General features: G+C 58.1%; 58 protein-coding genes (2 of these 58 cut by a window edge). 34 read left to right on the plus strand and 24 right to left on the minus strand.

The window, feature by feature from the left end; genetic code table 11:
* Positions 1 to 848, minus strand: partial view of a pyridoxal phosphate-dependent aminotransferase gene (locus tag AC2FIS_RS19550; protein ID WP_496775008.1) — the 5' portion only. 253 nt of this gene lie to the left of the window's left edge; the window shows 848 of its 1101 coding nt (coding positions 1-848); its start codon is at positions 846 to 848; the stop codon falls past the left edge of the window.
* Between the two features lie 95 nt (positions 849 to 943).
* On the opposite strand from AC2FIS_RS19550, the gene AC2FIS_RS19555 reads away from it, so the two are divergent.
* The 3 genes from AC2FIS_RS19555 (at position 944) to AC2FIS_RS19565 (ending at position 3230) form a co-directional block, all read left to right on the plus strand.
* Positions 944 to 2014, plus strand: a complete 1071-nt coding sequence (locus AC2FIS_RS19555) for an SMP-30/gluconolactonase/LRE family protein (protein ID WP_496775009.1) — start codon at positions 944 to 946, stop codon at positions 2012 to 2014.
* A gap of 65 nt (positions 2015 to 2079) precedes the next feature.
* Positions 2080 to 2862, plus strand: a complete 783-nt coding sequence (locus AC2FIS_RS19560; protein ID WP_496775010.1) for a crotonase/enoyl-CoA hydratase family protein — start codon at positions 2080 to 2082, stop codon at positions 2860 to 2862.
* Positions 2859 to 3230, plus strand: coding sequence for a VOC family protein (locus AC2FIS_RS19565; protein ID WP_496775011.1), 372 nt, complete (start codon positions 2859 to 2861; stop codon positions 3228 to 3230). Before AC2FIS_RS19560 ends, AC2FIS_RS19565 begins: the two co-directional genes overlap by 4 nt.
* Here the strand turns inward: AC2FIS_RS19565 and AC2FIS_RS19570 are convergent.
* From AC2FIS_RS19570 to AC2FIS_RS19585, 4 genes are all read right to left on the minus strand, one after another.
* Positions 3227 to 3559, minus strand: coding sequence for a DnaJ family domain-containing protein (locus AC2FIS_RS19570; protein WP_496775012.1), 333 nt, complete (start codon positions 3557 to 3559; stop codon positions 3227 to 3229). The genes AC2FIS_RS19565 and AC2FIS_RS19570 overlap by 4 nt on opposite strands.
* A 39-nt stretch (positions 3560 to 3598) precedes the next feature.
* Positions 3599 to 4762 (minus strand): benzoate/H(+) symporter BenE family transporter, encoded by a 1164-nt coding sequence (locus AC2FIS_RS19575; protein WP_496722738.1) that lies wholly within the window; start codon positions 4760 to 4762, stop codon positions 3599 to 3601.
* A 137-nt stretch (positions 4763 to 4899) separates the two neighbouring features.
* The gene (locus AC2FIS_RS19580; protein ID WP_496775013.1) at positions 4900 to 8055 is read right to left on the minus strand and encodes a valine--tRNA ligase; all 3156 of its coding nucleotides are present in this window, start codon (positions 8053 to 8055) and stop codon (positions 4900 to 4902) included.
* A 77-nt stretch (positions 8056 to 8132) separates the two neighbouring features.
* Positions 8133 to 8468: a hypothetical protein gene (locus AC2FIS_RS19585; RefSeq protein ID WP_496775014.1), complete on the minus strand. Its 336-nt coding sequence runs from the start codon at positions 8466 to 8468 to the stop codon at positions 8133 to 8135.
* A gap of 90 nt (positions 8469 to 8558) precedes the next feature.
* Between AC2FIS_RS19585 and AC2FIS_RS19590 the strand changes: the two genes are divergently transcribed.
* From AC2FIS_RS19590 to AC2FIS_RS19600, 3 genes are all read left to right on the plus strand, one after another.
* Positions 8559 to 10850: a xanthine dehydrogenase family protein molybdopterin-binding subunit gene (locus AC2FIS_RS19590; protein WP_496775015.1), complete on the plus strand. Its 2292-nt coding sequence runs from the start codon at positions 8559 to 8561 to the stop codon at positions 10848 to 10850.
* Complete coding sequence (locus tag AC2FIS_RS19595; RefSeq protein ID WP_496775016.1) at positions 10828 to 11904, plus strand: T6SS phospholipase effector Tle1-like catalytic domain-containing protein; 1077 nt, start codon at positions 10828 to 10830, stop codon at positions 11902 to 11904. Before AC2FIS_RS19590 ends, AC2FIS_RS19595 begins: the two co-directional genes overlap by 23 nt.
* A gap of 132 nt (positions 11905 to 12036) precedes the next feature.
* Positions 12037 to 12483 (plus strand): hypothetical protein, encoded by a 447-nt coding sequence (locus AC2FIS_RS19600; protein ID WP_496775017.1) that lies wholly within the window; start codon positions 12037 to 12039, stop codon positions 12481 to 12483.
* Between the two features lie 257 nt (positions 12484 to 12740).
* Here AC2FIS_RS19600 and AC2FIS_RS19605 read toward each other — a convergent pair whose 3' ends face one another.
* On the minus strand, positions 12741 to 13316 hold the full coding sequence (locus AC2FIS_RS19605; protein WP_496722746.1) for a GcrA family cell cycle regulator: 576 nt from the start codon (positions 13314 to 13316) through the stop codon (positions 12741 to 12743).
* A gap of 126 nt (positions 13317 to 13442) precedes the next feature.
* Between AC2FIS_RS19605 and AC2FIS_RS19610 the strand changes: the two genes are divergently transcribed.
* Entirely contained in the window at positions 13443 to 14246 is an 804-nt protein-coding gene (locus AC2FIS_RS19610) for an ABC transporter permease (protein WP_109313410.1), read from the plus strand.
* Here the strand turns inward: AC2FIS_RS19610 and AC2FIS_RS19615 are convergent.
* Together AC2FIS_RS19615 and AC2FIS_RS19620 are read right to left on the minus strand one after the other, a co-directional pair.
* Positions 14243 to 15478: an MFS transporter gene (locus AC2FIS_RS19615; RefSeq protein WP_496775018.1), complete on the minus strand. Its 1236-nt coding sequence runs from the start codon at positions 15476 to 15478 to the stop codon at positions 14243 to 14245. The genes AC2FIS_RS19610 and AC2FIS_RS19615 overlap by 4 nt on opposite strands.
* 112 nt (positions 15479 to 15590) lie before the next feature.
* Positions 15591 to 16475 carry a DMT family transporter gene (locus tag AC2FIS_RS19620; RefSeq protein ID WP_496775019.1) on the minus strand — a complete coding sequence of 295 codons (885 nt, stop codon included), beginning with the start codon at positions 16473 to 16475 and terminating at the stop codon, positions 15591 to 15593.
* A gap of 292 nt (positions 16476 to 16767) precedes the next feature.
* Between AC2FIS_RS19620 and AC2FIS_RS19625 the strand changes: the two genes are divergently transcribed.
* Genes AC2FIS_RS19625 through AC2FIS_RS19635 form a run of 3 tightly spaced genes read left to right on the plus strand, consistent with a single transcriptional unit; the run spans position 16768 to position 19270 of the window.
* A complete protein-coding gene (locus AC2FIS_RS19625; protein WP_496722751.1) occupies positions 16768 to 17955 on the plus strand; it encodes an aspartate aminotransferase family protein in 1188 nt (395 codons plus the stop codon).
* 28 nt (positions 17956 to 17983) lie between these two features.
* Positions 17984 to 18910 (plus strand): ornithine carbamoyltransferase, encoded by a 927-nt coding sequence (gene argF, locus AC2FIS_RS19630; protein WP_496722753.1) that lies wholly within the window; start codon positions 17984 to 17986, stop codon positions 18908 to 18910.
* Positions 18911 to 18922: 12 nt separating this feature from the next.
* A complete protein-coding gene (locus AC2FIS_RS19635) occupies positions 18923 to 19270 on the plus strand; it encodes a 5-carboxymethyl-2-hydroxymuconate Delta-isomerase (RefSeq protein ID WP_496775020.1) in 348 nt (115 codons plus the stop codon).
* Positions 19271 to 19302: 32 nt separating this feature from the next.
* Here AC2FIS_RS19635 and AC2FIS_RS19640 read toward each other — a convergent pair whose 3' ends face one another.
* Together AC2FIS_RS19640 and AC2FIS_RS19645 are read right to left on the minus strand one after the other, a co-directional pair.
* Entirely contained in the window at positions 19303 to 19860 is a 558-nt protein-coding gene (locus AC2FIS_RS19640) for a ferric reductase-like transmembrane domain-containing protein (RefSeq protein ID WP_496775065.1), read from the minus strand.
* Positions 19861 to 19907: 47 nt separating this feature from the next.
* Positions 19908 to 20396, minus strand: a complete 489-nt coding sequence (locus AC2FIS_RS19645) for a twin-arginine translocation pathway signal (RefSeq protein WP_496775021.1) — start codon at positions 20394 to 20396, stop codon at positions 19908 to 19910.
* A 187-nt stretch (positions 20397 to 20583) separates the two neighbouring features.
* On the opposite strand from AC2FIS_RS19645, the gene AC2FIS_RS19650 reads away from it, so the two are divergent.
* From AC2FIS_RS19650 to AC2FIS_RS19660, 3 genes are all read left to right on the plus strand, one after another.
* Positions 20584 to 21423 carry a phytanoyl-CoA dioxygenase family protein gene (locus AC2FIS_RS19650; RefSeq protein ID WP_496775022.1) on the plus strand — a complete coding sequence of 280 codons (840 nt, stop codon included), beginning with the start codon at positions 20584 to 20586 and terminating at the stop codon, positions 21421 to 21423.
* A 111-nt stretch (positions 21424 to 21534) separates the two neighbouring features.
* Positions 21535 to 22485: a pirin family protein gene (locus tag AC2FIS_RS19655; protein WP_496775023.1), complete on the plus strand. Its 951-nt coding sequence runs from the start codon at positions 21535 to 21537 to the stop codon at positions 22483 to 22485.
* 67 nt (positions 22486 to 22552) lie between these two features.
* Entirely contained in the window at positions 22553 to 23527 is a 975-nt protein-coding gene (locus AC2FIS_RS19660) for a 2-dehydropantoate 2-reductase (protein WP_496775024.1), read from the plus strand.
* Between the two features lie 11 nt (positions 23528 to 23538).
* Here the strand turns inward: AC2FIS_RS19660 and AC2FIS_RS19665 are convergent, their stop codons facing one another.
* From AC2FIS_RS19665 to hrpB, 3 genes are all read right to left on the minus strand, one after another.
* Positions 23539 to 25017, minus strand: a complete 1479-nt coding sequence (locus AC2FIS_RS19665) for an inorganic phosphate transporter (protein WP_496775025.1) — start codon at positions 25015 to 25017, stop codon at positions 23539 to 23541.
* A gap of 92 nt (positions 25018 to 25109) precedes the next feature.
* The gene (locus AC2FIS_RS19670; RefSeq protein WP_496775026.1) at positions 25110 to 25568 is read right to left on the minus strand and encodes an NUDIX hydrolase; all 459 of its coding nucleotides are present in this window, start codon (positions 25566 to 25568) and stop codon (positions 25110 to 25112) included.
* A gap of 110 nt (positions 25569 to 25678) precedes the next feature.
* Complete coding sequence (gene hrpB / locus AC2FIS_RS19675) at positions 25679 to 28114, minus strand: ATP-dependent helicase HrpB (RefSeq protein WP_496775027.1); 2436 nt, start codon at positions 28112 to 28114, stop codon at positions 25679 to 25681.
* Positions 28115 to 28339: 225 nt separating this feature from the next.
* Here hrpB and meaB point away from each other — a divergent pair, with 225 nt between their 5' ends.
* The 6 genes from meaB (at position 28340) to AC2FIS_RS19705 (ending at position 33232) form a co-directional block, all read left to right on the plus strand.
* Positions 28340 to 29317, plus strand: a complete 978-nt coding sequence (meaB, locus tag AC2FIS_RS19680; RefSeq protein ID WP_108861773.1) for a methylmalonyl Co-A mutase-associated GTPase MeaB — start codon at positions 28340 to 28342, stop codon at positions 29315 to 29317.
* 146 nt (positions 29318 to 29463) lie between these two features.
* Positions 29464 to 30606 carry a Hint domain-containing protein gene (locus AC2FIS_RS19685; protein WP_496775028.1) on the plus strand — a complete coding sequence of 381 codons (1143 nt, stop codon included), beginning with the start codon at positions 29464 to 29466 and terminating at the stop codon, positions 30604 to 30606.
* A 15-nt stretch (positions 30607 to 30621) separates the two neighbouring features.
* The gene (locus AC2FIS_RS19690; RefSeq protein WP_496775029.1) at positions 30622 to 31527 is read left to right on the plus strand and encodes an alpha/beta hydrolase; all 906 of its coding nucleotides are present in this window, start codon (positions 30622 to 30624) and stop codon (positions 31525 to 31527) included.
* 139 nt (positions 31528 to 31666) lie between these two features.
* Positions 31667 to 31954: a 50S ribosomal protein L28 gene (rpmB, locus tag AC2FIS_RS19695; protein WP_058272217.1), complete on the plus strand. Its 288-nt coding sequence runs from the start codon at positions 31667 to 31669 to the stop codon at positions 31952 to 31954.
* Between the two features lie 364 nt (positions 31955 to 32318).
* A complete protein-coding gene (locus tag AC2FIS_RS19700) occupies positions 32319 to 32714 on the plus strand; it encodes a hypothetical protein (protein ID WP_496775030.1) in 396 nt (131 codons plus the stop codon).
* 44 nt (positions 32715 to 32758) lie between these two features.
* Positions 32759 to 33232, plus strand: a complete 474-nt coding sequence (locus tag AC2FIS_RS19705) for a copper chaperone PCu(A)C (protein WP_496775031.1) — start codon at positions 32759 to 32761, stop codon at positions 33230 to 33232.
* Positions 33233 to 33319: 87 nt separating this feature from the next.
* Here AC2FIS_RS19705 and AC2FIS_RS19710 read toward each other — a convergent pair whose 3' ends face one another.
* On the minus strand, positions 33320 to 33928 hold the full coding sequence (locus tag AC2FIS_RS19710) for an HdeD family acid-resistance protein (protein ID WP_496775032.1): 609 nt from the start codon (positions 33926 to 33928) through the stop codon (positions 33320 to 33322).
* Between the two features lie 68 nt (positions 33929 to 33996).
* Positions 33997 to 34692 (minus strand): NAD-dependent deacylase, encoded by a 696-nt coding sequence (locus AC2FIS_RS19715; protein ID WP_496775066.1) that lies wholly within the window; start codon positions 34690 to 34692, stop codon positions 33997 to 33999.
* Between the two features lie 28 nt (positions 34693 to 34720).
* Here AC2FIS_RS19715 and AC2FIS_RS19720 point away from each other — a divergent pair, with 28 nt between their 5' ends.
* Entirely contained in the window at positions 34721 to 35164 is a 444-nt protein-coding gene (locus AC2FIS_RS19720) for a low molecular weight protein-tyrosine-phosphatase (RefSeq protein WP_496775033.1), read from the plus strand.
* Here the strand turns inward: AC2FIS_RS19720 and AC2FIS_RS19725 are convergent.
* The 3 genes from AC2FIS_RS19725 to AC2FIS_RS19735 form a co-directional block, all read right to left on the minus strand.
* On the minus strand, positions 35161 to 36102 hold the full coding sequence (locus AC2FIS_RS19725) for a LysR family transcriptional regulator (protein WP_496722774.1): 942 nt from the start codon (positions 36100 to 36102) through the stop codon (positions 35161 to 35163). The two genes, AC2FIS_RS19720 and AC2FIS_RS19725, sit on opposite strands and share 4 nt — an antisense overlap.
* A 63-nt stretch (positions 36103 to 36165) precedes the next feature.
* Entirely contained in the window at positions 36166 to 36474 is a 309-nt protein-coding gene (locus tag AC2FIS_RS19730) for a hypothetical protein (RefSeq protein ID WP_496775034.1), read from the minus strand.
* A 2-nt stretch (positions 36475 to 36476) separates the two neighbouring features.
* Positions 36477 to 37577 carry a Hint domain-containing protein gene (locus AC2FIS_RS19735; protein WP_496775035.1) on the minus strand — a complete coding sequence of 367 codons (1101 nt, stop codon included), beginning with the start codon at positions 37575 to 37577 and terminating at the stop codon, positions 36477 to 36479.
* Between the two features lie 163 nt (positions 37578 to 37740).
* Here AC2FIS_RS19735 and lepA point away from each other — a divergent pair, with 163 nt between their 5' ends.
* From lepA to AC2FIS_RS19755, 4 genes are all read left to right on the plus strand, one after another.
* Positions 37741 to 39540: a translation elongation factor 4 gene (gene lepA / locus AC2FIS_RS19740; RefSeq protein ID WP_496775036.1), complete on the plus strand. Its 1800-nt coding sequence runs from the start codon at positions 37741 to 37743 to the stop codon at positions 39538 to 39540.
* 181 nt (positions 39541 to 39721) lie between these two features.
* Positions 39722 to 40963 carry a hypothetical protein gene (locus AC2FIS_RS19745; RefSeq protein ID WP_496775037.1) on the plus strand — a complete coding sequence of 414 codons (1242 nt, stop codon included), beginning with the start codon at positions 39722 to 39724 and terminating at the stop codon, positions 40961 to 40963.
* Positions 40964 to 41204: 241 nt separating this feature from the next.
* Positions 41205 to 41525 (plus strand): hypothetical protein, encoded by a 321-nt coding sequence (locus AC2FIS_RS19750; protein WP_496775038.1) that lies wholly within the window; start codon positions 41205 to 41207, stop codon positions 41523 to 41525.
* Positions 41526 to 41635: 110 nt separating this feature from the next.
* Positions 41636 to 42088, plus strand: a complete 453-nt coding sequence (locus AC2FIS_RS19755) for a hypothetical protein (protein WP_282153495.1) — start codon at positions 41636 to 41638, stop codon at positions 42086 to 42088.
* A gap of 1093 nt (positions 42089 to 43181) precedes the next feature.
* On the opposite strand, the gene AC2FIS_RS19760 is transcribed toward AC2FIS_RS19755, so the two are convergent.
* Together AC2FIS_RS19760 and AC2FIS_RS19765 are read right to left on the minus strand one after the other, a co-directional pair.
* Positions 43182 to 43319 carry an entericidin A/B family lipoprotein gene (locus AC2FIS_RS19760; protein ID WP_199528492.1) on the minus strand — a complete coding sequence of 46 codons (138 nt, stop codon included), beginning with the start codon at positions 43317 to 43319 and terminating at the stop codon, positions 43182 to 43184.
* Between the two features lie 214 nt (positions 43320 to 43533).
* Positions 43534 to 43875 carry an ArsR/SmtB family transcription factor gene (locus AC2FIS_RS19765; protein ID WP_108861784.1) on the minus strand — a complete coding sequence of 114 codons (342 nt, stop codon included), beginning with the start codon at positions 43873 to 43875 and terminating at the stop codon, positions 43534 to 43536.
* A 329-nt stretch (positions 43876 to 44204) separates the two neighbouring features.
* Between AC2FIS_RS19765 and AC2FIS_RS19770 the strand changes: the two genes are divergently transcribed.
* From AC2FIS_RS19770 to AC2FIS_RS19795, 6 genes are all read left to right on the plus strand, one after another.
* Positions 44205 to 44837 (plus strand): ATP-dependent Clp protease proteolytic subunit, encoded by a 633-nt coding sequence (locus AC2FIS_RS19770; RefSeq protein WP_113789317.1) that lies wholly within the window; start codon positions 44205 to 44207, stop codon positions 44835 to 44837.
* 134 nt (positions 44838 to 44971) lie between these two features.
* Positions 44972 to 46237, plus strand: coding sequence for an ATP-dependent Clp protease ATP-binding subunit ClpX (clpX, locus tag AC2FIS_RS19775; RefSeq protein WP_058272201.1), 1266 nt, complete (start codon positions 44972 to 44974; stop codon positions 46235 to 46237).
* Positions 46238 to 46300: 63 nt separating this feature from the next.
* Positions 46301 to 46675, plus strand: coding sequence for a Rid family hydrolase (locus AC2FIS_RS19780; protein ID WP_496775039.1), 375 nt, complete (start codon positions 46301 to 46303; stop codon positions 46673 to 46675).
* Positions 46676 to 46754: 79 nt separating this feature from the next.
* On the plus strand, positions 46755 to 47138 hold the full coding sequence (locus tag AC2FIS_RS19785; RefSeq protein WP_496775040.1) for an NADH:ubiquinone oxidoreductase subunit NDUFA12: 384 nt from the start codon (positions 46755 to 46757) through the stop codon (positions 47136 to 47138).
* 13 nt (positions 47139 to 47151) lie between these two features.
* Positions 47152 to 47604, plus strand: coding sequence for an outer membrane lipid asymmetry maintenance protein MlaD (gene mlaD / locus AC2FIS_RS19790; protein ID WP_108861788.1), 453 nt, complete (start codon positions 47152 to 47154; stop codon positions 47602 to 47604).
* Positions 47601 to 47969 carry a DUF2155 domain-containing protein gene (locus AC2FIS_RS19795; protein ID WP_496775041.1) on the plus strand — a complete coding sequence of 123 codons (369 nt, stop codon included), beginning with the start codon at positions 47601 to 47603 and terminating at the stop codon, positions 47967 to 47969. Before mlaD ends, AC2FIS_RS19795 begins: the two co-directional genes overlap by 4 nt.
* On the opposite strand, the gene aat is transcribed toward AC2FIS_RS19795, so the two are convergent.
* The 4 genes from aat to AC2FIS_RS19815 form a co-directional block, all read right to left on the minus strand.
* Entirely contained in the window at positions 47924 to 48556 is a 633-nt protein-coding gene (gene aat, locus AC2FIS_RS19800; RefSeq protein ID WP_496775042.1) for a leucyl/phenylalanyl-tRNA--protein transferase, read from the minus strand. The two genes, AC2FIS_RS19795 and aat, sit on opposite strands and share 46 nt — an antisense overlap.
* 48 nt (positions 48557 to 48604) lie before the next feature.
* Positions 48605 to 49954: an acetyl-CoA carboxylase biotin carboxylase subunit gene (gene accC / locus AC2FIS_RS19805; RefSeq protein ID WP_496775043.1), complete on the minus strand. Its 1350-nt coding sequence runs from the start codon at positions 49952 to 49954 to the stop codon at positions 48605 to 48607.
* A gap of 9 nt (positions 49955 to 49963) precedes the next feature.
* On the minus strand, positions 49964 to 50455 hold the full coding sequence (gene accB, locus AC2FIS_RS19810) for an acetyl-CoA carboxylase biotin carboxyl carrier protein (protein ID WP_496775044.1): 492 nt from the start codon (positions 50453 to 50455) through the stop codon (positions 49964 to 49966).
* A gap of 150 nt (positions 50456 to 50605) precedes the next feature.
* Positions 50606 to 51142 (minus strand): LuxR C-terminal-related transcriptional regulator, encoded by a 537-nt coding sequence (locus AC2FIS_RS19815; RefSeq protein WP_058272193.1) that lies wholly within the window; start codon positions 51140 to 51142, stop codon positions 50606 to 50608.
* Between the two features lie 204 nt (positions 51143 to 51346).
* Between AC2FIS_RS19815 and AC2FIS_RS19820 the strand changes: the two genes are divergently transcribed.
* The 4 genes from AC2FIS_RS19820 to AC2FIS_RS19835 form a co-directional block, all read left to right on the plus strand.
* On the plus strand, positions 51347 to 52642 hold the full coding sequence (locus AC2FIS_RS19820) for a helix-turn-helix domain-containing protein (RefSeq protein WP_496775045.1): 1296 nt from the start codon (positions 51347 to 51349) through the stop codon (positions 52640 to 52642).
* 76 nt (positions 52643 to 52718) lie between these two features.
* The gene (locus tag AC2FIS_RS19825; RefSeq protein WP_113788253.1) at positions 52719 to 53099 is read left to right on the plus strand and encodes a response regulator transcription factor; all 381 of its coding nucleotides are present in this window, start codon (positions 52719 to 52721) and stop codon (positions 53097 to 53099) included.
* Positions 53096 to 53398 carry a hypothetical protein gene (locus tag AC2FIS_RS19830; protein ID WP_496775046.1) on the plus strand — a complete coding sequence of 101 codons (303 nt, stop codon included), beginning with the start codon at positions 53096 to 53098 and terminating at the stop codon, positions 53396 to 53398. Before AC2FIS_RS19825 ends, AC2FIS_RS19830 begins: the two co-directional genes overlap by 4 nt.
* Positions 53398 to 55495, plus strand: partial view of an ATP-binding protein gene (locus AC2FIS_RS19835; RefSeq protein WP_496775047.1) — the 5' portion only. It continues 581 nt past the right edge of the window; the window shows 2098 of its 2679 coding nt (coding positions 1-2098); its start codon is at positions 53398 to 53400; its stop codon lies beyond the right edge, outside the window. Before AC2FIS_RS19830 ends, AC2FIS_RS19835 begins: the two co-directional genes overlap by 1 nt.

Raw genomic sequence — 55495 nt, forward strand, 5'->3', positions numbered from 1 at the left:
CGATCACGCGCTACGGTAATCTTGGTCTGAACATGATTTAGCCACTCGGCATCATTCAGTGCGGCCAGCGCACCGGCCTGCGCGGCTCGGTTCATTCCGAAATGGTTGCGCACCTTGTTGAAGGCTGAAATCAGGCCGGGTGCGCCGATGGCATAGCCAACCCGCGCGCCCGCCATGCCGTACAGCTTGGAAAAAGTTCGCATCCGGATCACCCGCGGATCGTCTGCTGCCACAGGGGCGGCGGTGCCTTCGGGCGCACATTCCACATAGGCTTCGTCAAGCACCAGCAGGCAACCGTCGGGTAGCTTGTCCATCGCCGCCACGATATCCGCGCCTGAATGCCAGCTACCCATCGGGTTGTCAGGATTGGCCAGATACACCAGCTTGGCATCCACTTCACCCGCCTTGGCAAACAGCGCCGCCGGGTCCTCGTGGTCGTCGCGATACGGCACTTTGTGGAGCGTTCCGTCGAACCCCGTCACATGGTAGTTGAAGGTCGGGTATGCCCCATCTGAGGTGACGACCGCGTCTCCGGATCCGACCAGTAGCCGCACCAGGTAACCCAACAGCCCGTCAATGCCTTCGCCAACCACGATGTTTTCCGACCCGACTCCATGGTGATCCGCCAATGCGGCGCGCAGATCGTGGTTTTCCGGATCGCCATACATCCAGATCCCCGTATCTGCCATTACCGCGATGGCGCGCGGTGAGGGTCCAAACACGCTTTCATTTGCGCCCAGCCGCGCCACAAATGGTGCGCCACGCAGGCGTTCCTGCGTTTCGGGGCCAACAAATGGCACGGTTGCAGGCAGGGATTGGGCAAGCGGGGTATAGCGTGGCTCTGTCATGGGGGCAGATAAACGTAAGGTCATACGACAGGCAAGCTTGCGTTGCAGGATGCTGCTCCGCATTGTTCGCGTAACGATTAAAGGGAGGAGTGCGCATGCGCATCGTTTTGGGCCTGTTGATTGTCGGCCTCGCCTATCTGGTTTTCTGGCCGGTCCCGGTTCAACCGGTGGCATGGACCCCACCCGAAGCACCGGGTTTCACTGGTGACTTTGCGGAGAACAATGCGTTGGACCAGCTAGAGCTGATCTCGTTACCTGACGGTGAGAAAGGCCCCGAAGACATTGCCATCATGCCCGACGGGTCCGTGTACACGACCAGCTTGTCCGGGGCGTTTTATCGGATAGACGGCGAGGCCCCGGTGAAAGTTGACGACCTCGGCGGTCGGCCCTTGGGGCTGACGGTCGGTCCGGATGGGGCGCTTTACATCGCCGACAGTTTCCGAGGCATCATGCGATGGACCGGCCCCGGTACGCTGCAGCCAGTCGTGTCTGAGATAAACGGCGCGCCGGTGATCTATACAAATCAATTGGACGTGGCGAAGGATGGGACGATCTATTTCTCAAACTCGTCTGATCGGTTTGATCCCGAAACGATGGGCGGGACCAAGCCGACCTCGGTCCTGACCATCTGGGAGCAATCGGACACAGGTTACGTTGCCCGCCACGCGCCCGATGGCACGACCGAGAAACTGGCCGAAGGCTTTGTCTATACGAACGGCGTCGCGTTGTCGCCGGGTGAGGATTTTCTGCTGATCGCCGAAACCGGGCGCGCCCGGGTGCACAAGCTTTGGCTGACAGGCCCGAAGGCCGGGCAGCAAGAGGTCCTGATGGGCAATCTGCCCGGTTATCCGGACAACATCGAGGCACAGGGCGATGGTACGTATTGGATGGCTTTTGCCAGCCCGCGCGTGCCAAGCGAGGCACTGATGCCGTATCCGTTCCTGCGCAGGGTGATCTGGCGACTGGGACCGATGGTGCGGCCTGCGCCGATCCATCGCGGGATGATGGTGCAGTTTGACGGCGACGGGAACATCCTGCAGACCTTGCAAGACCCCGGGGGTCGGCTGGGCATCACCACGGGTGGCAAGGTGGCCGGGGGACATTTCTACGTCATGACATTGGATTCGCCCTGGTTCGGGCGCATGCCTGCATCAAATCTGCCCTAACGTCGAGGTGGAACTGCCTGAACCATCGGGGCATTGTACCCCTAACCGGAATTGAGAGGCCTGAGATGTCACGCGTATCCGTCGAATACAAAAATCACATCGCGCACGTAACTCTGACGCGTGGCGACAAGATGAATGCGCTGGATGATGCGATGATAAAGGCCATCATTTCTGCGGGGCAGGAGGTCGCTGCCTCGGATGCGCGCGCGGTGGTGCTGTCGGGTGAAGGCAAAAGCTTTTGCGCGGGTCTGGACATGGCCAGCTTTGCGAGCATGGCGCAAACGGACCCGACCGAATGGTTGATGGCCCGCAGCCACAACGACGCCAATGAGGTGCAGGAAGTTGCCTTGGTTTGGCAACGCGTGCCCGTTCCCGTCATTTGTGCCATTCAGGGTGTTGCTTATGGCGGCGGTTTGCAACTTGCGCTGGGCGCTGACATCCGGATAGCACATCCCGAGGCTAAGCTCGCCGTGATGGAGATGAAGTGGGGTCTGATCCCCGACATGGGCGGTATGGCTTTGCTGCCCAAGCTGGTCCGGTCGGACGTTTTACGCCTGTTGACCTATTCGGCCCGCCCCATCGGTGCCGCGCAGGCCACGGACTGGGGGCTGGTCACCAAACTGTCGGACGACCCACTGACCGAGGCATTGGCCTTGGCCGAAGACATCGCTGGCCAAAGCCCTTCGGCTATCCGGGCGGCCAAACGCCTGATCGAGATCGCCGAAGCCAAACCTCGCACAGAGGTGCTGCTGGAGGAGTCATCAGAGCAAGTGGAGCTGATCGGCAAACCCGACCAGATGGAGGTTATTGCGGCGAATTTGCAAGGTCGCAAGCCAGAGTTTAAATGATCTCGGCACCTGTCACCCGATTGATCCTGTACGCCAAGGACATCGACAAGATGGTGCGTTTCTATGAGACACATTTTGGCTATGCAGCGCGCCAACTGGAAGGGGACCGGATTGTTGAGCTTGTACCTGTCGAAGACGGGTTGCGCCTGTTGCTGCACCCAGCCAGCAAGGCCGCTCGGCAGGGGCAAGCGGCGGTCAAAATCGTTTTTGATGTCGCGGACGTTGCCGAGTTTTGCAGACAAGCCGCGCAGCACGGGCTGAAATTCGGTCCGATCCACACGGCGGACGGCTACAGTTTCGCGAATGCCAAGGATCCGTCGGGAAACTCGATATCCGTGTCCAGCAGGGCATTTGCACCCGGCAATTAACGCATAAAAGCCCGTCGTGCATCACGGGCCATATTGTATCGCATCTCAAGCTCGGCGATCTTAGCCATAGTCACCTTACGCTCGTCAGCATCGGGCTGCGACGCATAGGTTTTGCGCGCGGCATCCAACTCTTTCTTGATGCTGAACTCTTCGGGAAGAACGCCTGCTTGCGCCATGATCCGATGACCGGCGGCGACGGCCGGATCGGTCTGAGCCTCGGACGAACGGTCAGGCAGCGGCTGGCCTTCGCCCTCCAGCCCCTCTAGCTGACCTTCGGCTTGCGCCTTTTTGATCTGGCGTTCGACCAGTTTTCCGAGCGATCCAAACATAGGTTCGTAGTACCCGACCAGCACAGCGGGGGAAAGCTGTCATCTGGATCGGTTGGTAACCAGATAGGCGATACCACCTGCGGCCAAACCCCAGACTGCAGCGCCCAGGCCGAAGACGGTGATTCCTGATGCGGTTATGGCGAAAGTCAGAATCGCCGCTTCGCGTTCGGCGGGAACCTCTAACGCAGCAAAGGTCGCATTTGCCATCACACCAATCAGGGCAATGCCGGTCAGTGTACCCATGAGCAATGGGTCCGCGTGGGCCGCGAACCCGGTGATTGCCACGGCAAAGACGCCAAATACGCAGTAAAATAGGCCCGCCATAACCGCTGACCAGTAACGCTGGTTCGGGTCCGGGTAGCTGTCTTCGTTTGAACACATCGCAGCGGTAATCGCGGCAAGGCACGTGGCCGGAGCGCCAAAGGGGGCAGACAGAATACTGGCACCCCCGACGGCTGAGAACAACTTGCCAGCAATTGGCGCATAACCAAAGCTGCGCATGACGGCGATGCCGGGTATGTTTTGCGTAGCCATGGTGACGATGAACAGGGGGATGCCGATCCCGATCGCCGATGCGATCGAGAATGTCGGAATGGTCCAGACAGGGGCGGCGACCAGATGCTCGGGTCGGACCGAACCGTCACCGGCGTTCAATACAACGACGATTGCCGCGGCAACCACTGCGGCAGGAACTGCGATCAACCGATTGATCCGCCCGGCGATAAACCACGTCAAAATGACCGGCAGCGCTTGCCAGGGCAGCTCAACTGCCGCCTTGAACGGAATGATGCATAAGGGCAGCAAAACCCCGCCCAGCATGGCCTGTGCAAGTGTTGTCGGGATTGCGGCCGCAAGCCGTCCAAGCGGACGCCACAATCCGGCAACAACAGTCAGGGCTCCGGCGCAAAGAAATGCACCAACTGCATCAGAAAACCCGACCAATGGGGTCGCCGAGACCGCCAGCAGGGCGGCACCAGGTGTTGACCATGCCACGCTGATCGGCTGCCGGTACCAAAGGCTGACCACAATCGCTGTCACCCCCATTGCAACTGCCGCCATCATCAAACCAGAGGCCGCCTCAGCCTCCGAGGCACCCATTGCTACAAGGCCCTGCAGCACAATTGGGAAAGAGCTGAAAAATCCGACAACGGCCACCACAAGCCCGGTTGAAATTGTCTGCACAGGAGGGAAAAGACGCGCCATGACTTCCTCGGAGTTGTCTGCAGAGATTGCTAACAATCGCAAGCGGATAGAAACAAGGTGAAATGCGTCACCGAACAAAAAAACCCGCCGAATGAGCGGCGGGTGTTAGATTTTGAGTAATTGCGAAAAGATGAAGATCAGGCGATTTCCGCCAAGCGGGCGAGGGCCTCGTTCAGTTTCGCTTCTTCCTCTTCGCGGGCGGCAAGGTTGGCTTTGGCCTCCGCGACAACCTCTTCCGGGGCCGACGCTACGAATTTGGGGTTGTTCAGACGTCCGCGCAGACCTCCCAGTTCCTTGGCCAGCTTGCCCTTGGCTTTTTCCAGCCGCTCCTTTTCCGCGCCGATATCGATGATATCCGCCAGCGGCAAGCCGAAGGACGCGCCAGGGGCAGCGATCGAGATGGTGCCTTTGGGCAGTTCATCCGCCTTGGTCAGGCTGTCGATCCGCGCAAGGCGCTTGATCAGCGCTTCGTTGCGGTCCCATGCGGCTTGGCCATTGGCGTCGATCTCGGTCACCAGCATCGGCACGTAAAGACCGGCCGGAACCCGCATCTGTGCACGGGCCGAGCGGGTGTTTTCGATGACCGAAATCACCCAGTTCATCTCACGATCCGCATCCGCGTCGATCAGGTCGGTGGCGGCATAGGTCGGCCAGTCGGCGTGGACGACCATTTTGGCGCGGTTGTCGGTCAGGCCCCACAGCTCTTCGGTGACGAAGGGCATGATCGGGTGCAGCAGGACCATGCACTGATCCAGGACCCAGCGCATCGTGGCGCGGGTTTCGGCCTGCGCCTCGGCATCGTCGCCTTGCAGCAGCGGTTTGGAGAGTTCCACGTACCAATCGCAGACCTTGCCCCAAACAAAGGCGTAAAGCCCGTTGGCGGCGTCATTGAAGCGATAGCTTTCCAGCGCTGCGTCGACCTCTTCCCGCACGCGGGCGGTTTCGCCGATGATCCAGCGGTTTACGGCGGCCTTGGGCTTCAGGTCGGCCACATCCAGTTGCGGGACAGCGTCGGTGAAGACCTCGTTCATCTCGGCAAAGCGGACGGCGTTCCACAGCTTGGTGCCGAAGTTGCGATAGCCGGTGATGCGTTCGCGGGACAGTTTCAGCACGCCGCCGATCGCCGCCATCGAAGCGTTGGTAAAGCGCAGCGCGTCGGCGCCGAATTCATCCACGATCTCCAGCGGGTCGATGACATTGCCTGTGGTTTTGGACATCTTCTTGCCCTTCTCGTCGCGGACGAGCTGATGCAGGTAGACGGTGTGGAACGGAATCTCGTTCACTACGGCCAGTTGCATCATCATCATTCGGGCGACCCAGAAGAACAGGATATCTGCGCCGGTGATGAGCACATCAGTCGGGAAATAGCGCTCCATCTCTTCGGTTTGCTCGGGCCAGCCCAGGGTGCCGATTGGCCAGAGGCCGGAGGAGAACCAGGTGTCGAGCACGTCGGGGTCGCGCCAGACTGGATAAATCAGTTTGGTTGGGTCTTGTTCAACGGCATACTGGGCGAGACTTTCGGCGAACCGGTGGATCGCCTCGTGTTTGTCGGCAACTTCCACAACGGTTGCGTGGCTCAGCGGGCTAGGAATGTTGGCGTTGTCGTCCAGGAACTTCTCGGTGACTGCACCCAAGCTGGTTGCGCATTCCATGACATTGCCACGGTGCAGCATGCCACCTTCATTCAGCAGACGACCCAATTCGACTAAATCAAGGTCTCCGTCGTTCTCGTCATCGATGAAGTCTTCCGCAGACAGATCGAGACCATACCAAACCGGAATCTGGTGCCCCCACCAAAGCTGACGCGAAATGCACCAGGGCTCGATGTTTTCCAGCCAGTGGTAATAGGTCTTTTCGCCCGACTCAGGGATGATCTTGACCGTGCCGTCTTTGACCGCATCCAGCGCGGGGCCGACGATCTTTTCGGCGTCGACGAACCACTGGTCGGTGAACATCGGCTCGATCACCACTTTGGATCGGTCGCCAAACGGCTGCATGATCGGTTTGCTTTCGACCAGCGGCACCAGTGCTGCGGGATCGTCATCCTCGCCCAGCTTGGTGCCCAGAACCGGATCGTCCGCACGGGTCATCACGGCCAGACCGTCCGCGTTGATCTCTTCGACCACTTTCGCGCGCGCCTCGAACCGGTCGAGCCCACGCAGATGGTCGGGAACGAGGTTAATCGCGTCGATCTCGTTCTCGGTGAACTCACGCCCACGCGCGTATTCCTGCGCCTTGCCCGCCTCTTCGGCGTAGGGCGCACCATCAGCCCTCATCGCACCTTTGGTGTCCATCAGGCGGTACATCGGAATGCCGCCGCGCTTGGCGACCATGTTGTCGTTGAAGTCATGCGCGCCTGTGATCTTCACCGCGCCCGAGCCGAAATCGGGATCGGGGTAGTCATCGGTGATGATCGGGATCTGACGGCGATGCTCTTTCGGACCAACCGGGATTTCGCAGAGTTTCCCAACGATTGGCGCATACCGTTCATCCGACGGATGAACCGCAACCGCACCGTCGCCCAGCATGGTTTCAGGGCGGGTGGTGGCAATCGAAATGTAATCGCGTTCTTCTTCGAAAACGACGTTCCCGTCCTCATCCTTCTCGATATAGGTGTAGGTTTCACCACCGGCCAGCGGATACTTGAAGTTCCACATGTGGCCCGCGACCTCAATATTCTCGACCTCAAGATCCGAGATCGCAGTTTCGAAATGCGGGTCCCAGTTGACCAGCCGCTTGCCGCGATAGATCAGGCCCTTTTCGTACATATCGACGAAGACCTTGATAACGGCATCGTGGAAATTGGCCGAGTTCTCGTGCCCAGTCCGCGGGTCGCCGGGTGCACCGGCCATCGTGAAGGCGTTGCGGTCCCAATCGCAGGAATTCCCAAGGCGCGTCATCTGTTCGATAATCTTGCGACCGTATTGCCCCTTCCAGTCCCAGACCTTGGCCAGGAACTCTTCGCGCGTGTAGTCGGTACGCTTCCTGCCCTCTTCGGCCATCAGCTTCTTTTCGACCTGCATCTGTGTTGCGATGCCCGCGTGGTCCTGACCGGGCTGCCAAAGCGTGTCAAAGCCGCGCATCCTATGCCAGCGGGTCAGGATGTCCATCAGAGTATGGTTGAAGGCGTGGCCCACATGCAGCGCGCCCGTAACGTTCGGAGGCGGCAGCATAATGCAAAAGCTCTCGTCGCGCGATTTGTTCGCGCCTGCTTTGAAGGCCCCGGCCTGTTCCCAGGCCTCATAAATGCGGGCCTCGGCCTCGGCCGCGTTGAATGTCTTTTCCATCGCCATTGGATGCGTCCTGCGTCAACAAATTCGGGTCAGCGCCTGCAATAGCGAATGCGTAAGGGAAGGGGAAGGGTTGTATGCTATTCGGCCTGGGCAAAGCGCGCGCGAAAATAGTCCTGAACACACTGGTAGGCCGGTTCATGGAAATCCAAAGTCAGCAATGAGTGGTCGTTACCGTCAAATTCCACCGTTTCAAGATGATTACCGAAAGCATCCTTCAGGGCGCCCATATGCCTTTCTGAGGCAAGTTTGTCATCGGCGTAGCGCATGACGAGGCCGGGGCCGTTCCGTACCATGCCCGCGCGGGCGTCGGCACCGACATAAACGTCGTGGGTGGCTTCGCCGCCGCTGGTCGGCAGGGCGGTGAACGGAAATACGCTGTCATGTGCCCATGTGATGATCTGTAGGTTAACCAAAAAATGACTGGCAAGACACGAGGGAGCTGCCTCTTCGACTGGACATCGTCTTGTGGCGGGCTACGGTCGCCATCGCAGGAGGATCATCGCATGGAAAAGTTCGGTAAAAGCCAGCCCGTCAAACGGACAGAAGATCAACGGTTTCTGACCGGGCACGGACGATACATGGACGATGATGTGCCCGAAGGCGCTCTGTTCGCTGTTTTTTTTCGCAGCCCGGTTGCCCATGGCCGGATCACGGCGCTGGATCTGGATGCCGCGCGTGAGGCGGAAGGGGTGCGCCTTGTCATGACGCTGGATGATCTTTCGACGGCGGGGATCGACACAGTGATGAACGCGGCAACTGTGCAGAACCGCGATGGCTCTCAAACCCTTGCGCCCGACAGGCATATGCTGGCCCAAGATCGCGTCCGGTTTGTTGGCGAACCTGTGGCTGTCGTGATCGCAGACACGCTGTTGCAGGCGCGAGATGCGGTTGAGATGATCTGGATGGACACGGATGATCTGCCCGCGAAACTGGATGTCGAAGCCGGTGGCGAACTTCTGCATGATCAGGTCGCCGACAATCGTGCTTTTGATTGGGGGTTGGGTGATGAAGCAGCAACCGATGCCGCCTTTCAGGCTGCCGCGCATACCGTTTCGCTGGATGTGGCCGACAACCGCGTGATCATCACCTCAATCGAGCCACGGGGATGTCAGGCCAATTGGGTCGATGGACGTTTGCACTTTGCCTATGGTGGGCAAGGCGTCTGGGCGATGCGGGGGCAGTTGGCGCAAAAGCTGAAGCTGGAGCCCGAGGCGATCCGTGTCACCACCCCGGATGTGGGTGGCGGATTCGGCATGAAGGTCATGCCGTACCCTGAGTACTTTTGCGTCTCAGTTGCTGCGATGAAACTCGGGCAGCCTGTTCATTGGATGTCTGACCGATCCGAGGCGATGCTGTCGGATCATCACGGTCGCGACCTGACCTCATTGGCTGAGCTCGCCTTTGACGAGGACCTGAAAATCACGGCCTACCGTGTGCATAGCAAGGTAAATCTGGGTGCGTATAGCAGTCATTTTGGGCAAGCGATCCAGACCAGTCTTTTCAGCAAGGTGTTGATGGGGGTTTACGACGTTCAAACGACGTATCTGCGGGTTGAGGGCTTCTATACCAACACCACGCAAGTCGACGCCTATCGGGGGGCAGGGCGCCCCGAGGCGATCTATGTTCTGGAACGTGTCATGGATCGCGCCGCGCGCCAACTGGGCGTCGATCCTTGGGAGTTGCGCCGCAGGAATTTCATCCGGCCGGAAAACTTCCCCTACAAGACCGCGACCGGCGAAATCTATGACGTAGGTGATTTCGATATGGTCCTGTCCCGTGCAGCTGCCCAGACCCAGGGGTTCGCGACACGAAAAACTGCAGATGCGGAACGTGGACTGATCCGGGGGCGGGGCTTGTGTTACTATATCGAAAGCATTTTGGGTGACCCTTCAGAAAACGCGAAAGTCGAATTCTGCGAGGATGGCACGGTGAACCTTTATGTCGGCACCCAATCGAACGGGCAGGGGCATGAGACGGTCTACGCGCAATTCCTGTCAGACCAGGCCGGAGTTCCGATGGATCAGATCAACGTGGTGCAGGGTGACAGCGATCAGTTGCCACATGGTGGCGGGACTGGCGGGTCACGTTCGGTCACGGTGCAAAGCACCGCGACGCTGGCCACCATCGACGTCATGATCGCCGCATTCACGCCGTATCTGGCGGATAAGATGGGGGTGGAGGAAAGTGATGTGCGTTTCGACCATGAAACCTTTCGCGCGCCAGGGTCAAACCTGACGCCCACGATGAGCGAAGCCGCGGATATGGCCCGCGCCGATGGGCGCGCCGACCTGCTGAGCCATGAGGCCAGCGCCAATCTGGATGCGCGCAGCTATCCCAATGGCGCACATGTTGCCGAAGTCGTGATCGATTCTTACACCGGTGAAACCTGGGTCGACCAATATACGATCGTTGATGATTTCGGCAATCTTATCAACCCGATGTTGGCCGAAGGACAGGTGCATGGCGGAGTCGTGCAGGGCATCGGGCAGGCATTGACGGAACGTGTTGTGCATGATGCGCAGGGGCAACTGCTCACGGCTTCGTTGATGGATTACGCCTTGCCCCGCGCCGCCGAGATACCCATGATTAAGTTTACCTCGGCGCCGGTTCCGTCAACCTCTAACCCGATGGGGATGAAAGGTTGTGGCGAGGCAGGCACTGTGGGCGCGCTGGCCGCGGTGGCAAACGCGGTTCAGGATGCGCTCTGGGATCACGGGGTGCGGCAGGCGGACATGCCTTTCACACCTCACAAAGTATGGGAATTGTTGACGCATGGTTCTGTCGCGGCTGAGTAGAAAGGTTCTGGGATGGCTCGGACGGCCCTTACGGTCCGAGCATTCCGCCGAGGCGCTTCACCGGGAACCCGTCAGCCATGTGATTATCCTGGACGGCACCATGTCGACGCTTGAGCCGGGCTATGAAACCCATGCGGGCCAGACCCTGCGACTGTGCCGCGAAATGGGCAGTAAAGTGTCCGTCTTTTACGAATCCGGTGTGCAGTGGGAAAACTGGAAGTCCTCGCTGGACGTGATGATGGGGCGGGGCATCAACCGCCAGATCCGCCGCGCGTATGGCTATCTCGCTTCACGCTACAAACCCGGCGACCGTATCTATTTCATCGGCTATTCACGCGGCGCCTACGGTGTGCGCAGTTTGGCCGGTGTGATCGATATGATTGGTCTGGTTAAGGCTGAACATGCGACCGTTCGCAACATCAAGCAGGCCTACCGCCACTATGAATGCAACGCCAGCGGGTCGGCCGCGGCCGAATTCCGGCGGCAATTCTGTCACGAGGACGTGGCGATTGAGATGGTCGGCGTCTGGGATACGGTCAAAGCGCTGGGCATGCGTCTGCCGCTGCTGTGGCGCTGGGCCGAAGAGCGCCATTCCTTTCACACCCACCAGCTGGGCCCGGCGACGCGCCATGGCTACCACGCAATGGCGCTGGACGAGACCCGCGAGGTGTTCGAGCCGGTCCTGTGGAAATGTACCCCCGAATTCAAAGGCCATGTCGAACAAGTTTGGTTCCGTGGCACCCATGGCGATGTGGGTGGCCAGTTGAACGGCTTTGAAGAGGCCCGTCCCCTCAGCAACATTTCTCTGGTCTGGATGCTGGATAAGGCAGAACTGCATGGTCTACCACTACCTGAGGGCTGGCGTGATCGGTTCCCGACGGATACCTCCGCCCGTTCCGTTGGAACGTGGCGTGGCTGGGGCAAGATTTTCCTGCTGCGGAAGCATCGGAAGGTGGGCCGCGACCGGTCAGAGAAGCTCCATGTCTCGGTCTCGCCGGATGAATTACCACGCTGGGTGCCGATGCCGGATTTGCCATCGCATCCTGCGCAGTGAAGACGCCTTCATGAATCTAAAGTTTGTGGATTTTTATTTAATGTTCTTAAGTGCATATTCGGAGATGGATGTTGCTGGCTTGGCTCCAGTTACTTGGAGCAAATAGAACTCGCGTAATTGGGGAGCGCAATAGTGGCGCAAGTAGCTTGGGCGTGCGATGTTTTTATCGGGATGGAGTGCGACTTTATCGGGGAAGATTATCTGCAAAGCCCAGAAACGCTTGAAGAGGTCAGGCTAACAGCAGTTCGTAGCGAACGCGGCTTGGTGTTACCTTCAGAGAAGTTTCCCAAAAAGACGTTCGCTGAAGTTGGCAGGCCCAGAAGCCTCCGACACATTGAAAAAGCTGGTCTCTTTTTAACTTCTCCAGAAGTCGCAGAGATTTTTCGCAAGTTCGAACTTGGGGGCGGAGACTTATTCGAAACCCAGTTCTTAAGAAAGGATCGCCAAACACCCCTTAACTTTCACCATCTGTACCTGAACATGGGAACGTTAAGGACACCTTCTTGTCTGAACTTTCTCCAAACACGGAGAAATCGGGTGCTCCTCGATCTTGGTCTGAAGAGGATAGGCAGCGTGTGAGACGTCGGCCTGCGGGATGGCGCGACGATGATGTAGCGCTTGGTACAAACTGTCTCGAAGGCCCAGATATCTGGGTCGAAAAGTGCTTTAATGATGCCTTTTTTATGAGTCACGGTCTTGCTGACGCCCTGAGGATCAACGGTTTTGACAAAGACTTCAAATTAAAGCGGTGTCGCGTGCTGCCTTAGTCGCACGCGACCTATTTATTCCTAGATCATTGCCGGCTCAGACCGACCGATAGGAATCGTTTAAGGCACCTACCGCCGACGATCTCGACGCGAGCTCATTGGTTGGAAGGCTACGCCCACATGCGCTTCGCAATAAGGTTTACCCGCTTCAACCGGCAGGCCGCAGAACCAGAAATCCTCAGTCGCGGGGTCGCCTACTGGCCATTTGCAGGTCTTCTCGGTCAGTTCCATCAGCGTCAGCTTCTTGGCCTTTTTCTCGACCTCGTTGACCTTGGCCAATGCCTCGGGGCTGATTTCATTGGCCGATGGCTGTGGCGGCAACGGTTGACCGGCCGGAATGATCTGGCGGCGGGCCGGAACAGCAGGTTTTGCTTCAGCTGTAGGTGCCGGGGCCGGGCGCGCCGGTTCGGTCTTGGGCGCTGGCCTTGGCTTGGTCTCGGCCTTGGGCGCGGGTGCCGGTTTTTCCTTGGGTTCGGATTTGGCCGGCGAGGCACCGGTTGCGCGGTTCGACAGACCCAGACGGTGCACCTTGCCGATCACCGCATTGCGGGTCACGCCGCCCAGCTCCTTGGCGATCTGGCTGGCCGACTGGCCCTCGCCCCACATTTTCTTCAGCAGTTCTACGCGCTCGTCAGTCCAGGACATCATTTGCCTTTCAAAAGCGGAAAGCGGCCCCGGATTCGGGCCGCCTTGGGAATTCGTCTCAGCCCCCTATTTTAATCACTGCGAGCCGAGTTACAAGCGGTTCTCGAATCAGGATGAGGGCAGGTGATGCAGATTTCCGCGGATCAGAGCGAACGGCGTTTCGGAACAGTTAACTGGATGGGGCTTTACACGCTGGCCCAGCGTGAAACGCTGCGGTTTCTGGCGGTTTGGACTCAAACCCTGTTGGCGCCGCTTGTGACGGCCGGGCTGTTCCTGCTGATCTTCAATATCGCCATCGGTCCGGGGCGTCCGGATGTGATGGGGGTGCCGTTCCTGACCTTTCTGGCGCCGGGCATCATGATGATGACCGTTATCCAGAATGCGTTCGCCAACACCTCATCCTCGATGGTGATCGCCAAAGTGCAGGGGAATATTGTCGATACGTTGATGCCGCCTTTGTCCCCGCTTGAGATCCTGCTGGGCTATCTGGCCGGTGGCGTCGCGCGGGGTGTTCTGATCGCTTGTGTGGTTGCGGTCGCACTTGCTTTGGTTTTGGGGATTTACCCGCAGAACCCGTTGTTTGCCCTGATCTTCGTTGTTCTGGGTGGCGCATTCATGGGGGCCTTGGGCCTGTTCGCCGGTATTTTTGCCAACAAGTTTGATCAGATGGCGGCCATCACGAACTTCATCGTGACACCATTGGCTTTCCTGTCGGGTACGTTTTACTCGGTCCAGGCGCTGCCTCCGATCCTGAACCGGGTGAGTCATGTGAACCCGGTTTTCTATCTGATTGACGGCCTGCGCTATGGGATGATCGGCGTGTCCGACAGCTCACCTTGGTTGGGTATTGCGGTATGCACCGGTGCCACGCTGCTGGTCGGCGCGCTGACTTGGCAGATGTTGCGGACGGGGTATCGCCTAAAGGCTTAACCCGTCTCGGCCAGTGAACCGGGTTGAAAAGTCATCCTGGGCTTTCCCAATCGGGGGTGCAGATTTACGGCCACGGCCCAGGCCCCGAACAGGGCCAACCCTCCGACTGCAAAAACCCCGGCGACGGGTGAGATCAGAAGGACCAGTGATGCAACTCCGGGTGTCAGAATGCCGGAAACGTCGCGGTAGCTGGAGTAGATCGCTGACATCTCGGTGCGTTCGGACGGTTTCACTGCCATGAGGAATGGCAGCCCTGCGCAAATGTCCAGAACGATCAGCCAGATGGACCCAAGAACCAACGCCGCAACCGCCGCGACCGGCCAACCTGCGATGGCCCCAGCGGTGACAAAGCAAGTTCCGCAGGCAGCAAAGCCCACGCGGACCGCCGTGCGAATCGAACGCCCCTGCACCCAGCGTAAAATAAGCGGAGCTGCGAACAGCATTGCGTTGGTGGTGGACAGAAGGATGCCGCCCAGTTGCTCACCCAGCCCGTTTTGAATGGCGAAAATGGGTAGATACACCACGTAGATCCACCAGCCGCAGGATCGGATCATGGCGAAAAGATATCCCGCGACCAGACGGGGTTGTGCAAAGAAGCGCGGCAAAAAAGCCAGCGGGTTTTTTGCGGTGCCTCGCGCCTTGGTGATCAACTTGCCATTGCCCAACCGCATGCGCCAGAACTGGATCAGCATGACCGTACCTGCCACCGCGCTGATGACAAAGGGGGCAGGGGCCCAGACCTCCAGCAATAAGACGCCGGCCATCGGGCCGCCCGCCCAGCCGAGGGCGCTGTAAAACATGCGGCTGGTCTCGCATTTTCCCAGCTCGATCTTGCTGATGTAATCCAGGACATAAGCATTGAAGCAAATGAATGTGACCACTGTCGCGACCGTGTTCAGGGCAAGCGCACCGACCACTGCCGCCGGGCTGCCCTCAATCGCCAGAAGGGCGCCGCCGATGAACATGAGGCAACCAACAGTATACGCCCATCTGCGCGGTATGAAGCGGATCAGGAACGGCACCATCAGCCCCGCAATCAACGAGATGACGCCGACCAGAAAATACAGGAACGATACCGAAGACGCATCACCCAGCGCCCGATACATGGCCAGTGGAAAGACCGATATCAGAATGCCGCGGACAATCGCCTCGAACCCGGCAAGGATACCAAAGTCGCGGACTGACGGTGCTGGGGCATGGCGCACCCATTCGGGGATACGGCGTTCGTGCATGGGTAAACTCTCAAATCAACTGAGACGACATTGCGCCGGATCAATCCGCGTTCTTCCGGGTTTGCGACATACAGGTCGCCCCTGGGCCATGTCAGGAGAACTTTTTAGAGCTTCAGGCTTGCCGCGCCCGCGCTTCACGCCAGACAAGAATAAGTCCGCCGGTCAGAATTATGGCTGAGCCGATCATGCTGATCCCGTCCGGAATCACGCCGAATATCGCGAAATCGTAGAAAGCGGCGAAAATCAGCGTCACATAGCTGATTGGGGCAACAAATGAGGCGTCTGCCCGGGCCATGCCGTTCACAAAACACGCCTGCGCGCAGGCCATCAGCGCGCCGATACCCGCCAGCGCTGCCCATTGTTCTAGAGTTGGCATCTGAAAAACAAAGCTCACCGCGACAGAGGCAATCGTCAGGCCCATTGCGTTGTTGATCAGCAAAATCTGGATCGGGATTTCTCGACCGGAGAGTTTCTTGATGAATATCAGCTCCATCCCGATGACTGCGGCTGCCGTCAGTGCCAACAGGGCTGCTGGCTGAAAGCTATCGGGTGTCGGGCGCAACAGTATCAGCGCCCCAGCCAATGCCACCGCTGCCGCCAGCCAGCGCCAAGGGCCGACGCCTTCTTTCAGCAGCGGGATTGCCAACACCATTGCAAAGACCGGGTTCAGAAAGGAAATCGCCGTCGCATCCGCGATCGGAATGAACGCGACCGAGGCGAACATCAGCGTAATCCCGACCCAGCCGAAACTTGTACGCCCAATATGCAGGCCCCAATGCGGACGCTGCAGGCGCGGCCGCATCACGCCGACGGCGGTGACGATCACGATAAAGGCAAACAGAAACCGCCCATGGCTGATCTGCATTGGATGCAGCGCGGGACCCAACGTGTCCGTCCCCAAGGCTTTGGCCAGCAGGGTGGTCCCGGCCAGCAATGCACTGGCGGCGGTGATCAGCACGGCCGCAAGAGGCGGATTGTGGGCTTTGGCGACAAACATATGTCAGCGGTGCGTCAGCGCATGTCAAATGGCAAGCGGCAAATGCGTCGACCCAAGTATTTTCGCTGGTTGCCAATTTCAGGGTTTTCAGATGCTTCGGGCAGCGCTATACGGCGGCTTATGATCAAAAACGCACATATCCAGCGACTCCGACGCCGACGCTTCGCCGCGTAACCGGCCTCTTTGATCTATTTGCGCTGTTCAAATCGGCGCAATTTCCACCAAATCAGTTGACGAACACAGGCCGAGTGTATCACTCACAAGGCTCAAACTACCTGAAAAGGATGATCCCATGATCCCGTCCGTTCTGCCGACCTATAACCGCGCGCCCCTGACTTTCGTGAAGGGTGAAGGCGCCTGGCTGACCGAGGCGGATGGCCGACGTTTTCTGGACCTGGGCGCTGGGATCGCCGTGAATGCGCTGGGCCATGCCCATCCCGCACTGGTCAATGCCCTGACCGAGCAGGCGCACGCGCTGTGGCATGTTTCAAACCTCTACCACATCCCGCAGCAGCAGGCGCTGGCCGACAAACTGGTCGAGCACACCTTTGCCGATACCGTGTTCTTCACAAACTCGGGCACCGAGTCTTGCGAACTGGCCGTGAAAATGGCCCGCAAGTACTTCTATGACAAGGATCAGCCTGAACGGGTCGAGATCATCACCTTTGATGGCTCGTTCCACGGCCGGTCGTCGGCTGGTATTGCCGCTGCCGGGTCTGAGAAGATGACCAAGGGCTTCGGTCCACTGCTGCCGGGCTTTGTTCATGTCACGTTTGGCGACCTCGATGGCGTCACTAATGCGATCACCGATAAAACCGCCGCGATCATGATCGAACCCGTGCAGGGCGAGGGCGGCATCCGTCCGGTTCCAGACGCCGAACTCAAGGCCCTGCGCCAGATTTGCGATGACAACGGCCTGCTTTTGATCCTCGATGAGGTGCAATGTGGCGTAGGCCGTACCGGCAAGCTGTTCGCCCATGAATGGGCTGGAATTACCCCTGATATCATGATGGTCGCCAAAGGCATCGGCGGCGGCTTCCCTCTGGGTGCTGTTCTGGCCACGGAAGACGCCGCCAGCGGTATGACGGCAGGCACGCATGGCTCTACCTATGGCGGCAACCCGCTGGGCTGTGCCGTGGGCTGCGCGGTAATTGATCAGGTGGCGACACCAGCATTCCTGGATGGCGTCAACCGTAAGGCCGGCATGCTGCGCCAGAAGCTCGAAGGACTAATCGCCGAGCACCCGGAGGTCTTCGAAGAAGTGCGCGGAACCGGCCTGATGCTGGGCCTGAAGTGCAAAGCGCCCAATATCGACATGGTCAACGCCGGCTATGACAATGAGGTCATTACCGTCCCAGCCGCCGATAACGTGATCCGCCTGCTTCCGCCGCTGACGTTGACCGAGGATGACATCGCCCAGGCCGTGATCCGCCTCGACAAAGCCGCTGCGCAGGTCGAAGAGTCAATGGCCTCGGCCTAAGACACACCCGAATGAAAAGTGAACAGAAATGAACCATTTTCTCGATATCCATAAAACCGACGCGGGCGATCTGCGGACCATGATTGATCAGGCGGGCGCTATGAAACAGGCGCGCCTGGGCCGCCCAAAGGCAGCACTTGATGACGAACAGCCTCTGAAAGACCGCATGGTCGCGCTGATCTTCGAAAAACCATCCACCAGAACGCGCGTGTCCTTTGACGTGGGTGTGCGCCAGATGGGCGGGCAGACCATGGTGCTGTCGGGCAAAGACATGCAACTGGGCCACGGCGAAACCATCGCCGACACCGCCCGCGTCCTGTCGCGCTATGTCGATATGATCATGATTCGGACCTTCGATGAGACCATTCTGACCGAGATGTCGGAATATTCGGACGTGCCGGTCATTAACGGCCTGACTGACCGCACCCATCCCTGTCAGATCATGGCGGATGTGCTGACGTTTGAGGAACACCGCGGCCCGATTGCGGGCAAGAAAGTAGTCTGGACCGGCGACGGCAACAATGTTTGCGCCTCGTTCCTGCATGCTGCGGGTCAGTTCGGGTTTGATTTCACTTTTACCGGCCCGGCCCAGCTTGATCCGGAAGAAGAGTTCATGGGGCTTGCCCGTCAAAAGGGCTCGAAAATCGTGGTCGAACGAGACCCGTATAAAGCGGTTGTGGGTGCCGATCTGGTGGTCGCTGATACCTGGGTTTCAATGCACGATTCCCAGTCCGCCAAGGAACGCCGCCACAACATGCTGCGTCCCTACCAGGTCAACGCCGAGCTGATGTCACACGCAAAACCGGACGCGCTGTTCATGCACTGCCTGCCTGCCCACCGCGAAGAAGAGGCGACATCCGAAGTGATGGACGGCCCCAACTCGGTCATCTTCGATGAGGCCGAAAACCGTCTGCACGCGCAAAAGGCCGTGATGCGCTGGTGTCTGGGCGTCTGAACGGAGCCCATCATGCCTCATGTCACACTGGAGTTTTCGAAAGGCATAGAGCAGATCCATGATGTTCAGGCAATTTGCGATCAGCTTTTTGCCGTTCTGGCCGAACATCCTGAATTTGACGCAGAAACGATAAAAATCCGCGCGACACCGGTAGAATATTACCGTATCGGCACTGATCCTAAGAGCTTTGTCCACGCCACGCTTCTGCTGATGCAGGGTCGTGACGAGGCGACGCGCTCTGTGCTTAACGCGGCCATATTGGAAGTTCTGTCGGCGGCCTTGCCCGAGGTTGGCAGCCTTACGGTGCAAGACGTTCAGATGAACCGCGCTTCCTACGCGAAACGGTTGGCCGGGCCATAGCCAGTGTTCGGTTGTCATAGATCCTGTGTTGTTCAGCTGGGTCGCCTGATATCCCAAATCCGCAATTTGGCGAGCGTCGCGACGCTCGCCAACACGACCAAACCGCATAGCGCCCATTTGGTCGTGACCTCCATTGTACCTTCAATCAGCAGGGCATGCACCACACTGCCGATGATGGTTATGGTGGCAAGGCCCCCGTGCCCCAACCTCCAGACGCGAAACCTTAAGCCAAGGTGCTTGCGAAAAAGACCCAGAAACGCGGCTCCGAACGCGGCCCACATCGCAATCACACCCCAAGCCGAAAACGGTGTCGGTGAAACAAATAACAGAGCGTCAATAACGTCGGGCGGGCTGGTGATCCACAAACCACCGACATGGATCAGAATGGCTGCAACTAATGCTAGCCCACACCATTTATGCCAATGGCGGCTGGCAACCGGGGTCAGCCCCGGCAACAAACGGCCCGCAAGTAGCGGCTGCATCGACAGCAGACACATTGAAATAACACCGGCAAACCCGGCGGTGATGTAGATCGGTTCACGCCATGCCAGCTGAGGGCTCGCCGCAGCCGCGATAATCGGTGCGGCCATGGCAAGGATCACAAAGGTCCAGATTACTAGGCTTCGACGCACTGTGGTTAGGCAGGCTGCAGAACGAAATGCGCGGCCAAGGTTTTGTCCTTGGAGCTGCCCATAATTGGGCGCAGGAAAACCGTTTCGAATTCACCACTGTCATAAGCTAGATGGCCGTGTGGCTGGCCAAAGGCGGGTACGATCTGCGGCATCTCCAGTCGGAACTCACCATTGGCATCGGTCAGAGTTGCGCCGTGGCTCTGCGGATCGCGTTCGTGGCCTTCTGTCGTATGCGCCCAGATCTGGATGCGCTGACCGGGCAGGGGGGCACCGTCCCCGGCGCGTCGCACCGTGCCAGTCATCCAGAACCCGCCGCCGCCAATCCGGTCAACGATGGGCGCGCCGGGACGGTAATTGTTGGACCCTCCGCGCATGGATGCGGTGGGGGCCACGCCACTTGCGCGCGCTGGCACCAAAAAGCCTGTCGCACCCGTTGCCAGAACAGCCCCAGACGCCAAAACCAAAGAACGACGAGAGAACCTAAGACCAGGCATGCAAACCTCTCTTTTCAAGCGTTTTACCTCACCACGACAATGCCGAGCGTGTTTTGAGTGGGAAGATAGCACGATTTTTTCAGTTTCCGAGGGGTCGCGCGGCGGGGGTGACAAATTGTGAATTCCTTTGACCGTGCCCCCGCGCAGGTGCCATCCTGAAATCCGTCAGTTCGGGGAGTCCTGCACTATGATTGTCGAAGACGTTGTCTCAGACGAAGAAATCAAGGCGTTCAAGCGCGAAGGTGCGGTTGTGCTGCGCTCCAGGTTCTCAGAGGATTGGCTGGCACTTTTGCGAGACGGCATCGACGCGGATTTGGCCCGCCCAACGGATAATTTCACCCGCCATACCAAGGACCCTCGCGCACCTGCCTATTTCGAGGACTACTGGGCTTGGAATAAAATCCCGCAATTCACGCAATTCGTTCACAATTCACCTTGTGCTCCGCTTGCCGCACAGTTGCTGGGTGCACCATCGATCAATCTTGTCATGGACAACTGGTTCCTGCGCGAGGCTGGATCAACTTCGCGTCCTCCGTTTCATCAGGACCTGTCCTATTTCGACTTCGAAGGCACGATGTGCGTCCTGTGGTTGCCGCTTGAGCCGGTTACCAAAGAAAACGGTATCGCCTTCGTCAAAGGCTCGCATCTGTGGGACAAGCTGTTCATGCGGGTCAGGTTCGCCGACGGGCATCCCAGCTACGAACCCACCGAGGTTGCAGGGTTGACCTATCACCCGCCGCCTGACGTCAATGCCGATCCGGGTGCATTCGATCTTTTACAATGGGATATGAATCTGGGCGACTGCATCTTCTTCGACATGCGCACCTTGCACGGTGGGCTGTCATCAGTCACCCCAACGGAAACGGTACGCCGGTTTACGCTGCGGATGACCGCTCCGGATGGCAGGATCCGGTATCGGGGGGATTGGGCCAAGGATGAACGGGCGCAGTTCGAAGCCGAAGGATATCGCGAAGGTGATACAATTGATGGGGCGTTTTTCCCGCAGCTTTGGCCGCGCCGTGCCTGATGTATGGTCCGGGTCCGCACCCGTTCTGTGCGTTTCTGCAAATTGAAAGGCGAGTATGTCAGGCCTAACCTACATCAGTGAACCAAATGAACTGATCGCGGGAGAGCAGGCATGAGTTGGAATCCTACCCAAAACCCCGAGAATTCGCCTCTGGAGACACTGATCATCCCTCGTGCCCGTGATCTGGGCGGTTTCGAAGTGCGGCGCGCGTTGCCCTCGCTCAAACGGCAACTGGTCGGCCCTTTCATCTTTTTCGATCAGGTGGGCCCTGCCGAGTTCATCACCGACGGTGGCATCGACGTGCGGCCGCACCCTCATATCGGCTTGGGTACAGTGACCTACCTGTATCAGGGCGAGTTTGAGCATCGCGACAGCCTTGGCACCCATCAGATGATCTATCCAGGTGAGGTGAACTGGATGGTGGCCGGCCGCGGCGTGACCCATTCGGAACGTACCAGCGAGGCAACGCGGGCCAAGCGGCACAGCCTGTTCGGTGTTCAGACCTGGATTGCATTGCCCGAGGCGCATGAGGACATAGCCCCGGATTTTGAGCACCACAACCAGGGTGCGCTGCCGCATATCCAAGACAACGGCGTCAGCGCGCGGCTGATCCTTGGTTCCGCTTATGGCGAAACCAGCCCGGTGACGATGCTGTCGGAAACCTTCTATCTGGACGTGCAACTTGAACCCGGCTCCGCCTTTCCTTTGCCCGACGACCACGAAGATCGCGGGGTTTATGTCATTCAGGGCTCGGTCGAGATTGCTGGCGACACGTTCGAGGAAGGTCGCATGATGGTGTTCCGACCAGGCGATTACCTGTCGGTCAAGGCGGGTCCAATTGGCGCGCGGTTGATGCTACTGGGCGGGGCCACATTGAATGAGGATCGCTATATCTGGTGGAATTTCGTGTCCTCTTCGAAGGAAAAAATCGAAAACGCCACCCGCGAATGGAAAGCCGCCGATTGGGCCAACGGTGCGTTCCACCTGCCCCCCGGCGATGATCAGGAGTTCATTCCGATTTCCGACGAGTTGGAGCGCACCAGCCCACGACGGGCGCGTTAACCAGACGTCAGGGGGCCTTGTCCGAACTTGCGATACCGGCAATCCTCGCCTCAACGGGAGGGTTGTCATGAAGATCGTAATCGCAGGCGCGGGCAGCATTGGATGTTATTGCGGAGCCTTTTTGGCTGATGCCGGTCACTCGGTCACGCTGTTGGGCCGCCCACACATTTTGGACCCAATTCGTGAGGAGGGCCTGACCGTCACTGATTTTTCCGGCCTGCATCTTCATGTGGCGGCCGAGACGCTGACGATGTCCGAAACCCCGGATTGCCTGAAAGACGCAGAGTTGGTGATCGTGGCCGTCAAGGTCGCGGCCACGGCGGATATGGCAGAACAGATCGCGCGGTTCGCCCCGGCCTCTGCGCCGGTGTTGTCCTGGCAGAACGGGATGGAAAACGCCCGGGTGCTGCGGGCGGCGCTTCCGGATCATGACGTTCGCGCGGGAATGGTGCCCTTCAACGTCGTGCCGCCCCAGCCCGCCAGCTTTCACCGCGCCACTTCCGGCGATATCGTGATCCAGTCCGGCCCCGGCGGTTTAGGGCAGGCACTTAGTTCACCTAACCTGCCGGTGATCGAAAGCGACGACATCGATGCTGTGCAATGGGGTAAGCTGGTCATCAACCTGAACAACGCATTGAACGCGTTGTCAGGGCTGACGTTGAAGGATCAATTGCTGGATCGCAAGTGGCGTCGCCTGATGGCCGACCAGATGGCCGAGGCTTTGGGGGTACTTCAGGCCGCAGGCGACCCTGTTGCATCAACCACGCCTTTGCCCGCTTGGATGACGCCGCATATCCTTCGCCTTCCTACGCCATTGTTCACCCGGATCGCCGCGCGCATGCTGACCATCGACCCAAGCGCGCGCACGTCGATGGCCTATGACCTCGCAGCGGGGCGCGTGACGGAAATCGACAGTCTGCAAGGTGAGATTGCCCGACTGGGCAAGCAATATGGGCGGCCTACACCGATTTGCGCTAGGGTACAGGCTCTGATCGAACAGAAGTCGGATGTAAGTCTGTCACCGGATCAGATCATCCCGTGATCTGACCACATTCAGGTGAATGCGGTCAGTATCCAGAAGATCACAGCTGACATTGCAGCCGCGGCCGGGACGGTAATCACCCAAGCGGCAATAATGGTCATGAAATGCGACCGCCGCACCAACTTGCGCCGCCGCTGCTCTTCACGGGCCAGCCGCAGCTCGGGCGGACGGCGATCATTACTTTGCTTGCGTCGGCGATCCTGATTCCATTCACGGTAAAACCCGACGCCGAACACCGCTCCCACCGCGATGTGGGTCGAGCTGACCGGCAGCCCAAGCCAACTTGCAACAATCACTGTGATCGCCGCCGACAATGCGACACAGAATGCGCGCATCGGGTTCAGCTTGGTGATCTGGCTACCCACCATCCGGATCAGCTTGGGGCCAAACAGGAACAGGCCGAACGAAATCCCAAAGGCACCGATCACCATCACCCATGTCGGGATCGTGACTTTCGAAGCAAAATCGCCAAATTCAGCGGCGTGCACAATCGCGGCCAGCGGGCCGACAGCATTGGCGACGTCGTTGGCACCATGTGCAAAGCTCAGAAACCCGGCCGAAATGACCAGAGGCAACCCAAACAAAACTTTCAGAGATTTGGTGCGGTTTTCCAGCCCTTCGGATTTACGGCGAACCCAAGGCACGGTCACGGCCCAAGCCAGAATGCCCGAGGTCAGACCGATCAGTAGCGCGATTTCCAGATCGATTTTCACGATCCGCTTCAGGCCTTTGACAGAGAGATATGTCGCAAATGCGCCAGCCATCACTGCCACCAGAATAGGCACCCAACGACGGGCTGCCGCGATCTTGTCGTCCTGATACTGGATTTTCGCCTTGATCAGCGCCAGAAAACCGGCGGCGACCGCACCGCCCAGAACCGGAGAGATCACCCAGCTGGCGGCAATCGCGCTCATCGTGCCCCAGCTGACCGCGCTAAGGCCTGCTGCTGCGATGCCAGCCCCCATCACGCCGCCCACGACCGAATGCGTTGTGGAAACGGGCGCGCCGACCCATGTCGCAAGATTGACCCACAACGCTGACGAGATCAGCGCCGCCATCATCGCCCAGATAAAGACCGAGCTATTCTGGACTGAGGCAGGGTCGATGATGCCCTTGGAGATGGTCGAGACCACGTCTCCGCCCGCCAGCAGGGCCCCCGCGCTTTCCGCGACTGCGGCGATGGCAATTGCCCCACCCATGGTCAGGGCGTTGGCACCGACCGCAGGGCCCATGTTGTTGGCAACGTCGTTGGCGCCGATGTTGATTGCCATGTAGGCACCAAAACCGGCAGCCGCGATGACGATCAGCCCACCGTCTGCCCGACCGAATAGTATCGCAGCAATCAATCCGGCAATGACTATGAAGGCCAGCGCGATGCCCGGCGCAAGCAGCGGCCGCGCCACGTGCACGTTCGCATGCTCAAGGCGGGAAATTCGGTGCAGGTCGCTGTCCAGGGCTTGCCAGCGGTTTTTATTGTTCGTGTTCGACATCGGTTTTCTGTGGGTGATACGGTTTAACCGGCGCGGTTAACGGCTGGCAGGTCTTGTGGCAACCGGCCTCACAGAAGTTTGTTGCGAAAGCGTTACATTTGCCGCAGCATTTCGCGCAGTTCCGGCTCTTGCACCAGCTCTGCGGCCTCTTTCGGCGAGAACCAACGCCGTTCACGTTCGCTGACCTCGGGGAATTCCTCGGCCAGATCTTTGACATCTATGCGATACACATTGGTGCGCACGGGTTGGGCCGTTCCGTCATCCAGGATCTTGTTATAGGTGAAATGGCCCACCGCCTTGCGGCCCAGGTGTTTCACTTTCACACCAGCTTCTTCCCAAGCTTCTTCTTTGGCAGTCTCGGCCCCGTCCATGCCGTCAATCGGCCATCCCTTTGGGATGACCCAGCGACCTGTGCCACGGCTGGTGATCAATAGAACTTTTTTGTCGTCGCCAGTTCCGCGCACGCACAAGGCTGCAAACTGTACCCTGTGTGGGCGTTGAAAGAAGGGTTTGCCAACTTCTTCCCAGATATTGTTCAGCCAAGATGCCATCGATTAAGTGCCAGTACTTTTCTTAGGTTCAAGGAAAAGTGACATAACAACTATAAACCGGGGCTTCAATGCATCTATTGAACGAACGCATTTACTGAAGCAAACGAACGTCAGGTCCGCCGCTTGGCCCGCAAGGTTGGATCGGCCTGCGTCGGATCCTCGGGCCAGGGGTGTTTGGGATATTGCGCGCGCATGTCCTTGCGCACATCCGCGTAAGATCCGGCCCAAAATCCCGGCAGATCGCGCGTGATCTGGATTGGTCGCCGCGCAGGGGACAGCAGAGTGATCTTGAGCGCCTCGCCCCCGATAACCGGATGCCGGGTGACACCGAACAGTTCCTGCAGGCGGACCGAAATCTCGGGCACCGCTCCGCCATAATCAATCGGCACATTGCGGCCCAGTGGTGTTTCAAATGATCCCGGCGCGCGGCGGTCCAGCTCCTGCGTTTGGGACCAGTCCAGCCGGGCGCGCAGGGCGGGCAGCAGGTCGAACTTTTTCCAGTCGTCTGCACTGCGCTGACCTGACAGCATGGGTAGCAGCCAGTCGTCCAGAGCACCCATCAGCCCGCCCAATGAAAAGTCCGGCAGGTCGATCCCTTCGGCGCGTACTAGTTCCACCCGTGCCGCCAATCGTGCCGCGGCCCCGTCCAGCCGCAATCCCAGATCACGCACTCCGTCCAGCATGGCGCGGGCGATGGCCTCGTCCGGGGCGTCCTTCCAGATACGGTCATCCAGAGTGATCGCGCCAAGGCGTTCCTGCGTGCGCGCAATGACCCGGCGTTCGCGTTTCGACCACGCGCAGCTGTCTACCCATTCGATCTGATCCGCGAACAGGTCCCGGATTTCACGCTCTGAGATTTGTGCGGCCATGCGCACCTTGGCCTCGCGCGGGTTTCCGTCCGTATCTGTCACAACAAGATACGGCGCGGCCGCCAATGTGTCACCGCTGTCCAGCACGACGCCTTTGCCGCCGGACAGAACGTAACGCGGCACATCGCCTTTGCGGCGTTGCCCAATGCGATCGGGATAGGCCAATGCGGCCATAGCGGCTGGGCTCAGGTCTGTCTTGCTGCTTCGTGTTTTCAGCCGCTTGCTTTCGGCTTTGATCCGTTCCAACGCGCCCATGTTGATCTGCCACACCCGGTTGCGTTGAAAGGCGCGGGCATCACGCAACGCTTCGAGCCGCAGCAGCAGATCTACCGGAGCGCCCTTTAGCGGATCCCGCTCCGCCATCAGCGCCGCCAGCGAAGCGGCACCGGTCCCGGCCGTCACCAGCATATGCCCCAGCCGAGGATGCAGGGGCAGCGCAGCCAAGGCCCGTCCGTGGTCGGTGATCCGCCCCTTGGCATCCAAGGCACCCAGCATGTTTAACAATGTGCGGGCCTCGGCCATCGTTCCTTCGGGTGGCGGTGTCAAAAAGGCCAGGTCATCTGGTTCGGCCCCCCAAAGCGCCAGTTCCAGCGCAAGGCCCGTCAAGTCGGCCGCTTCGATCTCGGCAGGGGGGTAGGCGGCCAGCGCACCTTCTTCACCTTTGGACCAAAGCCGGTAACACACGCCCTCGGCGACGCGCCCCGCACGACCTGCGCGTTGGGTTGCTTCGGCCCGCGTCACCCGTTCCGTGACCAGCCGCGACATGCCAGAACCCGGATCGAACCGCGCCCGGCGCGCTTGACCCATATCCACAACCACGCGGATGTCGGGAATGGTCAGCGAGGTCTCGGCGATTGAGGTCGCAAGCACCACTTTGCGCCCCGTCTCAGCCGGGGCAATCGCCGCACGTTGGGCGGCAAAGGGCATTGCACCGAACAGAGGTTTAATTGCGCAATTGCCGGGCAACCGTTTGGATAGCGCGGCCTCGGCCCTGCGGATTTCGCCCTCGCCGGGCAGAAACACGAGCATGCCGCCCTCGGTTTCACGCTCGGCCTGGGCGACCAGATCAACCAGAGCATCTAACCGTCTTGCCTGCGCACCCAATGGCCGGTCCAGCCAACGGGTTTCAACCGGGTAACTGCGCCCTTCGGATGTCACCACCGGCGCGTCCATCAGTTGGCCGACGGGTTCGGCGTCCAGGGTTGCGGACATCGCCAGCAGGATCAGGTCGTCGCGTAGTGCGCCCGTAACCTCAAGGCACAGGGCAAGTCCCAGATCCGCGTTTAAAGATCGCTCGTGAAACTCGTCAAAAATCACCGCGCCGACGCTGGGCAGATCCGGTTCAGATTGCAGCATTCGGGTCAGAATACCTTCGGTCACCACTTCGATGCGGGTCGTTTTTGAGGTTTTCGCATCGCCCCGCACGCGGTAACCGACGGTTTCGCCTGCACGTTGTCCCAGTGTTTCAGCCATCCGCTCTGCCGCGGCGCGCGCAGCAAGCCTGCGGGGTTCGAGCATGATGATCTTGCCTTCACACACCGCCGCCTCAAGCATCGCCAGTGGTACCCGCGTTGTCTTGCCCGCGCCGGGAGGGGCCTGCAAAACAGCCCGGCCATTGGCCTTCAGGGCGTTAAGCAATTCGGGGATGGCGTCATCGATGGGCAAGCGTGTTGTCATTGGCGCTTTATCCGCCAACCACGGCGCAACGTCCAGTTCCGCTGTTTCTCAATGACGATGATCGCGCCGCTGCGGCATAGAGCCAACGGCGGTCCGGTCAAAGAGGATCAACAGCAACACATAGGTGCGAAATGCAGGTATCGGGCAGATTTCCTGCGCGGTCCGGTCTGGACAAACCACCCGTTGGGGCGGCAAGTAGTCGTGCCGCAAAAGATCGGGGTCGGAATGGATATGGACAGCCTAGGTGATAAGATTTTGAACGGAGACCGGCGTGCGCTGGCCCGGGCAATCACTCTGGTCGAAAGTGGCCGCGCCGATCATCGGGCGCAGGCGTCTGAATTGCTGGCGCATTTGGCCAAAGCCGGGCGGCAATCCCTGCGCGTTGGCTTGTCCGGTACTCCGGGGGTGGGCAAATCCACCTTTATCGAAAGTTTTGGCATGATGCTGATCGAGCAGGGCCTCCGCGTTGCGGTCCTGGCCGTCGACCCCAGCTCGACCCGTTCAGGTGGATCTATTCTGGGTGACAAAACCCGGATGGAGCGGTTGAGTCGCGAGAAGAACGCCTTTATCCGCCCATCCCCCAGCCAATCCCATTTGGGCGGCGTGGCTCGCCGTACACGTGAGGCGATTGCCCTGTGCGAGGCGGCGGGATTCGACGTGGTGCTGATTGAAACTGTAGGGGTCGGGCAGTCCGAGACCGTCGTCTCTGAAATGTCCGATCTGTTCCTTCTGTTGCTTGCGCCTGCGGGCGGGGATGAATTGCAGGGGGTCAAACGCGGCATCATGGAAATGGCCGATATGATCCTTGTGAACAAGGCGGATGGAGATCTGAAAGCCACGGCCACCCGAACTTGTGCGGATTACGCGGGGGCTTTGCGCCTGCTGCGAAAACGCCCGCAGGACCCCGAGGGATTTCCCAAGGCGATGACTGTTTCCGCGGTCGAGGAACATGGGCTTGACCAAGCCTGGGACGAAATGACCACGCTGTCAGGCTGGCGGCGTGAAAACGGCCATTGGGATGGCAACCGCGCGGCGCAAGCGCGGTTCTGGTTCGATCAGGAGGTGCGTTACGCGCTGCTATCGCGGTTGGATACGCCGACCGCCCGCGCAGAAATGGATCGCCTTGGGGCCGCCGTTGGCGCAGGCAATCTCAGCCCGACGGCGGCTGCGGATCGAATGCTTAGTATCCTGGCAACACACTAGACGCCTGTTGGTGTCAGTGGTGGAGGGTACGCCAAAATCATGTATTATGGGCAAGGATGCAATTTCTGATTGTGCAATTTCGAGAGCAAGGCGGTAGTCTCGATGGTGCGCAAGTCAACAAATGAACGCGTCGGAGAAAGCCGTACATGCCCAATATCCGTGGGACAAATGGTGACGACGATATCGAAGTCACCGGCGACGAAGGTACGCTGAACGGTACGCCCCAAGGCACGCCCATTGATGATATTCGCGCCCGCGGCGGCGCCGATGAGATCACGATTGTAAGCAGTACTATTTCCGGGAGTGTACGCGGCAACGCCGGAAACGATGAAATCACTGTGTTCAATGCCCAGATCGACGGGCAGATCAATGCGGGCCGCGATGCGGATACCGTCACGGTTTTTGACGTAGGTGTCGGGAATATCCGTTTGGGGCAGGGCAATGACACCCTGAACTTTATCCGAACCCAAGTCGCCGGGGATGTTCAGGGCGGCGGCGGGCAGGATGCGCTGAACCTTCCGGTAGGCGCAGTTGTAACCGACGCAAATTTCGGAACGTTCACCGTTGTTGTCGGACAATCCTATTCGCTGTCCAGCGGCAGCTTCGAATTGCCCTCGGGGATCGTGGTCAACTATAGCGGGTTTGAATCCGGAACAGGGTTTTTGTGCTTTACCCGCGATACAGTAATTCAGGCACAACGTGGGCCGGTCCTTATTCAGGATCTTCGGCAGGGGGATATGATCCCAACGCAGGGCAACGGGATGCAGCCGATCCGCTGGATCGGGTGCCGCAAATTTGACTCGGTGGCATTGGCAGGCGATCCGAAACGTCGCCCCGTCCGCATATTGGCAGGCGCGCTGGGCAACGGTTTGCCCAAACGGGATCTGCTGGTGTCACGGCAGCACAGAATGCTGGTGCAGTCGAAAATCGCAGAACGGATGTTTGGCGAGCCCGAAGTTCTGATTCCAGCGATAAAACTGACCGCGCTGCCAGGGATATTCGTCGATGATACGGTGGACAGTGTCGAATATTACCACCTGCTTTTTGACAGGCATGAGGTTATTTTTGCCGAGAACGCTCCAAGCGAAAGCCTGTTTACCGGGCCCGAGGCGCTCAAGACCCTTAGCCTGGAAGCCCGACGTGAAATATTCGATATCTTTCCGGAATTGGCGGATATGAACCACAATCCCAACCCGGCCCGGTACATCCCCAAAGGCCCCCAACAGGCGCGCCTCGTGGCGCGACATCTGAAGAATGAAAAGCCGTTGCTGCAGGGCTATGACGTATAGGGAAACGCCTCTTGGATGTTTAAATCCCAAAAAAGCAGTCATGTAGAACCCGCTCTGAATACGGGACTGAATGAAATAACCCGATCAGACAGGCGATTCTGGTCAAAAAAGGGCAGTTGTAGATTGCAGCAATGTCGGATTTTTGATGGAAATCGACTGCGTGCCACGCTTTTCAATCCAGGTCAGTCTCGCTTGTATGTCACCTTTCGCCACCGGGTGTCTGATCCAGGACAGTTTTCGGAACCCCGGCCAGCGGCAACTTTCATACAGGCGGGATACGCGCATTTGCATGTGCAGGCTCGGCTGAATGATTGGTATGTAAACTCCGATACACCCGAGCTTGAGGTCTGCCTGTCGCGGCTGACCCGGGGACTAGAACATGTCGCGGCGATGGGCTTTTCAATGGGTGGTTACGCCGGTCTTCGCTTGGCGGGGGCGCTGAACTTGAAATCTCTTCTTGCTGTTTCACCGCAGTTCTCAATTTCTGAAGAACACGTGCCATTTGACCCGCGCTTCAAAAAATGGGCGACTGAATTCGATCCTGATCTTGGGGCGCTGCCGAGTCGCTCTTATCCTGTGCGCGGCCTCATTCTGGTTGATCCTTTCAACCGCGCTGATTTGCTGAATGCCCGCATGATCCAGGGTGCCTTTCCCACGATGAAAATCGTAAGGCTTTGCTTTTCTGGTCATCCTGCGACCAAAGTAATAAGACAAACCGGTGGATATGGCAGGCTGCAGAAAATGCTGCTTCGACAGCGATTGTCACCGGAAAGAATGATCCATATGCATCGTGCAGCACGACTGAAAAGCCCCCATTACTGGGCGCGTCTGGCGGCCGCAGCGGCAAAAACAGGTCGCCCTGAGTTGGAAAATCACGCCCTGAAACGGCTGAGAGAATTAAATGAAAACTTGGTGCTGTGAATCCTTGGCATATGGCTTGACCCCGTCTGTGATTCCCACTACATGCATCCAACCAGTTTTCGGGCGCGACTTCGGGTTGTGCCCCTTGTGATTTGGCCGAGGGTGTAATGCCTGGCCTCCAGAAACAAAGGAAGAAACCATGTCGCGCCGCTGCGAACTGACCGGAAAAGGCCCGATGACTGGCAACAATGTCAGCCATGCCAAAAACAGAACTCGTCGTCGTTTTCTGCCCAACCTGAACGATGTTACGCTGCAGTCGGAAACGCTGGGCCGTGGCGTCAAGCTGCGCATCTCGGCGGCTGCCCTGCGTTCGGTGGACCACCGTGGTGGTCTGGACGCGTTCCTGGCGAAAGCCAAGGACGATGAGCTGTCCAACAACGCATTGAAAGTGAAAAAGGAAATCGCCAAGGCGCAAGCTTCGGCCTAAGACCTTTTTTCCTGAAAGAATTCAGGCCCTGTACCTTATGGTGCAGGGCTTTTTCGTTTTGTGCAGAGTGCTGTTCTCAATTTGGAATTAAATTTTCGCATTGGGTGAAATTGTTCACATACCGTTTGCTCTACCCGTATTATGTTTAGGCATATTCATCTGGCGGAGTTCAACCTCATGTCGTTCAAATCATTACCTTCTTTCTCCCTTCTGGCCGACTTTTTCGGCAAAACGTTTGGGGCATGTCTGCGGATGCAGCGTCGGGTGAATCGGCTGCATACAAGCCTGACAAAAGGGTCCGTCAAGCGTCCGGAACTGGACCGCTGACATTGTCCTCCCGGCCCTGGGCTTCAGGCGTGTCTGATTGCGCTTGAAGCCCGTTTTGTCTCTGGCCTATATCGGGGACAGGATGAAACCCGTTCTGAACAGAGTTCTGCCGTTTGTGCTGTCGCTGCTGGTCGTTTTGACCGGGCAGGGCGTTGCTGCATCACGTGGTATGGACCGTGCGGTCGGGCATATGGTGTTGTGCACCGGCACGGGGCCGGTTGTGGTCTATATGGATGCCGAAGGGCAACCGACAAGGGCCCCGCACTTCTGTCCGGATTATGCGTTGAACCTGTTGGGCGCGGTGAGCATTGCGGAGCCGTCCTTGCCGGTGGCCCCGGAAATCGATCGACCCATGCCATCGCGTATGGCGGAGAATCTGATCGCTCTGCCTATACCGTCTCAACCAGCCCGAGCACCTCCTGCAAGCGTTTGATTAATTAAAATTCTTATCAAACACCAAACTACAGGAGAGGCGCTATGTCCCTCACATCCAGACTGCTGGCCACCCTTGCCGCCGCAACCATTGCTACCGCCGCTTTTGCGCAGGACACAATCACCGTTGATGACGCATATGCCCGTTCATCTGGCAAAACGGCCAAAGCTGGCGCGGCCTTCATGATGATCCAGAACACCGGCGCGACCGATGACCGTTTGATCGGCGTGGAATCGGACGCCGCAGCTCGGGTCGAGCTGCACACCCATATTGTCGACGAAAATGGCGTCGCCAAAATGACCCATGTCGAAGAAGGCATTGCCATCCCGGCGGGTGAAACGCACATGCTGAAGCGCGGCGGCGACCACGTGATGTTCATGGGCCTGACAGCCCCGTTTGAACAAGATGCAATGGTTCCCGTTACGCTGATCTTCGAGACAGCAGGCGAGGTCGAGATCGAGATTCCGGTGGATTTGGTGCGTAAGGACACCGGCGGTCACGGTTCGCATTCGAACTAGCGCTACGCCGGAACTCGGGCCGCGTTGCGGCCGTCATCCATGCGTCAGGCCGGGAAATTCCCGGCCTGTTGTCGTTGTTGAAAAGGTTCAGCGGTTGACCACCCGCATCGCCACGCGGTCATGGGCGCGTTTGAAGCGCATGGCCAGCCAGAGCATCACGGCAGCAACAGCCAGTGCCGAGAAAGCAATCGCCCAACCGAGCGCCAACATTCCGATGACCGGCGAAAACACCAAAACGAGGCCGATCACCAACGCGACAATGCCGGAGTTGCGCATGGTGGATGCGTCCGGGTGTGCATCGGGCAATTGCCGCCACGCCATCAACGAGCCAATCCCGACAATCAAAGCCCAGGCTCCCAGCAGGAAGAACGCGAGGCGCGCGACGCCTTCCGGCCAGATCAGCAGGATCAGTCCGATCAGAAGCGCCCCGATGCCGAAACCGCCAATCAGGCCACGTCGACCAAACCCCAGCAGCGTCAGGCCGCCATCGAGGACCAGCAGCAGGCCCACCAGACGGATCAGCAAAGAGATGCTGCCCGTCGGCCAGAATAGCGCTGCGATCCCGAGCGCACCGGCAAGGATTCCGCGCAGCAAGAATGTCCACCACAGGTCTGTTAGCTGATCACCAAGGGCGCCACGCGTATCGAGCCTGTCATCGTCAAGGATTTCACCTTGTTGGTTTTTTGGGTCTGTCATGGGGACCTCTCGGGTTGTTAGGGCACTAGTATAGCAAGGAAATTCGCCGCTTGTCTGCGGGTATCGCCCTACTGCGAGTTTAGGATCTTATCAACCCAGCGTGGAACGGCTTCTGTTGCGGGGCCCAGTATGACTTCGTCGAAACTGGAAGCGCCGGTCGACGGCTCGAGGTTCAGTTCGACAGTTCTTGCTCCGGACATCATGGCCTCGTGCACGAAAGCCGCGGCGGGATAGACCTGACCTGAAGTGCCGATGGCGGCGAAGATGCTTGCGCCTGCCAGATGATCATAGATGGCATCCATGTGATAAGGCATCTCACCAAACCAGACCACATCCGGACGCGCAGTGGAGGACGCGCAGGCGGGGCAGGGCTCGCCCACGGCCATCTCGGGCGGTGCCGTCCAGCGGTGGCCACAGGCCGCGCAAAGCGCTCCGGCCAGCGTTCCGTGCATGTGGATCACATCCTGCGCGCCACCGGCCTCGTGCAGGCTGTCAACGTTTTGTGTGACGATCACAACCTCGCCTGGCCAGTCCTGCTGTAGTCGGGCAAGTGCATCGTGGGCCGCGTTAGGTTGCGCTTCGGCGGCCTGTACGCGGCGGGCATTGTAAAACCCATGCACCAGTGCTGGATCGCGCGCGAACCCCTCGGGCGTGGCAACGTCTTCGATCCGGTGCTGGGCCCACAAACCGCCCTCGTCGCGGAACGTGCCCAACCCGCTTTCGGCGGAAATCCCGGCCCCTGTCAGAATGACGATCTTTTCCATCTTGGCCCTTCGCGTTACACCGTGGTTCATGACCCACCGTATCTTGTTCGTCTGTCTGGGCAATATCTGCCGTTCTCCCGCCGCCGAAGGTGTTTTTCGCACCCGCGCGCCACATCACACCACTGATAGTGCTGGGACGTCGGGTTGGCACATCGGTGACCCACCTTATGGGCCGATGCAAAAGGCAGCTCAGTCGCGCGGCATAAAGCTTGATGATTTACGAGCGCGGCAATTCACAACCGTGGATTTCGATAGGTTCGATCTGATCATCGGGATGGATGCCGACAACATCGCGGATATTGAGGCATTGAGGCCAGCCGGGAACGAAACCCCAGTGCGTCTGCTGACGGATTTTGCGCCACATATCGGCACAGACCACGTCCCGGACCCATACTATACACGTGACTTCGATGGAGCATTGGATCTAATCGAGGCAGCGGTCGAAGGTCTCGACGCGCATCTGCGCAGCTAGCTCATCAGTTTTAGGCGAGTATTCAACCACGGCAATTGTGCAAGGGCCGGGTCAACAATCTGGCTGCCCATAAGGCGGCGCATCATGCCTGCGACCTCTTGCGGAACCTGACCAGACCAGTCGGTGCGGGTGAATAAGGAAATCGTCCGCGAAACATCTCCGATCGGGGCAGGGTGTGCCTCAAGCCCGTCATGGAATCGCGCCGCCCGCATATAGCCCAGCGGCGTCGTGATCGCCCAGCCGAGGCCGCGCGCGACCATTGCCATCAGCGCCAGATGTGAACCGATTTCGAACCGTTCTTCAAATTCCAGCTGCTGGCGCGCCAGATGGGCCTCAATCTGGCGGCTGATCAACTGCTCGCGGGCATAGCGTAGGAAGGGCAGATCCTGCATGGCGTTTTCGGCCCCTTTGGGCGTCACCAGAATGAAGGGATCGCGAACCAGCGGGTATTCAACCACGCCTTCCAGCACCTCGCCGCTATGGGCTGACACCACAAGCTGAAGGCGTTGCGCCTCAAGTTCTTCGAACAGGTCGAGACTGGGCAGTGTGATCAGTTTGAACTTTGACCGCGTCAGACTTTCGGCCAACAAAGTGGCCAGTCGCGGGGTTAGGTCATTGTCGAAATCGTCAATCAGGCCGACAGACAGGGTCGCAAGGTGACCCAAGTCCATCACGGTCAACTCGCTTTGGGCCATCTGCAGCTCGGCCAGAACCGCCTGCGCGCGGGCCAGAAAGCTGCGACCGGCCTGCGTCAGGCGCATCGGGCGCCGAGCGTGATCCACCAGATCGGTGCCCACCGCCTTTTCCAGATTGCGCAACTGCTGGGACACTGACGGCTGGCTGAGCCCTGTGATTTCGGCAGCCTGCGCCACCGATCCCGTCCGCGCCAACGCCTCGAACACTTCGAGGCCGCGCAGGGTCAGCCCTTTCATAACCATCAGATATCCCTTTCGCTGCGCCTTTCTGGGGCGCAGTTCGGGTCAGGTCAAGGATTGATCAGCCTAGTTGCAGATCGCCTGCGCCATCTGACCAAAGTTCCGATACCGGTCCCACAGCGCATCGTCGCGCGCGGTCTGTGACATCTTGAGCTCTTGGGCCTGATGCGGGTCGCGGAACCACTTGGCAACGGTCTTCTGATCACTGCGGGTCAACGCCTGGTTGGCCACCCGCTGAATGCAACTGCACCGATCCCGCGTCGCCGCCGACCGGTCAGACGCCAGACACGCCCGTTTAATCTGCGCCGCGTCCACAACCGGAGCCACCGCCGTCAGCGACGTGGCACAGAATGCGATTAAGAGGAACTTTTTCATGCTCATGCCTCGTATTTGCCTGCCCGGACGGGTCTGATGCCCCTCTCGGTCTGAGGCGGAGTATGAATCAAACTGGAATTGTGATCAATGGCCAAGATGTTTCGCAGCAACAGCGCCGCCTCGGTTCGGGTCAAAGCCGGTCGGGCAGTTTCCATTGGGCCTGCCGCGCACCCTGCGAGGTCACGAAAGAACAATCTGTCGGGGTCATCACATTGGGTCGTTGGCGTTGACAAAAGGCTCTCGGATGCGGCGCCATTGGCGCGGATAATACTGTGGTTGTCCAGCAGTACGTGGTGATAACAGGCAGTTTTCTCGTTGGACAGGGTCGCAACGCCTGCATCTACGAAACTGATCGCTGGCACAAACACCTCGGGTGCTGCGAACAACAGTTCCGCTACTGGATGCGCGATTACCAACCTATGCTGTTGCGAAACCTTTAGTGGCGAGAAGTTAAATATTATTCCGGTCGGAACCTCGACCAACCTGAAACGTCCTGCCGCTATGACATCCTGCGATCCGACCCATTTCACCGATTGATAGCCATTGTCCTGCGTCCAAACCTTGTCGCCCGGACGCAATGTCTCGACACGGGCATAGCCATTTTGGGTTTCTATCAATGTGCCGCTGCCATAACAGATCGGCGTGACGTAGTCCGCAACCGCAAAGCTTGGACCTTCCTGGGTGTCAACAACCGTCAGTGTAACGCCTGCTGGAGGAAACTCCCCCGGGCCACCGATGAAGGCGATCCCCTCCACCGTCGCATAGGATGGGGACGAGTTGTTCACGTTGAACGCAATGGCCTGCCACGTGTTTGTACCATCCGTCAGCGTAATGCCGTATTCAGCCTCAACCCGAGTACCGTCGTTGAAGTTGACGCCGTCGATAGTTTGATCACCGTCAAGGAGCTGATTGGTATCATTGTCGGCAAAATCCGTGTCGCTACCGCCATCGCTGATGAAGACCTCGGTAGCGGTTCGCGTGTCAATCGTGATGGTCTGTCCGATAAGGTGTATACCTGTGCCCTGGTCCAAACCATCCAACCCCTGCGAAACAGAGATTGAAAGCTGGCTTTCACCCAGCACGAATATCGAATAATTGGCCAAAGACTACTCTGCTTTCTTGTTGGTGTGCCGGCCATTCAGCGCCACTATCCTACCCACTGGCTGATTTTGGGTAAATGCGTCAGAGCAGAAAGACACCATAGCAGCCTTTTCTGCAACGCTTCACGGCTTGACGAGGCCCCAATCTCCGGACATATCCCAACCCATGACAGACCTCGCTCATATCCGCAATTTCTCCATCGTCGCGCATATCGACCATGGCAAATCCACCCTTGCTGACCGGCTCATCCAAGAGACCGGGACGGTCAAGGATCGTGACATGAAGGAACAGCTGCTCGACAGCATGGATATCGAGCGCGAGCGCGGCATCACTATCAAGGCCAACACCGTCCGCATCGACTATACCGCCGACAATGGCGAGCAATACGTGCTGAACCTGATCGACACCCCCGGCCACGTGGACTTTGCCTATGAGGTCTCGCGGTCCATGCGCGCGGTCGAGGGCTCGCTGCTGGTCGTGGACTCGACCCAAGGGGTCGAGGCGCAGACGCTGGCGAATGTCTATCAAGCCATCGACGCCGATCATGACATCGTTCCGGTGCTGAACAAGATCGATCTGCCTGCGTCCGATTGTGACCGCGTGGCGGAACAGATCGAGGATGTGATTGGCATCGACGCGTCCGAGGCCATACAGGTTTCGGCCAAAACCGGGCAGGGCATCCACGAGACACTGGAGTCCATCGTCACCCATCTGCCTGCGCCCAAGGGCACGCTCGACGCGCCGCTCAAGGCGATGCTGGTCGACAGTTGGTACGACGCCTATCTCGGCGTCATCGTGCTGGTCCGGATCATGGACGGCACGCTGAAAAAGGGAATGCGGGTCAAGTTCATGTCGAACAACACCCTGCATCATGTCGACCGCGTCGGCGTATTCCGCCCCGAGATGGAGATGGTCGACAGCCTCGGCCCTGGTGAGATCGGCTTCCTCACGGCCTCGATCAAACAGGTCCGCGACACACGGGTCGGTGACACCATCACCAACGACCGCAACGGCACCGAAATCGCGCTGGACGGCTTTAAACCCGCCCAACCCGTGGTGTTCTGTGGCCTGTTCCCCGTCGACAGTTCCGAATTTGAAGACCTGCGCGACGCGATTGACAAACTGGCCCTGAACGACGCCAGCTTCAGCTTTGAAATGGAAACCTCGGCCGCACTTGGCTTTGGCTTCCGCTGCGGTTTCCTCGGCCTCTTGCATCTTGAGGTCATCCGCGACCGCATCGAACGCGAATATGATATCGAGCTCATCACGACGGCCCCGTCGGTGATCTATCACGTCTACATGAAAGACGGCGAGATGATCGAGCTCCACAACCCCGCCGACATGCCCGACCCGTCCAAGGTCGATCATATCGAGGAACCGCGCATCAAGGCGACCATTCTGGTGCCCGATGAATTCCTGGGCGACGTGCTGAAACTGTGTCAGGACCGCCGCGGTATCCAGATGGACCTGACCTATGCGGGCAGCCGCGCCATGGTTGTATATGACCTGCCGCTGAACGAGGTTGTCTTTGACTTCTACGACCGCCTGAAATCGGTGACCAAAGGTTATGCGTCGTTTGATTACCAGATGACCGGTTATACCGAGGACGCGCTGGTCAAGATGTCGGTGCTGGTGAATGACGAGCCGGTCGATGCGCTGTCGACCATGGTTCACCGCGACCGGGCCGAGATGCGAGGCCGGGCGATGTGCGAGAAGCTCAAAGACCTGATCCCGCGCCACATGTTCAAAATCCCGATCCAGGCCGCCATCGGAGGCAAAGTCATCGCGCGCGAGACTCTCTCGGCGCTGCGCAAGGACGTGACCGCCAAATGCTACGGAGGCGACGCCACGCGGAAACGCAAACTGCTGGATAAGCAGAAAGCGGGTAAGAAGAAAATGCGTCAGTTCGGGAAGGTCGATATCCCACAGGAAGCCTTCATCTCTGCATTGAAAATGGATAGCTAAGGCTGTCCATTTTTTCGGTGGGTGGGCGAAAGCGCTTGGTGCAGCCAACTGCCTCAAGTACTCGTGCTTAAGCTTAATGCTCGTATTTGGAATCTTGTGGGTGACACCTTTCTTGTCACGGTTGTAAACAGGTTCAAACTCGGAGTAAATTCGCCTCGAACGACAATTTGAGGCAAGTATTGTGACAGTTAGTGATCTACCCAAAGCACATCCCTTGGATGTGTCATTTTTTTCCAAGCGTGGGAATAAAACTACCAAACTTATCAATAACGAGCGCGAAGAAGGCACCTTATCAGGGCAGCATCGTTGGTATGAGTTTGAACTCGAAGAACCCGCTTTCATTGAGGAAATAAGAATAAGTAGCGAAGGTTACTCAAGACTGCGGGATTTTGAAGTAGAAGTAATTTGTGTTGACCAAGAGCACTTGTTGGAAAAGGTGACTGTTGAAGATGGGGTCTCCGCGCTTTCGGTAAAGAAACTAGTCAGTAAATTTAAGTTTCGGCCACCGGATAAGATTTTTCCCGGGAAGAAAATCGTGTCTGTAGCTGCGAGTGGACTATCGCTCAGCGAGCTTCGTGCTTATGAAAATGAAATTAGCAATATCAAAGCAAGGGAGAACACAGTTGCCGAGAAAGAAATACGGCTAGAAAACGCAATTGATGAAGTTACTAATTTAAAAAGTCAAGCGAGCTCTATTCAATCGGAAGTTGGAAAACTCACTGCGCAAAGGAACGAGTTGCAAGATTCGATTTCGAAATCAAAGCTGGAAATTTTGGAAAACGAATCGAAAATAAAAGACGCGATTAGCGATGTATCAATTCAGCAAGAGAAACTCAGATCTTTAAGAGCAGATACAAGCACGGTCCAATCAGAGCTGAACGAACTTACACGGGAGGTTAGGTTGTTTCCGAGTGAAATCGTGGGGTTCGTCAAGGAGGGAAATAGAAGTATCTACTGGTACATTGGAATTTCAGTTCCATTTGTCGTCATCATGTTCATCGTATTATCCGCAATGTTTTCAAGCGCTATTGATTTAACACAGCTTTGGCGTGTCGAGGAAGATGTTAACGTTTGGACGATATTCCTTACGCGCCTTCCATTTGTAGTAGTCGCCGCTGCGTTGATTGAATCATGTGGATATATTGTTGGAAGGTTAATTTCTGAAATTGTTCGAATCAACCGACAGCGTTTGGAGTTTTCGAAACTCAGCATAATTGCAAAAGATGTTTCAGCAGCATCTGCCAAGGATACAGAATTATCAGACGAAGAGATATTCAACAAGGAAACAGCATTGAAGATGGACTTGCTGAGAGAGCAAATGAAAAACCTGTCTGGTCAAGAATTTGAATACAAGGGCGGCGCTTTGATTTCGTCTCTAGTCGGCGTCGCAAACAAACTGGCTGGCAGAACAAGCGGAGTTTAAGTTCTGTTGCCTATGGCTGGGTCTCTGCTGACTGCGCCATAGGGTGACGCTCAAAAACAAGCCAAGCCGCACGGCAATAACTCCGGGCCGCGCCGTCCCCGTCAAACCGAAGGTTTGCCTTCAGCAAAACGCGCGGCGCTGCCCTCGGTTTTGCTGATCGCTCCACTGTGACCCACCTCACAGCCGCAACCGCACCCTCCTGCTACACTTGACCCAACGGAACCCTCTGCGGGAGGCCCAAATGTCCACATCCATGATCCCCCTTATCGCCCTCGGGTCGGCGGGTCTCTATTCCGTGGCCATGATCGCGATGAAGTTCTGGTGGAAACTCCCCGGCGTAGGACTTGGCCTGCTGATCGTCGCAACCCTGCTGGCCGGGGCAACGCTGGAACTTGCTGCGCTGCGCGACGAGCGGTTGGGCATCATCTATACCGGCATTCTGGGGGCCGAGGTCGTTCTGATCGCCATCGCCTCATTCTTTCTGTTCGGCGAGAACTTCTCGTATCGCGAAGTCGCGGGGATCGGTCTGGTCATCCTCGGCACCGCGCTCGCCTGGGCCTGAGGTAAACATTACCGGTTTATGAAGTTTCCCTCAGGTAAGTTGCAACCCGCGCACTCCCTTCCAATCTGTTCAACAGGCCAGCAACGGCCCTGAACTTTGGAGGAGAGCCCATGACCAGATATATGACTGCCGGAGCAGCCGCTCTGGCGACAAGCCTCAGCCTTGCCACGGCCTCGATGGCCGAGACCACACCCGATCTGCGCGGTGCCTGGACAGGCACCTATACCAAGGTTTCGCCGTCTCGGGTGACTACCGGCGATGCACCGCGCTTTCATCAGGGAGAGTGGCTGCTGGATATTCAGCAGCAGCAGGACAATCTGTTCTGGGGGCCCAGCATGTGGCGACCGGATGCTGGCACAGACTGGCGCGTGTTTGACGCCACCGGCACCATCAGTCTGGACGGGTCGGGCACCATCGGCATCGTCGAAAGCTCGGCCGATCCGCAGGTGGGTGTGAATGCGCTTGTGGATGCGCGCTATCAGGACGGCAAGATTTACGCGGATTTCCGTAGCCTGCGTCGCGGGACAACGTACAGCGTTGTGCTCGAACGTCAGGTGAACTGAAGCGTTTCCGGCCCGATCGGCTGTAGGGGGTACTGGCTGCACCGTGTTGCAGCGCGTAGTAGGTAATCTCGGTCGGGTCGGAACGCTTCTCATAAACGGACACAGCGTCCCTTCAGGGGGGACGGGTCGGGCGGCATCTTGGCTGCAAGTGACAGGGTCCTGAACACACGGTGCCGGATTGCGGCGTTCCCTGGCAACTGTGGTTTAGGCTCTCGCGAACCTTCAGCGCGGTGTTGCTCGTGGTCTGAGGGCCGTCCGGCCCCAGTTTCTTTGATCATCTCTGGCCAGGCAATGGTACGCGCGGATGCGTCTGATTCGATGCTCTGAGGCTATGAATATCCGTGATTGGCAGTGAAATGGCCTTTGCAGGTGCAGAAAGTCAGGAAAATCGGGTCATTTCGTCGAATTCAGTGTTTTCCATCGCCAAGACCGCACGGCGTTTCGATTTCCGGAGTTATCCACAATTTTCTCCCGGCGGATATCAACACTTTATCCCCGTCTAATTCTCATGCTGCAGTGCTATTTTCTTGTCGGAATATGACCCGGATGTAACAGTTCTATTACCGCAACGGTTCTTAGGAACCAGGGTGGGACGCAATGACCAAAGGGGGTCGAGGCAATAAAGGCAAGTCTTAGGATTAGCTTTTATATGCAGAGGCTTACCGGTGGATGGTCAGCTGAATTGGGTGTCAGACCCGGGTCAGGTGATCAGACTCTCAGAAGGTCGATGCGTGCTGCAAAGCATCTTAGGATGCCGAGCAGCAGCCGTGGCCTGTAACAGGGTCGGGGCAACTGGATCGGAGCGTCCCTCGGGCGCATCGACCCGGCAAGGCGTCAGGAGTATCCGCAAGGGTACATGCATGGACCGCGTCTGCGCACCTGACGCCTTTTCCTTTTCTCTGGTTTCAACAGGCTGCCACTCTGCCCCCTGCAAAACGGGAACGGGGTTCTTGTGGATGCACAAGAACCCCGAAGTGTCAGATATGCAATGCCGCGTCTATGCACCTGTGCCAAGGAGTGTACCTTGGTTGGCTGCGATCTTCAACCATATCTTGTATGTGGAAGTCGCGCGTTCGCAACATCCTGAATCGCGTCAGATATTCTGCTGAACGTCTGTCGCGGCTTCCTGGATGGCATCGCCTGCTTTTTCGATATCCTTGCCTGCACCCTTAGTCGTCTCGCACGCTGCAAGGGTAAACATTGCCAGCCCTACTAGAATTGCTCGGATCATCAGTATCTCCATTTGATTTCCTATACATGGCGTAGCAGCTTTTATTTGCTGGAACCAGTATTTTACGGCGCTTGCAAGGGGCGTGGAAACAGGAATCCGCAGACCAAATTGACCGCATGGGTTGCGAATGCGGGGTATGGCCGCACCGGCGTCAAATTGTTCGGGTCGGAGTGACTGGAGCAACGCGTCAGGTGCGGTGGAAAGGTAAACGAAATCAGTCCTTCTGGTCGCCGCAAAACAGCTCGTACACCACTTCCAGCATACGGCGCGGTCTGTCATCAGCAAGACGGTAGTAAATAGCCTTGCCTTCGCGTCGCGGAATCACAAGGCCTTCCAGTCGAAGGCGGGACAGCTGCTGCGAGACAGCCGCTTGTCGTGCGGACAGTAGATCCTCAAGCTCGGTCACGGATTTTTCGCCAGAGACCAGATGGCACAAGATCATCAATCGGCCTTCGTGACTGATTGCCTTGAGGAAATTCGATGCGCGGGTCGCATTTCCCGCCATCCGGTCGAAATCGTCAGACGTCATATTTTGTGAAATCTGAGGCAATGCCATTGGTGCTTTTCCTTTTGGGCCCTGGTGTGGGGGTACTTTTGTGAGTGGTTCGCTAAAGCGGTTCGCATTGCTACACGTTCTGTGCATGAATTTCCATATGCATGGATCAAAATGACGTGATGTGAAAAGGGGAACTTATAAACAAGCGCGTCAAACCGGGCATTGACCGCTGCCGCTTCTGTGCGTTCGACATCAGACTATCCACCTATTGTGGACGGTTGGAGTGCGATCTGTTGCGCCCCCCTTGCAGCCCCCCCGTGGCGACACTAAGACTCGGGTAACGTTTCTTCGGGTAATGTCCCGATCCATAGCAAAACAGGCAGGTTCTTATGTTCGATCCCGTTGACACCTATATGAATACGCTCGTTCCCATGGTCGTCGAGCAGACCAGCCGGGGTGAACGCGCGTATGATATTTTCTCGCGCCTTCTGAAAGAGCGGATCATTTTCATTAACGGTCCGATCCACGACGGGATGAGCCACCTGATCGTCGCGCAATTGCTGCATCTTGAGGCTGAAAATCCGAACAAGGAAATCTCGATGTACATCAACTCGCCCGGCGGCGTGGTGACCAGCGGTTTGTCGATTTACGATACAATGCAGTACATCAAGCCGAAATGTTCCACATTGGTGATCGGTCAGGCGGCCTCGATGGGGTCGGTTTTGTTGGCCGGGGGCGAGAAGGGAATGCGTTTCTCGCTGCCCAACAGCCGGATCATGGTGCACCAGCCCAGCGGCGGCTATCAGGGCCAGGCCAGCGACATCATGATTCACGCGGCCGAGACGCAAAAGCTGAAGGATCGCCTTTATGACATTTACGTGCGTCATACCGGCCAGACCAAAAAGGCGGTTGAAAAAGCGCTGGACCGTGACAATTTCATGAGCCCGGAAGAGGCGAAAGACTGGGGCCACATCGACGAAATCGTCGAAAATCGCGCCAAAATGGACGGCGACGAGGCCTAAGAATATCTCCCCACGTCCTTGGCGTGGGGACCATTTTTGAGATTGTAGCCGCCCCGGTGGTGGCCTAAGCTGCACCAACATGTGGCATGCGCGGTTCGACATGGACCGCAGGGACGAAGCCCGAAAGGTAGAACATGGCGACGAATTCAGGCGGTGACGGCAAAAACACGCTCTACTGCAGCTTCTGCGGCAAGAGCCAGCATGAGGTGCGCAAGCTGATTGCCGGCCCGACCGTTTTCATCTGCGATGAATGCGTCGAGCTGTGTATGGACATTATCCGCGAAGAGACGAAGGCCAGTGGCCTGAAATCCAGCGATGGCGTTCCGACGCCGAAAGACATTTGTGAGGTGCTGGACGATTACGTTATCGGTCAGGCCACCGCCAAGCGGGTTCTGTCGGTGGCGGTGCACAACCACTACAAGCGTCTGAACCATGCCCAAAAGGCCGGCAGCGATATTGAGCTGGCCAAGTCCAACATCCTGCTGATCGGTCCGACCGGCTGCGGTAAGACACTGCTGGCGCAGACGCTGGCGCGTATTCTGGATGTTCCTTTCACAATGGCGGACGCAACCACGCTGACTGAAGCCGGGTATGTGGGTGAGGATGTTGAAAACATCATCCTCAAGCTGCTCCAATCCAGCGAATACAATGTCGAACGCGCGCAGCGCGGCATCGTCTATATCGACGAGGTCGACAAGATCACGCGCAAATCCGAAAACCCGTCCATCACGCGCGATGTGTCGGGTGAAGGTGTGCAACAGGCGCTGCTTAAGCTGATGGAAGGCACCGTGGCCAGTGTGCCGCCGCAGGGCGGGCGGAAGCACCCGCAGCAGGAATTCCTGCAAGTGGATACCACGAACATCCTTTTCATTTGCGGTGGTGCCTTTGCAGGTCTGGATAAAATCATCGCACAGCGCGGTAAAGGCTCGGCCATGGGCTTTGGCGCGGACGTGCGGGACAATGATGAACGCGGCGTGGGTGAGATTTTCAAGGATCTCGAGCCCGAGGATCTGCTGCGGTTCGGCCTGATTCCGGAATTCGTCGGACGTCTGCCGGTTCTGGCAACGCTGGAAGATCTGGACGAAGATGCACTGGTCACCATCCTGACCAAGCCCAAGAACGCTCTGGTCAAGCAGTACCAGCGCCTGTTCGAACTGGAAGATGCCGAGCTGGCCTTTACCGATGATGCGCTCAAGTCGATCGCCAAGAAGGCCATTGAACGCAAAACCGGCGCACGCGGGTTGCGCTCGATTTTGGAAGATATCCTTCTGGACACCATGTTCGAACTTCCGGGCATGAAGAACGTAACCGAAGTGGTGGTGAACGAAGAGGCGGTGTCGTCTGACAAGCAGCCCCTGATCATCTACGCGGATGCCGCGGAATCAGCTTCGGCAGGGTAAGGCACAAAAAGAATTACCAAGACGGCGCGGCATTGACCGCGCCGTTTTCTATTGGAGGGAAGCATGAAAATCAGACGCATTTCATCTGGCGGCGAATTCGAAGCCAAAGTTGGCTATTGTCGTGCTGTGGTTGCAAATGGCTTTGTCTTCGTAGCCGGGACCTGCGCCCAAGGTGATGACGTGCCCGAAGATATCGTGGCACAGTGCAAATCGTCCCTGGAGGCTATTGGAAGAGCGTTGGCCGAGGCTGGAGCCGGTTTTGCAGACGTGGTTCGGGTGAACTACTATTTGCCGGACATGAATGAGTTCGAACTATGCTGGCCGTTGTTGGTGGACGCATTTGGTGACAACCCGCCTGCAGCGACAGTTGTCGAATGCAATCTCATAACGCCAAAAGACCGTATCGAGATTGAAGTGACCGCGGTTCTGCCGAAATAAGGCGTGCGGTTCTCGTGACACTGGACCTTGGGACGCCTTTGGTCCATATCTGCGGGTACAGAAATGCCGGAGGCAACTGATGGGAATCCTGAACAGTCTTTTGCGGGCCGTGACCTGGTGGAACGGATCCACATTGAACACGCAGATTTACACATCGCGTAAGGGTATCAAGGTCGGTGAAGACGACGAAGGCAACGTGTTTTATCACAATGCTGACGACAGCAGACGTTGGGTGATTTTCAATGGTGAGGCCGAGGCAAGCCGGGTTGACCCCGATTGGCATGGCTGGCTGCACCGCACCTGGGATGAGCCGCCGACGGACAAACCGCTGGAACACAAATCCTGGGAAAAACCGCATCAGGAAAACCTGACAGGCTCTGCTTTGGCTTATGCGCCAGCAGGTTCTTTGCGCCGCCCGGACCCGGTCGAGCGTAAGGACTACGAGGCCTGGAGCCCGGAATAACACGAGGCGAGCAATGTCGAGCTATAATGCAACCGAAGTTCTGGTCGGTGGGGCCGTTCTGGCCTGTGCCATCGCCTTTGGCGTTTACGCCAGTCAGTCCACGGGGCTGTCCCAAAGCAGTGGCGGATACGAACTGGGGGCTTCTTTTCGGTCTCTGGAAGGGGTAGGCGTCGGCACTGACGTGCGCCTTGCAGGTGTCAAGATTGGCACTGTAACCGGTGTTGACCTGAATCCCGAAACCTATCGCGCCGATACCACCTTCTCGATCTCTGACGGAATTCTGGTGCCGGACGACAGCGCGATTGTCATCTCCTCCGAAGGGCTGCTGGGCGGCAACTTTGTTGAGGTTATGCCGGGTGGTTCGCCGTTCTATTTCGAAGCGGGCGATCAGGTCGAAGATACGCAAGGTGCCGTCAGTCTGATTTCCCTGCTGGTCAAGTTTGTCGCTGGGGACGGAAGCGAATGAAGCGATTTGCCCTGATTGCAGCGTTGCTGGTCGCGACGGGGTCCACGGCCCAGCAAAAAGCCCAATCCGGTCCTGGCGCAATGCTGCGTGGTCTGGACAAGGTCAGCGGTCAGACCGTCGATGTTGAAATGCGGAATGGTCAGACACTGCCGGTTTTTGGGTTGGATGTGGCCTTGGGCGATTGTCGCTATCCAGCGGACAACCCAACCGGTGATGCGTTTGCCTATCTGACGATCTGGGAAAAAGGCAGGACAGATCAACTGTTTGACGGTTGGATGATTGCCACGTCGCCCGCATTGAACGCGCTGGACCATGCGCGTTATGACGTCTGGGTGATGCGCTGTATCACTGCATCGGGCGACTGAGGCACTGCTGCTACGAAATCCGCACTGGCATTGACCGCCTCATCAAGCGTGTTCCGATATTGCGTGCGCGTAATTTCGATCGCTCCCAGAGACGCTAGATGAGCGGTCAGAAATTGCGTATCAAACAGCCGAAATCCGGTTTGGCGCAAGCGATCCACGAGATAGGCCAGCGCGATTTTCGAAGCATCCTTTCGGCGGGAAAACATGCTTTCGCCGAAAAACGCCGCACCCAGCGTAACGCCATAAACGCCGCCGACTAGTGCGTCCTCATCCCAGACCTCCAGCGAATGGGCCCGGCCCGCGAGGTGGAGTTGTTGATAAAGGTGGCGCAATTCTGCATTGATCCAGGTGTCTGCCCGATCAGCGCAGCCATCGACCACTCCGGCAAAATCGCGGTTGATGCTGATGGAATATCCGGACTTTCGAATGCGGCGTGCGAGGCTGCGCGAGATATGAAAGCCATCTAGCGGAAAAACGCCACGAAACTTGGGATCGACCCAAAACAGTTCCGGGTCATCGCGGTGCTCGGCCATCGGGAAAATTCCGATGGAATAGCCGTGTAGCAAAAGTTCAGGGGTCAGGCTCATGCACGATACCCGGGGACCAGAGCGCAAGTGCCCTCTGGTCCCTTGGTTTTATTGGGCCATATTCGTCGCAAGCCAGTGTTCCAGCCAGTGAATGTTGTACTCACCGTTGTGGATTTCCGGCTCTTGCAGCAATGCATGAAACAGCGGCACAGTTGTATCAATACCATCTACGATCAGTTCGCCCAATGCGCGATCTAGTCGTGCCAGCGCCTCGGCCCGGTCGCGGCCATGTACGATCAACTTGGCAATCAGCGAGTCGTAATATGGTGGAATCGAATACCCATCATACAGCGCGGAATCCATCCGCACACCCAGACCGCCGGGGGCATGAAAGGCCGAGATTCTGCCCGGGCAGGGTGAGAAGTTCGGCAGCTTTTCCGCATTGATCCGGACCTCGATGGCGTGACCGTTGATCACAAGATCGTCCTGACCAAACGACATCGGTTCGCCAGCTGCGACGAGAATTTGTTCGCGCACCAGATCGACACCAAAGATGCCCTCGGTCACCGGGTGTTCCACCTGCAGGCGGGTGTTCATCTCGATGAAGTAGAACTCGCCGTTCTCATACAAGAACTCGATGGTTCCGGCGCCGATATAGTTGATCTTTGCTACGGCGTCCGCGCAGACTTTACCGATCTTGGCGCGTTCTTCCGGGGTGATGCTGGGGCCGGGTGCCTCTTCAAACACCTTCTGGTGGCGGCGCTGCAGCGAGCAGTCGCGTTCGCCCAGATGCACAGCCTTGCCCTTGCCGTCACCAAAGACCTGGATCTCGATATGGCGGGGCGTGGTCAGGTATTTCTCAATATAGACCTCGTCATTGCCAAAGGCGGCTTTGCCCTCGGCGCGCGCGGTCATAAATGCGCTTTCCATCTCATCCGCGCTCATCGCGACTTTCATGCCGCGACCGCCGCCACCGGCGGTGGCTTTGATGATGACTGGGTAACCAAATTCCTCGCCGATTTTCTTGGCCGTCTCCAGATCGGGCACGCCACCGTCCGAACCCGGAACACAAGGCACACCCAGCGCCTTCATCGTGTCCTTGGCGGTGATCTTGTCGCCCATGACGCGGATGTGCTCGGCGGTGGGGCCGATAAAGGTGATGCCGTGGTCTTCGACGATCTGCACGAATTCGGCATTCTCGGACAGGAAGCCATAGCCGGGGTGGATCGCCTGCGCGCCAGTGATTTCACAGGCCGAGATGATCGCGGGCACCGACAAGTAGCTTTGCGGGCTGGGCGGAGGGCCGATGCAGACCGATTCGTCCGCCATGCGCACATGCATCGCGTCGCTATCGGCGGTGGAGTGGACGGCGACCGTCTTAATCCCCATCTCGCGGGCAGCGCGGATGACCCGCAGGGCGATCTCGCCTCGGTTGGCAATCAGGATCTTGTCGAACATGGGACCGCCTTACTCAACGATGACCAGAGGGGTGCCGAATTCCACCGCATCACCGTCACCGACCAGAATGCGTTTGATGGTTCCGGACTTGGGCGCGTGAATGTGGTTCATGGTTTTCATCGCTTCGACGATCAGCAGAGTATCGCCTTCGGACACCGATGCACCGACGCTGATGAAGGAAGGTGCGCCCGGTTCGGGCTGCAAATAAACGGTTCCTACCATGGGCGAGGTGACAGCGCCCGGGTGGCTGGCCGGATCTTCCTGTGCCGCTGGGGCTTCGACAGGTGCAGCGGCTGCTGCCACGGGTGCTGGCGCCGCTGCCGGTACGGCCATCTGAACAGGGGCGGGCGCGACCTGCGACATACGGCTGACGCGGACATTCAAACTGTCGTCGTCACCATATTCGCGCATGACTTCCAGTTCGGTCAGGTCATTTTCGCGCAGCAGTTCGGCCAGTGCCTTGATGAATGCCACATCCGCTTCGTGTTTGGTATCTGTCATGAGTGTCCTCGACGGTTCCCCTTTGGCCCGTCTGTTCTCGCGGGCTTTGGTCTGATTACGCAGCGTTATAAGCTATGCGCACGGTCATGAAAAGCGCAGTCTCGGCATGTCAGATGGGGGTTTTGCCCAATATTTCGAGGGGGAAACGGATTAGAGGGGCATGCCTGAGAGTTTTGCCACAAGTTCCGGTAGTTTGCGTGCGCCGAACTTCTCCAGCAAACGGGCGCGGTAAGCTTCGATTGTGCGATAGCTCAGCCCCAGCTCGACGCCGATTTCCTTGGCGGACAGACCGCGGCAGGACATGATCGCAACTTCGCGTTCGCGGGTTGTCAGTTCGACCAGCGGGCGGTCTTCGGAGATGTCGGAAAAGCTCCAGATGCCATGGCGAAACGGGTCGTCCGGTGTCAGGGATCGTCCGCGTGCACGGCACCAGAACAAGTCCCCGTCGCGTCGGCGCATGACCCGTTCGTCTGTGTAATATCCTGTGTCCTGCATCGCTTTCAGGCCTCGCTGTCCGATCCTCTCCCAATCCGCGACCGAGGGGTAGAGGTGCAGCAGAGGCATATTGCGATACTCTGCCTCTTCGCCGCCAAAGGTGCGGGCGAATTGCAAATTGCAGCGTCGGATGATGCGGTTTTCCAACTCGACCAATCCGATAGGGGCATATTCGAAAGCTGGATCGCTCATCCGGCTATCGTGCAAGGAATTCGGGAAAATTAGAAGAGGGTGGATGCAGATTTGGCAGATTGGGCACCGATTGCTGGGGTGGAAGGTAAGGGCTATCCGTAAACACAGTTGTGAATGCTGTAAACGGACTATGAAAATTGGCCTTTAAGCTATAGAAATTTAATGGGAGTTTTGAAAAGAATGGATCGAATTGGGTGATGGAACATGCGCGACACGCTGACGGGTAGCCGCATTCGCGAGCGACGCCAAATCTCAGGTCTGCGGCAGGCCGAGCTTGCGCGTCAAGTTGGGATCTCGGCGTCTTACTTGAATTTGATCGAACACAATCGCCGCCGGATCGGGGGCAAGCTGCTGGTGGATATCGCCAATGCGCTGTCTGTTGAGCCTTCGCTGCTCACCCAAGGGATTGAGGCTACGCTGATTTCGGCGCTGCGCGAGGCTGCTGCAGATGCGGTTGGACAACAGGCCGAAGTGGATGCGCTGGAAGAGTTCGCAGGCCGGTTTCCCGGGTGGGCCGGAGTTCTGGCGCAGATGCATCGCCGGGTCGTCTCACTTGAGCGCACGGTTGAAACCCTGTCCGACCGACTGACGCATGATCCACATCTTGCCGCGTCGATGCACGAGGTGCTGTCAACGGCCGCTGCCATTCGTTCAACGGCAGGGATTCTGGCCGACACGCAGGAAATCGAGCCCGAGTGGCGCGATCGGTTTCACCGCAACCTGCACCAGGATGCTGAAAGGCTTGCTGACAGTTCCAAGTCTCTGGTGGCATATTTGGATGATTCTGACGCGGCCGACGACCGTCGCGGTGTGCCCTCGGAGGATGCTGAGGCTTTTTTTCAAGCCAACAGCCACCATTTCCCGCAGATCGAAGCAGGCGGAAGCGGTGCGGACATTGACCTGAGCGCGATTGAATCGGCGGCAGCGCGGACTGTGACCAAGGGATATCTGGATACCTACGCCGCAGATGTCAGAGCCATGCCCCTGGACGACGTGCAGAAGGCTCTGACCGAGGCCGAGCCTGATCCGCTGGCTCTGGCGGCACGGTTTTCAGTAGATATCCCGACAGTCCTGCGGCGGCTGGCTACATTGCCCGAAGGATATCTAGGGCGGCCCACCGGGCTGGTGGTCTGTGACGCGTCCGGCAGTATCCTGTTCAGTAAATCCGTGCCGGGTTTCGCCATGCCACGCTTTGGCGAAGCCTGTCCGTTCTGGCCCATCTTTCAGGCGCTGAACAGACCATTGGTTCCGATCCGCAAACGTGTCGTGCAATTGGGGCGAACGGCGGCCGAGTTCGACTGCTATGCCTACGCGTGGCCGCAGGCGGTTTCAGGATATGACGATGCGCCCGCCTATCATTCAGTCATGCTTGTCCGAGCGGTGGAAGAGGGGGCTCCGAGTGCGCAATCCGTGACCCGGGTCGGCCCAAGCTGCCGGGTCTGTCCGAATGACGCCTGCGCATCGCGCCGCGAGCCGTCGATTTTGAGCGAAGGTTTTTGACAGTTTCCTGACAGAAGGCTTAAGCTGACGCCGACAGGTTCACGGACAGAACCTGTCATGGGGAGGGATGGAACATATGAGCCGCAAGGTTCTGTTAATTGAGGATGAGCCCAACATCGCTGAGGCCATTCGATTTTTGCTGACCCGCGAGGGATGGCACGTTGAAACGCACGCAGAAGGGTCGGATGCGATAGAAGTCATCCAGGGCGCAAATCCTGATCTGGTCATACTGGACGTTATGCTGCCCGGCAAAAGCGGGATGGAGATTTTGCGCAACCTGCGCGAGCTTGAGGGCATGCAGCATTTGCCCGTTTTGATGCTGACCGCGCGCGGGCAATCGCGCGACCGGGAAATGGCCGAAAATGCCGGGGTCAGCCGCTTTATGACCAAACCGTTTTCCAACGCCGAAGTGCTGACAGCGGTGCGAGACCTGCACGCGCAGGCAACGCGGTCATGAACTCGGGCGAAGATCGCAAACCCCAAGGGGTCCGGCCTTCGCTATTTCTCGAGCGTCAGAGCTATCGCCGCCGCAGGTTGATGGATGCCGCGCGCTTATTGCCTATTCTGGGGGCCGCTCTTGTTGCCATTCCCCTGCTGTGGCCAAGCCAAGGCTCATCTGAAGATGGTGTGCCGCTGTCTTCAGCAATTCTGTATATCTTCACGTGCTGGGCTTTGCTGATAGCAATCAGTCTGATCTTTGGATTTGCAGCCAGACGAATGGTTGCAAGTGACGATGCCGAGGCAGAGTCGGATTGATGGCCACACTAAACGTTCTGATCCTGGTTTGCCTCGGCTATGTCGTTCTGTTGTTCGGGGTGGCTTTTGCCGCTGACCGGATGGCGGCCGCTGGCCGGGGGGCGTGGTTGCGGTCTCCGTTGATCTATACCTTGTCGCTGTCGATCTATTGCACGGCTTGGACCTTTTATGGCGCGGTCGGAAATGCTGCGCGGTCCGGGTTGGAATTTGTCACCATCTATCTTGGCCCGACGCTGGTGATGCTCAGCTGGTGGTGGGGGTTGCGCAAGCTCGTGCGGGTCGGACGCACCCAGCGGGTAACCTCCATCGCGGACCTGATTTCGTCGCGATACGGAAAATCCAACACGCTGGCCATTTGCGTGACCATTCTGGCCGTTTTGGGTGGAACGCCATACATCGCGTTGCAGCTGCAATCCATTACACTGTCTTTTTCCATCTTTGCCGAGGCTGATCCCTCGGGCCTCTACCGAGAAGGTTCCAGCGTGTTCTGGGTGGCTGCGGGTCTGGCGGTATTTGCAATCCTGTTTGGTACTCGAAATCTGGACGCGAATGAGCGTCACCACGGCGTGGTCACCGCCATTGCGTTAGAATCGGTCGTCAAACTGTTCGCCTTGCTTGCAGTCGGCGTGTTCGTTGTTTGGGGCGTTGCGGGCGGGATTGGCCCGATGATGGATCGCATCGATGCCTCAGAAATCGGGCAATGGAATGTGGATGCCGGGCGTTGGACGACCTTCATCTTCCTCTCGGCCGCCGCTTTCATCTGTTTACCGCGGATGTTTCAGGTGATGGTGGTTGAGAACGCCGATGAGGGACACCTGAGAACCGCTGCCTGGGCTTTCCCGCTATATCTGCTGTTGATGAGCCTGTTTGTCGTGCCCATCGCTGTCGTGGGTTTGGATTTGATGCCCGAAGGCTCGAACCCCGACCTGTTCGTGCTGACAGTGCCCTTGTCGCAGGGGAACGACTGGCTGGCGATGCTGTCGTTTATCGGCGGGTTTTCCTCGGCCACGTCCATGGTCATCGTGACGGCAATGGCGCTGTCGACCATGGTGTCGAACCATCTGGTCATGCCGATCTGGCTAAGCACGCAAGGGGGCGCGGGTTCGGTCTCAGGCGATGTGCGTAACGTGGTGCTGATGGCGCGGCGCGTGTCCATCGCGGTCATCATGGCGTTGGGTTACTATTACTACCGCTTGTCAGGCGGTGGGGCGGCGCTGGCGTCGATCGGGCTGGTGGCCTTTGCGGGCATTTCCCAGATCCTGCCAGCGCTGGTCGGTGGATTGTTCTGGCGTGGGGCCACGCGAACCGGGGCGTTGGTTGGTCTGACGGTTGGGTTCGTGTTGTGGATTTATACTTTGCTATTGCCGGGGATGGGGGGGGCAATAATGCCCGACTCGGTACTGCAGAACGGCCCCTTCGGGTGGGGCTGGCTGCGCCCAAGGGCCCTGTTCGGGATCGAAGGAATGGACCCCATGGTCCACTCTGTCATGTGGTCGTTGGCATTGAACACGGCTGCGTTCTGCGTCGCGTCATTGTTGAGCTTTCCAAGTCCGTTGGAGCGTCTGCAGGGCGCGCAGTTCGTCAATGTTTTTGACCACTCGGTCTCACCGGCTGGCTGGACCGGGTCGGTGGCGCAAAGCGAAGACCTGATGATCATGACACAGCGCATTCTGGGCTCTGGCCCGGCGCAGGAGTTCTTTCAGCACGAGGCCGAAGCACAGGGTGGACGGACAAGCCTGCCGGAACCCACGCCGGGTTTTTTGGAAAGACTGGAACGTGAACTCAGCGGCTCGGTCGGCGCGGCCACGGCCCATGCGATGATCGGGCAAATTGTCGGGGGATCGTCCGTTTCGGTTGAGGACTTGCTTGCGGTGGCTGATGAGTCGGCGGAACTGTTGGAATATTCCAGCCAGCTCGAGGCTAAATCCGCCGAGCTCAGCCGAACCGCGCGCCAACTGCGAGAAGCGAATACCAAGCTGACGCAGATCTCCGAACAAAAAGACGGTTTCCTCAGTCAGGTCAGCCACGAACTTCGGACGCCGATGACCTCAATCCGGGCCTTTTCCGAGATCATGCGCGATACAGATGGTCTGAGTG

The organism is Ruegeria sp. CDSB113, assembly GCF_059611045.1.

Excerpts from the sequence above, each read along its gene's own strand:
- AC2FIS_RS19555 (WP_496775009.1), top strand. The coding sequence starts at position 944 with ATGCGCATCGTTTTGGGCCTGTTGATTGTCGGCCTCGCCTATCTGGTT.
- AC2FIS_RS19560 (WP_496775010.1), top strand. The coding sequence starts at position 2,080 with ATGTCACGCGTATCCGTCGAATACAAAAATCACATCGCGCACGTAACT.
- AC2FIS_RS19565 (WP_496775011.1), top strand. The coding sequence starts at position 2,859 with ATGATCTCGGCACCTGTCACCCGATTGATCCTGTACGCCAAGGACATC.
- AC2FIS_RS19570 (WP_496775012.1), bottom strand. The coding sequence starts at position 3,559 with ATGTTTGGATCGCTCGGAAAACTGGTCGAACGCCAGATCAAAAAGGCG.
- AC2FIS_RS19575 (WP_496722738.1), bottom strand. The coding sequence starts at position 4,762 with ATGGCGCGTCTTTTCCCTCCTGTGCAGACAATTTCAACCGGGCTTGTG.
- AC2FIS_RS19580 (WP_496775013.1), bottom strand. The coding sequence starts at position 8,055 with ATGGCGATGGAAAAGACATTCAACGCGGCCGAGGCCGAGGCCCGCATT.
- AC2FIS_RS19590 (WP_496775015.1), top strand. The coding sequence starts at position 8,559 with ATGGAAAAGTTCGGTAAAAGCCAGCCCGTCAAACGGACAGAAGATCAA.
- AC2FIS_RS19595 (WP_496775016.1), top strand. The coding sequence starts at position 10,828 with ATGGTTCTGTCGCGGCTGAGTAGAAAGGTTCTGGGATGGCTCGGACGG.
- AC2FIS_RS19605 (WP_496722746.1), bottom strand. The coding sequence starts at position 13,316 with ATGTCCTGGACTGACGAGCGCGTAGAACTGCTGAAGAAAATGTGGGGC.
- AC2FIS_RS19610 (WP_109313410.1), top strand. The coding sequence starts at position 13,443 with ATGCAGATTTCCGCGGATCAGAGCGAACGGCGTTTCGGAACAGTTAAC.
- AC2FIS_RS19615 (WP_496775018.1), bottom strand. The coding sequence starts at position 15,478 with ATGCACGAACGCCGTATCCCCGAATGGGTGCGCCATGCCCCAGCACCG.
- AC2FIS_RS19620 (WP_496775019.1), bottom strand. The coding sequence starts at position 16,475 with ATGTTTGTCGCCAAAGCCCACAATCCGCCTCTTGCGGCCGTGCTGATC.
- AC2FIS_RS19625 (WP_496722751.1), top strand. The coding sequence starts at position 16,768 with ATGATCCCGTCCGTTCTGCCGACCTATAACCGCGCGCCCCTGACTTTC.
- argF (WP_496722753.1), top strand. The coding sequence starts at position 17,984 with ATGAACCATTTTCTCGATATCCATAAAACCGACGCGGGCGATCTGCGG.
- AC2FIS_RS19635 (WP_496775020.1), top strand. The coding sequence starts at position 18,923 with ATGCCTCATGTCACACTGGAGTTTTCGAAAGGCATAGAGCAGATCCAT.
- AC2FIS_RS19640 (WP_496775065.1), bottom strand. The coding sequence starts at position 19,860 with ATGGCCGCACCGATTATCGCGGCTGCGGCGAGCCCTCAGCTGGCATGG.
- AC2FIS_RS19645 (WP_496775021.1), bottom strand. The coding sequence starts at position 20,396 with ATGCCTGGTCTTAGGTTCTCTCGTCGTTCTTTGGTTTTGGCGTCTGGG.
- AC2FIS_RS19650 (WP_496775022.1), top strand. The coding sequence starts at position 20,584 with ATGATTGTCGAAGACGTTGTCTCAGACGAAGAAATCAAGGCGTTCAAG.
- AC2FIS_RS19655 (WP_496775023.1), top strand. The coding sequence starts at position 21,535 with ATGAGTTGGAATCCTACCCAAAACCCCGAGAATTCGCCTCTGGAGACA.
- AC2FIS_RS19660 (WP_496775024.1), top strand. The coding sequence starts at position 22,553 with ATGAAGATCGTAATCGCAGGCGCGGGCAGCATTGGATGTTATTGCGGA.
- AC2FIS_RS19665 (WP_496775025.1), bottom strand. The coding sequence starts at position 25,017 with ATGTCGAACACGAACAATAAAAACCGCTGGCAAGCCCTGGACAGCGAC.
- AC2FIS_RS19670 (WP_496775026.1), bottom strand. The coding sequence starts at position 25,568 with ATGGCATCTTGGCTGAACAATATCTGGGAAGAAGTTGGCAAACCCTTC.
- hrpB (WP_496775027.1), bottom strand. The coding sequence starts at position 28,114 with ATGACAACACGCTTGCCCATCGATGACGCCATCCCCGAATTGCTTAAC.
- meaB (WP_108861773.1), top strand. The coding sequence starts at position 28,340 with ATGGATATGGACAGCCTAGGTGATAAGATTTTGAACGGAGACCGGCGT.
- AC2FIS_RS19685 (WP_496775028.1), top strand. The coding sequence starts at position 29,464 with ATGCCCAATATCCGTGGGACAAATGGTGACGACGATATCGAAGTCACC.
- AC2FIS_RS19690 (WP_496775029.1), top strand. The coding sequence starts at position 30,622 with ATGTTTAAATCCCAAAAAAGCAGTCATGTAGAACCCGCTCTGAATACG.
- rpmB (WP_058272217.1), top strand. The coding sequence starts at position 31,667 with ATGTCGCGCCGCTGCGAACTGACCGGAAAAGGCCCGATGACTGGCAAC.
- AC2FIS_RS19705 (WP_496775031.1), top strand. The coding sequence starts at position 32,759 with ATGTCCCTCACATCCAGACTGCTGGCCACCCTTGCCGCCGCAACCATT.
- AC2FIS_RS19710 (WP_496775032.1), bottom strand. The coding sequence starts at position 33,928 with ATGACAGACCCAAAAAACCAACAAGGTGAAATCCTTGACGATGACAGG.
- AC2FIS_RS19715 (WP_496775066.1), bottom strand. The coding sequence starts at position 34,692 with ATGGAAAAGATCGTCATTCTGACAGGGGCCGGGATTTCCGCCGAAAGC.
- AC2FIS_RS19720 (WP_496775033.1), top strand. The coding sequence starts at position 34,721 with ATGACCCACCGTATCTTGTTCGTCTGTCTGGGCAATATCTGCCGTTCT.
- AC2FIS_RS19725 (WP_496722774.1), bottom strand. The coding sequence starts at position 36,102 with ATGGTTATGAAAGGGCTGACCCTGCGCGGCCTCGAAGTGTTCGAGGCG.
- AC2FIS_RS19730 (WP_496775034.1), bottom strand. The coding sequence starts at position 36,474 with ATGAAAAAGTTCCTCTTAATCGCATTCTGTGCCACGTCGCTGACGGCG.
- lepA (WP_496775036.1), top strand. The coding sequence starts at position 37,741 with ATGACAGACCTCGCTCATATCCGCAATTTCTCCATCGTCGCGCATATC.
- AC2FIS_RS19750 (WP_496775038.1), top strand. The coding sequence starts at position 41,205 with ATGTCCACATCCATGATCCCCCTTATCGCCCTCGGGTCGGCGGGTCTC.
- AC2FIS_RS19755 (WP_282153495.1), top strand. The coding sequence starts at position 41,636 with ATGACCAGATATATGACTGCCGGAGCAGCCGCTCTGGCGACAAGCCTC.
- AC2FIS_RS19760 (WP_199528492.1), bottom strand. The coding sequence starts at position 43,319 with ATGATCCGAGCAATTCTAGTAGGGCTGGCAATGTTTACCCTTGCAGCG.
- AC2FIS_RS19765 (WP_108861784.1), bottom strand. The coding sequence starts at position 43,875 with ATGGCATTGCCTCAGATTTCACAAAATATGACGTCTGACGATTTCGAC.
- AC2FIS_RS19770 (WP_113789317.1), top strand. The coding sequence starts at position 44,205 with ATGTTCGATCCCGTTGACACCTATATGAATACGCTCGTTCCCATGGTC.
- clpX (WP_058272201.1), top strand. The coding sequence starts at position 44,972 with ATGGCGACGAATTCAGGCGGTGACGGCAAAAACACGCTCTACTGCAGC.
- AC2FIS_RS19780 (WP_496775039.1), top strand. The coding sequence starts at position 46,301 with ATGAAAATCAGACGCATTTCATCTGGCGGCGAATTCGAAGCCAAAGTT.
- AC2FIS_RS19785 (WP_496775040.1), top strand. The coding sequence starts at position 46,755 with ATGGGAATCCTGAACAGTCTTTTGCGGGCCGTGACCTGGTGGAACGGA.
- mlaD (WP_108861788.1), top strand. The coding sequence starts at position 47,152 with ATGTCGAGCTATAATGCAACCGAAGTTCTGGTCGGTGGGGCCGTTCTG.
- AC2FIS_RS19795 (WP_496775041.1), top strand. The coding sequence starts at position 47,601 with ATGAAGCGATTTGCCCTGATTGCAGCGTTGCTGGTCGCGACGGGGTCC.
- aat (WP_496775042.1), bottom strand. The coding sequence starts at position 48,556 with ATGAGCCTGACCCCTGAACTTTTGCTACACGGCTATTCCATCGGAATT.
- accC (WP_496775043.1), bottom strand. The coding sequence starts at position 49,954 with ATGTTCGACAAGATCCTGATTGCCAACCGAGGCGAGATCGCCCTGCGG.
- accB (WP_496775044.1), bottom strand. The coding sequence starts at position 50,455 with ATGACAGATACCAAACACGAAGCGGATGTGGCATTCATCAAGGCACTG.
- AC2FIS_RS19815 (WP_058272193.1), bottom strand. The coding sequence starts at position 51,142 with ATGAGCGATCCAGCTTTCGAATATGCCCCTATCGGATTGGTCGAGTTG.
- AC2FIS_RS19820 (WP_496775045.1), top strand. The coding sequence starts at position 51,347 with ATGCGCGACACGCTGACGGGTAGCCGCATTCGCGAGCGACGCCAAATC.
- AC2FIS_RS19825 (WP_113788253.1), top strand. The coding sequence starts at position 52,719 with ATGAGCCGCAAGGTTCTGTTAATTGAGGATGAGCCCAACATCGCTGAG.
- AC2FIS_RS19830 (WP_496775046.1), top strand. The coding sequence starts at position 53,096 with ATGAACTCGGGCGAAGATCGCAAACCCCAAGGGGTCCGGCCTTCGCTA.